This window comes from Glycocaulis albus (genome assembly GCF_014639075.1).
Taxonomy (GTDB): Bacteria; Pseudomonadota; Alphaproteobacteria; order Caulobacterales; family Maricaulaceae; genus Glycocaulis; species Glycocaulis albus.
The window spans coordinates 57672-110906 of record NZ_BMFS01000010.1 but is presented as its reverse complement, the minus strand read 5'-3'; the positions used below and the strand labels follow the sequence as shown (position 1 = coordinate 110906).

Annotated in this window: 52 protein-coding genes (1 of these 52 cut by a window edge); 26 read left to right on the top strand and 26 right to left on the bottom strand. The window is 58.7% G+C overall.

Features of this window, described 5'->3' with window-relative positions:
* Both IEV75_RS11220 and IEV75_RS11215 read right to left on the bottom strand, forming a co-directional pair.
* Positions 1-1379: RHS repeat protein (locus tag IEV75_RS11220; protein WP_188452662.1), on the bottom strand; the 1379-nt coding region annotated here is incomplete at its 3' end.
* A gap of 98 nt (positions 1380-1477) precedes the next feature.
* Positions 1478-1696 carry a hypothetical protein gene (locus tag IEV75_RS11215; protein WP_188452668.1) on the bottom strand — a complete coding sequence of 73 codons (219 nt, stop codon included), beginning with the start codon at positions 1694-1696 and terminating at the stop codon, positions 1478-1480.
* 519 nt (positions 1697-2215) lie between these two features.
* Here IEV75_RS11215 and IEV75_RS11210 point away from each other — a divergent pair.
* Positions 2216-3019 carry a DUF7146 domain-containing protein gene (locus IEV75_RS11210; RefSeq protein ID WP_188452661.1) on the top strand — a complete coding sequence of 268 codons (804 nt, stop codon included), beginning with the start codon at positions 2216-2218 and terminating at the stop codon, positions 3017-3019.
* 59 nt (positions 3020-3078) lie between these two features.
* Positions 3079-3297, top strand: coding sequence for a hypothetical protein (locus tag IEV75_RS11205; RefSeq protein WP_188452660.1), 219 nt, complete (start codon positions 3079-3081; stop codon positions 3295-3297).
* An 82-nt stretch (positions 3298-3379) separates the two neighbouring features.
* Here IEV75_RS11205 and IEV75_RS11200 read toward each other — a convergent pair whose 3' ends face one another.
* Positions 3380-3553: a hypothetical protein gene (locus tag IEV75_RS11200; protein ID WP_188452659.1), complete on the bottom strand. Its 174-nt coding sequence runs from the start codon at positions 3551-3553 to the stop codon at positions 3380-3382.
* A gap of 220 nt (positions 3554-3773) precedes the next feature.
* Here IEV75_RS11200 and repC point away from each other — a divergent pair, with 220 nt between their 5' ends.
* Positions 3774-5132, top strand: coding sequence for a plasmid replication protein RepC (gene repC, locus IEV75_RS11195; protein ID WP_188452658.1), 1359 nt, complete (start codon positions 3774-3776; stop codon positions 5130-5132).
* A 194-nt stretch (positions 5133-5326) separates the two neighbouring features.
* The gene (locus IEV75_RS11190) at positions 5327-5716 is read left to right on the top strand and encodes a hypothetical protein (protein WP_188452657.1); all 390 of its coding nucleotides are present in this window, start codon (positions 5327-5329) and stop codon (positions 5714-5716) included.
* 29 nt (positions 5717-5745) lie between these two features.
* Here IEV75_RS11190 and IEV75_RS11185 read toward each other — a convergent pair whose 3' ends face one another.
* Both IEV75_RS11185 and IEV75_RS11180 read right to left on the bottom strand, forming a co-directional pair.
* On the bottom strand, positions 5746-6345 hold the full coding sequence (locus IEV75_RS11185; RefSeq protein ID WP_188452656.1) for a hypothetical protein: 600 nt from the start codon (positions 6343-6345) through the stop codon (positions 5746-5748).
* Positions 6346-6407: 62 nt separating this feature from the next.
* On the bottom strand, positions 6408-7676 hold the full coding sequence (locus IEV75_RS11180) for a TolC family protein (protein WP_233351844.1): 1269 nt from the start codon (positions 7674-7676) through the stop codon (positions 6408-6410).
* 128 nt (positions 7677-7804) lie between these two features.
* Here IEV75_RS11180 and IEV75_RS11175 point away from each other — a divergent pair, with 128 nt between their 5' ends.
* The 5 genes from IEV75_RS11175 to IEV75_RS11155 are packed head-to-tail and all read left to right on the top strand — an operon-like array spanning position 7805 to position 21014.
* Positions 7805-9931: a type I secretion system permease/ATPase gene (locus IEV75_RS11175; protein WP_233351843.1), complete on the top strand. Its 2127-nt coding sequence runs from the start codon at positions 7805-7807 to the stop codon at positions 9929-9931.
* Positions 9928-11316 carry an HlyD family type I secretion periplasmic adaptor subunit gene (locus tag IEV75_RS11170; RefSeq protein WP_188452653.1) on the top strand — a complete coding sequence of 463 codons (1389 nt, stop codon included), beginning with the start codon at positions 9928-9930 and terminating at the stop codon, positions 11314-11316. The genes IEV75_RS11175 and IEV75_RS11170 overlap by 4 nt, the downstream gene beginning before the upstream one ends.
* Positions 11313-12245, top strand: coding sequence for a hypothetical protein (locus tag IEV75_RS11165; RefSeq protein WP_188452652.1), 933 nt, complete (start codon positions 11313-11315; stop codon positions 12243-12245). Before IEV75_RS11170 ends, IEV75_RS11165 begins: the two co-directional genes overlap by 4 nt.
* Entirely contained in the window at positions 12245-20515 is an 8271-nt protein-coding gene (locus IEV75_RS14010; protein ID WP_188452651.1) for an SPM autocatalytic domain-containing protein, read from the top strand. Before IEV75_RS11165 ends, IEV75_RS14010 begins: the two co-directional genes overlap by 1 nt.
* A gap of 31 nt (positions 20516-20546) precedes the next feature.
* A complete protein-coding gene (locus IEV75_RS11155) occupies positions 20547-21014 on the top strand; it encodes a toxin-activating lysine-acyltransferase (protein ID WP_188452650.1) in 468 nt (155 codons plus the stop codon).
* A 100-nt stretch (positions 21015-21114) separates the two neighbouring features.
* Here the strand turns inward: IEV75_RS11155 and IEV75_RS11150 are convergent, their stop codons facing one another.
* The gene (locus IEV75_RS11150) at positions 21115-21258 is read right to left on the bottom strand and encodes a hypothetical protein (protein ID WP_188452649.1); all 144 of its coding nucleotides are present in this window, start codon (positions 21256-21258) and stop codon (positions 21115-21117) included.
* Positions 21259-21381: 123 nt separating this feature from the next.
* Here IEV75_RS11150 and IEV75_RS11145 point away from each other — a divergent pair, with 123 nt between their 5' ends.
* From IEV75_RS11145 to IEV75_RS11130, 4 genes are all read left to right on the top strand, one after another.
* Complete coding sequence (locus IEV75_RS11145) at positions 21382-21624, top strand: hypothetical protein (RefSeq protein ID WP_188452648.1); 243 nt, start codon at positions 21382-21384, stop codon at positions 21622-21624.
* Between the two features lie 1107 nt (positions 21625-22731).
* Positions 22732-23352, top strand: coding sequence for a hypothetical protein (locus IEV75_RS11140; protein WP_188452647.1), 621 nt, complete (start codon positions 22732-22734; stop codon positions 23350-23352).
* Between the two features lie 182 nt (positions 23353-23534).
* Positions 23535-23891 (top strand): hypothetical protein, encoded by a 357-nt coding sequence (locus IEV75_RS11135; protein ID WP_188452646.1) that lies wholly within the window; start codon positions 23535-23537, stop codon positions 23889-23891.
* A gap of 3 nt (positions 23892-23894) precedes the next feature.
* Complete coding sequence (locus tag IEV75_RS11130) at positions 23895-24782, top strand: hypothetical protein (RefSeq protein WP_188452645.1); 888 nt, start codon at positions 23895-23897, stop codon at positions 24780-24782.
* A gap of 117 nt (positions 24783-24899) precedes the next feature.
* Here the strand turns inward: IEV75_RS11130 and IEV75_RS11125 are convergent, their stop codons facing one another.
* Positions 24900-25100: a hypothetical protein gene (locus tag IEV75_RS11125; protein WP_188452669.1), complete on the bottom strand. Its 201-nt coding sequence runs from the start codon at positions 25098-25100 to the stop codon at positions 24900-24902.
* A gap of 295 nt (positions 25101-25395) precedes the next feature.
* Positions 25396-26373 (bottom strand): hypothetical protein, encoded by a 978-nt coding sequence (locus IEV75_RS11120; RefSeq protein ID WP_188452644.1) that lies wholly within the window; start codon positions 26371-26373, stop codon positions 25396-25398.
* A gap of 224 nt (positions 26374-26597) precedes the next feature.
* Here IEV75_RS11120 and IEV75_RS11115 point away from each other — a divergent pair, with 224 nt between their 5' ends.
* From IEV75_RS11115 to IEV75_RS11080, 8 genes are all read left to right on the top strand, one after another.
* Positions 26598-27350: a hypothetical protein gene (locus IEV75_RS11115; RefSeq protein WP_188452643.1), complete on the top strand. Its 753-nt coding sequence runs from the start codon at positions 26598-26600 to the stop codon at positions 27348-27350.
* Between the two features lie 645 nt (positions 27351-27995).
* A complete protein-coding gene (locus tag IEV75_RS11110; RefSeq protein WP_188452667.1) occupies positions 27996-28343 on the top strand; it encodes a helix-turn-helix domain-containing protein in 348 nt (115 codons plus the stop codon).
* Positions 28340-29647 carry a type II toxin-antitoxin system HipA family toxin gene (locus tag IEV75_RS11105; protein ID WP_188452642.1) on the top strand — a complete coding sequence of 436 codons (1308 nt, stop codon included), beginning with the start codon at positions 28340-28342 and terminating at the stop codon, positions 29645-29647. Before IEV75_RS11110 ends, IEV75_RS11105 begins: the two co-directional genes overlap by 4 nt.
* Before the next feature lie 229 nt (positions 29648-29876).
* Positions 29877-30875 carry an endonuclease/exonuclease/phosphatase family protein gene (locus IEV75_RS11100; RefSeq protein ID WP_188452641.1) on the top strand — a complete coding sequence of 333 codons (999 nt, stop codon included), beginning with the start codon at positions 29877-29879 and terminating at the stop codon, positions 30873-30875.
* Positions 30876-31287: 412 nt separating this feature from the next.
* A complete protein-coding gene (locus IEV75_RS11095) occupies positions 31288-31620 on the top strand; it encodes a helix-turn-helix transcriptional regulator (protein ID WP_188452640.1) in 333 nt (110 codons plus the stop codon).
* A 43-nt stretch (positions 31621-31663) separates the two neighbouring features.
* On the top strand, positions 31664-32971 hold the full coding sequence (locus IEV75_RS11090; protein ID WP_188452639.1) for a type II toxin-antitoxin system HipA family toxin: 1308 nt from the start codon (positions 31664-31666) through the stop codon (positions 32969-32971).
* 167 nt (positions 32972-33138) lie between these two features.
* The gene (locus tag IEV75_RS11085) at positions 33139-33489 is read left to right on the top strand and encodes a helix-turn-helix domain-containing protein (protein WP_188452638.1); all 351 of its coding nucleotides are present in this window, start codon (positions 33139-33141) and stop codon (positions 33487-33489) included.
* Positions 33479-34720: a type II toxin-antitoxin system HipA family toxin gene (locus IEV75_RS11080; RefSeq protein ID WP_233351841.1), complete on the top strand. Its 1242-nt coding sequence runs from the start codon at positions 33479-33481 to the stop codon at positions 34718-34720. The genes IEV75_RS11085 and IEV75_RS11080 overlap by 11 nt, the downstream gene beginning before the upstream one ends.
* Positions 34721-34879: 159 nt before the next feature.
* On the opposite strand, the gene IEV75_RS11075 is transcribed toward IEV75_RS11080, so the two are convergent.
* The gene (locus IEV75_RS11075; RefSeq protein ID WP_188452637.1) at positions 34880-35764 is read right to left on the bottom strand and encodes an ImmA/IrrE family metallo-endopeptidase; all 885 of its coding nucleotides are present in this window, start codon (positions 35762-35764) and stop codon (positions 34880-34882) included.
* Positions 35765-36097 (bottom strand): helix-turn-helix domain-containing protein, encoded by a 333-nt coding sequence (locus IEV75_RS11070; RefSeq protein ID WP_188452636.1) that lies wholly within the window; start codon positions 36095-36097, stop codon positions 35765-35767.
* A gap of 106 nt (positions 36098-36203) precedes the next feature.
* On the opposite strand from IEV75_RS11070, the gene IEV75_RS11065 reads away from it, so the two are divergent.
* Both IEV75_RS11065 and IEV75_RS11060 read left to right on the top strand, forming a co-directional pair.
* Positions 36204-37220 carry a CBASS cGAMP-activated phospholipase gene (locus tag IEV75_RS11065; protein ID WP_233351840.1) on the top strand — a complete coding sequence of 339 codons (1017 nt, stop codon included), beginning with the start codon at positions 36204-36206 and terminating at the stop codon, positions 37218-37220.
* The gene (locus tag IEV75_RS11060; protein ID WP_188452635.1) at positions 37213-38463 is read left to right on the top strand and encodes a nucleotidyltransferase domain-containing protein; all 1251 of its coding nucleotides are present in this window, start codon (positions 37213-37215) and stop codon (positions 38461-38463) included. Before IEV75_RS11065 ends, IEV75_RS11060 begins: the two co-directional genes overlap by 8 nt.
* An 875-nt stretch (positions 38464-39338) precedes the next feature.
* Here the strand turns inward: IEV75_RS11060 and trbC are convergent.
* The 16 genes from trbC to IEV75_RS10980 all read right to left on the bottom strand — a co-directional run bounded on the left by trbC (position 39339) and on the right by IEV75_RS10980 (position 50960).
* Positions 39339-40025, bottom strand: coding sequence for a type-F conjugative transfer system pilin assembly protein TrbC (trbC, locus tag IEV75_RS11055; protein ID WP_188452634.1), 687 nt, complete (start codon positions 40023-40025; stop codon positions 39339-39341).
* On the bottom strand, positions 39995-41008 hold the full coding sequence (traU, locus tag IEV75_RS11050; RefSeq protein ID WP_188452664.1) for a conjugal transfer pilus assembly protein TraU: 1014 nt from the start codon (positions 41006-41008) through the stop codon (positions 39995-39997). Before traU ends, trbC begins: the two co-directional genes overlap by 31 nt.
* The gene (gene traW, locus IEV75_RS11045) at positions 41008-41640 is read right to left on the bottom strand and encodes a type-F conjugative transfer system protein TraW (protein ID WP_233351838.1); all 633 of its coding nucleotides are present in this window, start codon (positions 41638-41640) and stop codon (positions 41008-41010) included. The genes traU and traW overlap by 1 nt, the downstream gene beginning before the upstream one ends.
* A 20-nt stretch (positions 41641-41660) precedes the next feature.
* Positions 41661-42185, bottom strand: coding sequence for a DUF2726 domain-containing protein (locus tag IEV75_RS11040; RefSeq protein WP_188452632.1), 525 nt, complete (start codon positions 42183-42185; stop codon positions 41661-41663).
* Between the two features lie 13 nt (positions 42186-42198).
* Positions 42199-42678: a S26 family signal peptidase gene (locus IEV75_RS11035; protein WP_188452631.1), complete on the bottom strand. Its 480-nt coding sequence runs from the start codon at positions 42676-42678 to the stop codon at positions 42199-42201.
* Positions 42678-43115, bottom strand: coding sequence for a hypothetical protein (locus tag IEV75_RS11030; protein WP_188452630.1), 438 nt, complete (start codon positions 43113-43115; stop codon positions 42678-42680). Before IEV75_RS11030 ends, IEV75_RS11035 begins: the two co-directional genes overlap by 1 nt.
* On the bottom strand, positions 43097-43384 hold the full coding sequence (locus IEV75_RS11025; protein WP_188452629.1) for a hypothetical protein: 288 nt from the start codon (positions 43382-43384) through the stop codon (positions 43097-43099). The genes IEV75_RS11030 and IEV75_RS11025 overlap by 19 nt, the downstream gene beginning before the upstream one ends.
* A gap of 3 nt (positions 43385-43387) precedes the next feature.
* Complete coding sequence (locus tag IEV75_RS11020; RefSeq protein WP_188452628.1) at positions 43388-45964, bottom strand: TraC family protein; 2577 nt, start codon at positions 45962-45964, stop codon at positions 43388-43390.
* Positions 45965-46342: a TraV family lipoprotein gene (locus IEV75_RS11015; RefSeq protein ID WP_188452627.1), complete on the bottom strand. Its 378-nt coding sequence runs from the start codon at positions 46340-46342 to the stop codon at positions 45965-45967. It lies immediately after the preceding gene.
* A gap of 11 nt (positions 46343-46353) precedes the next feature.
* Complete coding sequence (locus tag IEV75_RS11010) at positions 46354-47253, bottom strand: DsbC family protein (RefSeq protein ID WP_188452626.1); 900 nt, start codon at positions 47251-47253, stop codon at positions 46354-46356.
* 14 nt (positions 47254-47267) lie between these two features.
* Positions 47268-48530: a TraB/TrbI/VirB10 family type IV secretion system protein gene (locus tag IEV75_RS11005; RefSeq protein ID WP_188452625.1), complete on the bottom strand. Its 1263-nt coding sequence runs from the start codon at positions 48528-48530 to the stop codon at positions 47268-47270.
* On the bottom strand, positions 48530-49291 hold the full coding sequence (locus tag IEV75_RS11000; RefSeq protein ID WP_188452624.1) for a TraK domain-containing protein: 762 nt from the start codon (positions 49289-49291) through the stop codon (positions 48530-48532). The genes IEV75_RS11005 and IEV75_RS11000 overlap by 1 nt, the downstream gene beginning before the upstream one ends.
* Positions 49278-49640 (bottom strand): hypothetical protein, encoded by a 363-nt coding sequence (locus IEV75_RS10995; RefSeq protein ID WP_188452623.1) that lies wholly within the window; start codon positions 49638-49640, stop codon positions 49278-49280. The genes IEV75_RS11000 and IEV75_RS10995 overlap by 14 nt, the downstream gene beginning before the upstream one ends.
* Positions 49640-50245, bottom strand: coding sequence for a TraE/TraK family type IV conjugative transfer system protein (locus IEV75_RS10990; protein ID WP_267905776.1), 606 nt, complete (start codon positions 50243-50245; stop codon positions 49640-49642). The genes IEV75_RS10995 and IEV75_RS10990 overlap by 1 nt, the downstream gene beginning before the upstream one ends.
* Positions 50245-50529, bottom strand: a complete 285-nt coding sequence (traL, locus tag IEV75_RS10985) for a type IV conjugative transfer system protein TraL (RefSeq protein WP_188452621.1) — start codon at positions 50527-50529, stop codon at positions 50245-50247. The genes IEV75_RS10990 and traL overlap by 1 nt, the downstream gene beginning before the upstream one ends.
* Positions 50530-50621: 92 nt before the next feature.
* Entirely contained in the window at positions 50622-50960 is a 339-nt protein-coding gene (locus IEV75_RS10980) for a hypothetical protein (protein ID WP_188452620.1), read from the bottom strand.
* 602 nt (positions 50961-51562) lie between these two features.
* Between IEV75_RS10980 and IEV75_RS10975 the strand changes: the two genes are divergently transcribed.
* The 3 genes from IEV75_RS10975 to IEV75_RS10965 form a co-directional block, all read left to right on the top strand.
* Entirely contained in the window at positions 51563-52036 is a 474-nt protein-coding gene (locus tag IEV75_RS10975; RefSeq protein WP_188452619.1) for a hypothetical protein, read from the top strand.
* Positions 52036-52254, top strand: a complete 219-nt coding sequence (locus IEV75_RS10970; protein WP_188452618.1) for a hypothetical protein — start codon at positions 52036-52038, stop codon at positions 52252-52254. The genes IEV75_RS10975 and IEV75_RS10970 overlap by 1 nt, the downstream gene beginning before the upstream one ends.
* A 179-nt stretch (positions 52255-52433) precedes the next feature.
* Positions 52434-53235, top strand: partial view of a ParB/RepB/Spo0J family partition protein gene (locus tag IEV75_RS10965; protein ID WP_188452617.1) — the 5' end (the start) only. It continues 1070 nt past the right edge of the window; only the first 802 of its 1872 coding nucleotides appear in the window; its start codon is at positions 52434-52436; its stop codon lies beyond the right edge, outside the window.

Genomic DNA, 53235 nt, shown 5'->3' with positions numbered 1-53235 from the left:
TTCGAACACGAGGACGGGTAGCCGGCACTGGTCACCAGGTCGGGAAGGCCTGTGCCCGGCTTGGCCACGCGGCGCACCTCGGTGACATTGCCGCGCGCATCATAGGTGTAGCGCACCTCATTGCCTTCCGGGTAAATGACCTTGGTCACCCGGCCATGACTGTCATGCTCAAGGCTCGTCGTCTGGCCCACACCGTTCGTGCTCGAGACCGGCAGGCCCGTCGACAGGTTCGAGACCAGCACGTCAGTATGGCCCAGAGGGCTCGTCACCGTCGTCGTGCGCTGGCCGCCAGAGTCGCTATAGGCATAGGTCCAGGTCTGAGAGCCGCCATAGGTGATGGAGGAGATCACCCCCGAGGCAGACGTCTGGAATACCGCATCGGGGGTGGCGCTGCCAGGAAGGCGCAGGCCCGTCAGCTGACCGGAGGCAGACGAATAGATGAACCGGGTCTCGCGGCCCAGATTGTCGGTAAACGTGCGCTGGAAATTGGACTCGCTGATCTCCAGGAACGGCCAGTCCTGTGTAAGCCCCGTGCAGACATTCACCGTCGGAAAGCAGGCATCCACCGCATTGTTGATCGCGGTGACCTGCCGGGCCTGCTGCCAGGAATCGCGCAGCCCATGGACATCCTCGACCGGCTGGGTGGCATCAAGAACGATCTGATCCTGGTTGAACGCGTAGCGCCAGTGCAGCTGGTAGCCGAAATTATTGGTCACCGACTGAAGGCGCGCATGCACCGAAAGGGTGATATAGGACGGCTCGAAAATCCCCACATCCCGGACGATCTCCAGATACCGGTAATGATAGGTCAAAACCTCGCCCGAGGGCCGCTCCAGGCGGGTCAGCAGGCGCTCAGGATTGCCAAGGGCATAAAGGGACTCATACCCCCCCATCTCGAACGTGGCCACGCTGCCATCGGCCGTCACATAGGTGTAGACCGCTGACGGACCGCTACCCGTGCGCGTCAGCGAGGCACCGCTCTGCTGGTCGGACACGAACACCGAGCCTGACAGGGTGAAGGTCTCCGCACGCGCCCCCACCATGACCGTGTAGGTGCTCCCGTCCACCGTCAGCGCACCCAGCGGGCTGTGAGCCCAGCCTGTCCAGTACGAGCTTGTGATCACGCCAGAATAGGACAGCCCGCCCGAAGAGGGATCGCCAATGGAGATCGAGGGCGAACCGAGCAGGGCCTGGCCGGTCAGAAGATCGACCCCGCGTTCATCAACCGCGCTGAAAACCGGCGCTATCCCGCTCTGCGCCCAGGCCGCAGGCGATGACAGGACCAGGACAAGTGCGCCAAGGAGGCCCGCCAGCCGCCTGACTGAAACCCCGTTCAGGCAGAGCTCCGCCCTGGCCAGCACACCGCCCCTATGCCCCATTTTCACAATCCCCGATGTAAAACCAGACAGTAAAACCAATCTGAAATTGAACAGGCGGACGCACGCCCGCTTGCCAGACACAAAAAAACCGGCAGCCCCTAAGCCCCGGTCACCTTCTTGCGGATGCGGTTGTGAGCCGCGTCATACTCATACTCGGTGCGGATACCGTGGCTGACACCGCCAGACCGCTGGACATCCACCAGACGGCCGCGGGTGTCGTAAGTGTAACTCTCTGTCGTCGAGCTCCCCGACTGGGCCGAAACAGCCACAGAAACCGCCAGAACAAGCGGCGAAACACACGACAGAACAATCATCATCCCGCCCCCGTAACCGAACACCCCAAAGCGTCATGCAACCGCAGAGACCCGTCAAACAAAAAACACCACCGCCGGGAATATTTTTTATAACCACCCGAAAACAATAAAAGTCCCGCTATAAAAGCAACCCCGGAAACGCCACTCATCCGGCATTGGCCAGAAACGAGCCGGAGCAGGGGAGGAGGGGGCGATACGCCCTTGGCACAATAGAGGCCGGCCAGACAGCCTGCAGCATCTAACGTGAGCTCTGTCGGATCATGCCCCAATGAGGGGCGCTGAGATGACTTCGTGAATTTAATTTTCCGTTAAGCCTCCAATGATGCTTTAAGAGACAGATATAAAACATACACGATCTCCACAGCGAGTGAATGCGCGGGGGCGAGCTGGCGAGCAGCTCGAAGGAGGCAGATTATGTCACTGATATTGCGACACATTGTAGCCCGTATTGGTGGTGAATTGCACGACGGCGGAACGCGCGCCGTGTGCCCTGGACCAGGCCATAGCCAAAACGATCGCTCCATGTCCCTGATGATCGGGCGCGACGGCCGTGTACTCATCAACTCGTTTTCCTCGCGCACCGACTGGCGAGAATGCCAGCGTTGGCTGGAAGATTTGAAGCTGGTCGAACCCTTCGACCCGACGAGAGCCCCCTCCAAAGCGTCTCCGGAACCGCGCATACAAAATATAGCTGATCGGGTGCGGCAGAAACTTGATCGCGCCAAGAGCCTCTGGGCTCAGTCCAAGCCTCTCGCCGGCACCCTTGGGGGGCGCTATGCCGCCCTACGTGGCCTGCGTATTTGCGAGCTGCCCTCTACGGAGGTCCGCTTCCATCCCAATGTGCGCAGATCGCGCGGCCCGTCTCCCGCCATCCTCCAGAAAATCACATCCTCCACCGGCCGAATGATGGGCGTCCAATGCACCTATCTCGATCCAGCTACGGCGAACCGTCTGCCTGATCGTGAGGGCCGGCGTATTATCGGCCGTTTCAAATCCGGCGGTGTTCGCCTGGCACCGGGCGGGCAGGTTCTTGGAGTAGGTGAGGGGGTGGAATCCACCGTCTCTGCCGCCCGGCGCTTTGCCGTTCCCGCCTGGGCGCTGCTTGGATCTGAAAACCTGAAAGCCTTCACACCGCCTGCCGGTGTCGAACTCCTGCTCATCTTCGCAGATCACGGGGAGGGCGGGCTCATTGCAGCTGAAACACTCAAAGCGCGCGCGCACGATGCAGGAATCGATGCACGCATACTCCCGCCGCCCAAATCGGCCGGGGACTGGAATGACCTCGATAGACCAGCCCTGCCAACAACCGATTTCGAGAAGGTTTGACTCGATAAACGCGAATCCCGCCATGGTGGCCAGAATCTGTGACTGATCGGATGAGAGATATGGCAGATACGGACGATAGAACCTTAATCCAGCAACGCTGGCGCAAGAAGCGGATCGCGGAAGGCCACGCTGATGTGCGCGTCCTGCTGACACCCGACGAGCTGGATGTGGTCGACCATATCTCCCAATACACCGACCGCAAATCGCGCGCGGCCGCCTTGCGCGTGCTGATCGCGAACGCGGACAAGATCATTCCGTTGAAGGAGAGGGGCGCATGATGTGAAGAAGCCGCCCCTTTTGCCGAAGGGGCGGCTCCTGAAGCTCAAGCTGTACGGCTAGAGAGCAATGCCAAGGACTCTTCTAGCCCGACATCGCGAAGAATGCAAGCGCAGACTGGTCTGCGAGCGATACCGGCTTGCCTGACGGCTCACATCGCCGAAATACGATGGCCCACACCTCGATCTCCACACAGAGCACCCGCCAGGCGCGAGAAATCGCGCCGGCGCCCGTGCGTGCGTGTTCATCAATCAGCAAAGGAGGGGCGATCAGCCAAAAATAAACCCGGCCAGAGGCCGGGCTTTCAAGGCGGTATTCTGGAGACCGAACGAGACCAATAAAGGCCAACGAGCCGGTCCGCAAAGCTAACTCCTGAATACCACCTCCATCGCAGCCGTCAAGCAGAATGTGCGATTCGCACAGCCTGAAGGCATGCGCTGATTTTGAGCTGATCGATCCTTGATGGAGGATCGAAACGATGGCTTACGGCCAACAAGCAACGGCGCTCTCCCTGTCTGAGAAGACAGGCTTCCGCCGCAAATTCCCCGAGGATCTCGTCAATGAGGAACTCGTCGCCCGCTATGACAGCAAGCCGGCCCGGATCTCCCGGCTGGAAATGCGCAATGAGGTGAAATGGTTCAGAAGCGCCTTGAATCGCAAGCTCAACCTGGCGCCACTCGCCTGGGAATTGCTCCTTGAGCTTATCGATCTCTCCCATGATTGCGACTGGCAGGGCGGCCCGATCACCGTGTGGCCCTCAAACGAGTATCTCATGGAGCGCCTCGACTGCTCTGAGCGGGCCTTGCAATACCAGTTGCGAGCGCTCTCTCGCGCAAACCTGATCACCCATATCGATCATTCGTCGCGTAAGCGCTTCGGACATCGCGGCCTCGATGGGCGCATCGTAATGGCTTTCGGTATTGATCTTCGCCCGCTGGCCGCACGTGCCGACGAGCTGGTCGAAATGGCCCGCAACGCACGCGATGAACGTAAAGAGCGCGGCCGGCTTCGTCGGACGCTCAAGGTGACGATCGCCAATCTCGTCGAGTATCTTCGCACAGCTGCCAGCAACCGAAGCTCTGCTGCGGACTGGGAGACGCTTTACGACGAGCTGCAGGAGGTCACACGCACGATCTCTGTGAAACGTATCCCTTTGGACGTACTCAGAAGCGCCAAAATCGTTCTTGATGAGCTGGACGCCAGGATTCGCAAGCTTCTCGTGAAAGCCCTCCGCCCAGCTAGCCCTTCATCGAATAAGGATGCAGATAATCCTGCGCCCAAGGGTGCAGCCGATTGCACCCTAGAAACAACAACAACCTCTCACTCTTCTGAAGAAGAGACTGTGAGGCCACCAGAAAGTGGCGTTGCCGGAGCTGACGAGCCCAAACAGGCTCCCACAGAGCGAACGGAAAGGACGAGGGAAGGGGATTCTGCTCATCCGCAAGGGATAACACCCTATGGCGCGCATCAGCACCTCGAAAAGTACAAGATTACGGCCCAACTCGTCGCCACGGCATGTCCCAGTTTCTGTTCGGGTCTGCAGACCGATCCTGAATGGGACGACCTGATTGATCATTGCCAGCAATATCGCGCCATTTACGGCCTCAGCCCGTCCGCCTGGTCCATGATGATCAACACGCTTGGCGAACGCCCGGCAGCCGTCGCGCTGGCCGTAATCGGCGAGAAATTCCTCCGTGGCGCCCGTGGTGGCGGCAATGTCGTGGAATCTCCGGCTGGATATTGCGTCTGGCTGACGCGTACGGCCAAAAACCGCGGCGTTCTCGATCTTGGGCCGAAAATCCACGCCCTCCTGACCAAAGACCAGCGCCCCGGTTAGTCAATAGTCATTTGTTTACAGACACATACAAACCGTAGATGCAATTGGAGCAGAGACAATGATCGAGAAATGCATAGTGTCGCAAGCGTCCGCCGGCGGCAGTGCCGAACTCTCGGCCGAACTGGCCGAAAGCCTCGGGATCCGGCCCGGCGGTCCGGCACCGAGTTTCGCAACGCCATAAGGGCTCTGGGAACATGAGCACGCTGCCTCTCTCTCGAACGGCCATGACCTCCAGCATGCTCCAGATCGCAGGTCAGACCGGGCAAACCTGTGGTTGGTCCGATATGCAGGCTCTCAAGGCTATTGCCGACAGGCACGCTCACCATCCTGGGCAGCCGCACAAGGCCGCGCCCTTGCTGCTGCTTGACGTATTGGCCTCTCCGCTGGCTCCCCAGCTGGCGGCGCCACTCGCTCTAGTGCTCGCCGCAAGCTTCTTGCGCGTGAACCGGCTGGTGTGGGACAACAGTGAAACCGAGGCCGTACTTCAGGTCGAGAATGCTCGTAATGGCGCGTTGGGCGTCGATCAGATCGCACGATTTATCGACACGCGACTGCACAATGACCGTCTGGCGCACGCCAGCTGACCAAAACTCTTCGCGCATCACTACCAGATTTAAGTGGGATCGGGGCGAGGGGGCACGATCCATGGGCCCTGGCGTAGCTCTTCCGGCCGCACCGATTTCAGATCGTCGTCAGGCGCCAGAAAACGGACCTCTTCCCAACTCTCGCGCAGCTTCGAGTACGTCATATTGTGGATGTAATTGCGGGCGCTGACTTCCGGATAACCCCTGTGATTATATAGATATACGAACTGAGCGATGATCAGATTGCCGGTATTTTCCACGACCCTTCCATCCGGAGTGTCGATAATCGCACAGGCGCGTGCCTCCACATAATCAAGCCAGCTCTTCACCCGAGTGTAAAAAGCATACGCATCTTCCGGATGGGAGATCGCACGCTCGAAGACTTCATTGTAAGCCCAGACCCGGATTTCCCACCCCTTTTCGGCTTCTGGATCCACACGCCACTGGTATTCGTAGTCACCGAAATATCCGGCCCTGAGCATGTCATGCGTCTCTTCGCTGATAAACTGGACGGGGAAATGCTCGAAGCCTTTGCCCTGCCAGATCAGGCCTTCTGCGTGCTTGAGATAATACTCGCAATCAAACCCTTCATCAGCGAAGGGGAGCATGCTCGCGATATTCCAGTCCAACTTTCCAAGGCTTAGCACGCCTTAAAACCCTCCTGTCGGACAATTCGGGGACACGGCAACTATCAGTACTCCAATACCCCGGTTATCAAACCCAGACGTACCCGGCTGAGCACGAGATCCCGGCGCGCTTCAATGACCGCGAGGCGCGCCCGCAGAAGCTGATCAGTAGCATTGAGAACGTCGATCATAGTCCAGAGGCCGGCGGATCGGCCACGTTCGATCCCCTGTAATGCCAGCTCGGCCGCTGTCCTTCTCTGCTCCTGTGCATCCAGAACATGGGCAGCGGCAGTAACTTGCGCCCAGATTTGCGTTGCTCGCAGTTCGACCTCTGCCTCCACGTTCCGCATCGCGAGGCGAGATGCAGAATTGGCTGCGATGGCTTGCCGATGACGAGCGCCGGTCTCACCACCAGTAAGAAGAGGCAGGGAAAGTGTTAAGTTCACCTGCGACTCGTTGTCGGAAACGACAGCGGGAGAGACATTCTCGCTGTGGGTATGGCGCAGCCCGAGCGTGACGGTCGGACTATTGCGCCGTCCGGCCGCCATCATATCGACTCGAGCTATCTCGGCATCGAGGCGCGCTCCAGTGAGATGTGGGTCGTTATCCCGGGCAGCATCGATTACATCCAGCACGTCGGTCCATGGCAGATCGATCGAGGGCCAGTCCAGCGTTTCGGCTGGAAAACCGACGACCCGCTCGAAACGCGCGCGTCCAACCGTCAGGTTCACCCGGGCATTTTCAAACCGGGCACGTGCTTCGGCAAACCGGGCCTCGGCTTGCGCTAGTTCAGTCCGCGTCGCGGTACCGCGGGCCAGCTGTGCGCGCGCCGCATCGACAAGCGCGTCGAATGCCCGCATGGCTGCCGCTTCGATCAATACGGTCTCGTCAATCAATAGAAGATCGACATAGGCAGATGCCACTTCCTCAATGATGTCGCGCTCGATCGTGGCGAACTGTGCCTGCGCCCGGTGCATTTCCAACACGCCACGTCGCAGGGCGATATTGCGCCGCCCGCCGGACCAGAGGACCTGCCGGGCGTCGAGAGAATAGGTCCTCGGCGAGGTTTCATCGTCGATCACATCGTTGTTGGACAAGACCGCCTCGCGGTCAGAGCGCGCGGTCGAGGCTTGCAAAGTCAGCTGTGGCCGGTAAGGGGCCAGCGCCAGTGGAATGGCCTCGCGCGCACTGCGCAGCTGGGCGCGCTCCTGCTGCAATCGGGGGTGGGTATCAAGAGCGGCGACGATGGCATCTGACAATCTGTCAGATGTCGCCAGCGCTGGCGCTGCATACACAGCCGCTGCCGCGAACGCGGCCAACAACAAACGCCTCATCTTCAAACCTTCCCGCCCAGCGGGGCGAGAATGCCGGGTTCAAAAACATTTTCAACCCCAGCCTGTGTTGCCAGCTTGCCATCGCGCAGTGTGCGCGGCGATATAGACGCGCTGGGAAGGGGCGGCAGGTGACAAGCGAGAGTTTCGGAACGGATTCGGGGCTTGAATGCCTGTCTCTTCTGCTAGGCGTGCTGGAGCAGCCGGTGGATGTGGCTCAGCTACGCCATCAGCTTGGTTCCGAACGGGCCGCCACCATTGAGAACCTGGTGCGCCTGGCACGGTGGGCCCAGGTGCGCGCCAAGCTGGCAGCAGTGCGCGCCGACAGGCTGGAAGATATGCCGCTGCCGGCGATCGGCGAAGGGCGGGATGGACGCTTCTTCATCATCGGTGCGATCCGCGACGGCGAAGCGTTGATCCAGCGGCCCGGCCAGCCGGCCGAAGCGCTCACCTTGGAGGATTTTACGCAGATCTGGACTGGCCAGGCGGTATTGATGACGACGCGCGCCGGTGGCGGGCGGCCTATGCGCAAGTTCGATGTAACCTGGTTCATCCCGGCCCTTGTCCGTTATCGCGGACTGCTTGGCGACGTGCTGGCAGCGTCCTTCATTCTGCAATTGTTTGCGCTCGCAACCCCGCTCTTTTTCCAAGTGGTGATTGACAAGGTACTGGTGCACCAGTCCTTGACCACACTCAACGTCCTGATCATCGGCCTGTTGGCGGTGATCGTATTCGAGACCTTCCTGGGCGGGCTGCGCGCTTTCATCTTCTCGCACACCACGTCGCGGGTGGATGTGGAGCTCGGGGCAGGGCTGTACCGTCATCTGCTCAATCTGCCGCTGGCCTATTTCGAGGCGCGCCGGGTGGGCGATACCGTGGCGCGGGTGCGTGAGCTGGAGACCATCCGCGAGTTCCTCACCTCCTCAGCGGCGACGCTGATCATCGATTTGTTCTTCACCATCATCTTCCTGGTGGTGATGTGGTTCTATTCGCCCTGGCTGATGCTGATCGTGATCGGCGCGATCGTACTGTACGTGATCATCTCTGCGGTTATTACCCCGCCGCTGCGTGCACGCATCGAAGAGCGTTTCTACCGAGCTGCCGAAAGCCAGGCCTTCATGGTCGAAAGCGTCACGGCGGTGCAGACGCTAAAAGCTGCAGCTGTTGAGCCTCAGATGCAGCGCCGCTGGGAGACTCTGCTGGCGGGCTATGTGAAATCCGCTTTCAACGCCAATGTGCTGGGCATCTGGGGTGGCCAGGCAATCCAAATGGTCAACAAGCTGTCCACCGCCCTGATCCTGTTCGTCGGGGCTACGCTGGTGATCCGCGGTCAGCTGTCTGTCGGTGAGCTGGTCGCGTTCAACATGCTGGCCGGACGCGTGGCCGAGCCGGTGCTTCGTCTGTCCCAGCTCTGGCAGCAATTCCAGGAAGCGCGCGTCGGTGTCGACCGGCTTGGCGACATACTCAATACACCGCAGGAAGCCAATGCCTCCGGCTCGCGCACCGCGCTACCTGCGCTCAAGGGGCATGTGAAGTTCGATGACGTCACCTTCCGCTACCGTCCGGGCGCGCGCGAGGCGCTGCGCCGGGTCTCGCTGGAGGTGCAACCGGGCGAAGTGCTTGGCGTAGTGGGCCCGTCCGGCTCCGGCAAGTCGACCCTCGCCAAGCTGGTACAGCGCCTTTACGTGCCGGAGAGCGGCCGCATCCTGATCGACGGGGTGGACCTGGCGCTCATCGACCCGTCCTGGCTGCGCCGCCAGATTGGTGTGGTGCTGCAGGAAAACATCCTGTTCAACCGCTCGGTGCGTGACAATATCGCTATTGCTGATCCCACCTTGTCCATGGAGCGCATTGTCGAGGCGGCCCAGATGGCTGGGGCGCATGATTTCATCCTGGAACTGTCGGAAGGTTACGACACGCGGCTTGAGGAGCGCGGCGGCAATCTGTCGGGTGGCCAGCGCCAGCGCATCGCTATCGCGCGGGCCCTTGCGACCGATCCGCAGATGCTGATTTTCGACGAGGCGACCTCGGCGCTCGATGCGGAGAGCGAGGCGGTCATCCAGCGAAACATGGCCAAGATCGCCCACGGCCGGACCGTGATCATCATCGCTCACCGGTTGAGCGCGCTGAAACCCTGCGGCCGTATCATCACGCTCGAGGCCGGCGCGGTCACCGAGGATGGCACACACGCCGAACTTCTCGCCCGTGGCGGGCGCTATGCCAGCCTGTGGCAAGAACAGACCGGGGGCTATCGATGAGCCGCCACCTCGCCGTTCTCATCGAGGCCTGGAAGCGTGAGAGCGAGCGCCGCCGGCAGAACCGCCGCAAGCGGATCGAGACGCAATTCCTGCCCGCAGCGCTGGAAATCATGGACACGCCGCCGCGCCCGCTCGGCCGCATCGTTCTATGGACGATTATCGCCACCGCGATTGCCGCCCTGCTCTGGGCGAGCCTGTCGCGCGTTGACGTGGTCGCCGTGGCCGAGGGGCGGCTGACACCGGTCGGCCGGCTGCAGTCGGTAGAAACGCTGGAGGCTGGTACGGTGCGGGCCATTCATGTCCGTGAAGGCCAACAGGTGCGCGCCGGCGAGGCGCTGGTCGAGCTCGACACCACCTTCACTGAGGCCGATGTGTCAGCGGCCCGCTCCGAGCTGGAGACAGCCCGGCTGCAGCGCCGCCGTGCCTTGGCACTGCTGGCCTGGGCCGATGAGGGCGAGATCGACTGGAGTGAGGAGGCAAGCCTGTCCCCGGCAATCCAGACCGCTGAGGCGCGTCTGGTACGCGCCCGCATACGTGAACACCAGACGCGCTTGGCCAGCATGGTCCAGCGCCGGGAGGGGGCACTGGCCGCGCGTGATGAAAGCCGCGCGTCGCTTAGCGGCATAGAGATCACTCTCCCGCTGATCCGGCGCCAGTACGAGAACCATGCTGCTCTTGCGGAGGAAGGCTTCGCGCCGCACCAGCGGGTTGACGAGCTGGAGGAGCGCCTGAACAGCCTGCGTGCCTCCGCTGCTGGCGCGCGCGAGGCGATCCGGCGCGCCACGGCGGAGGCCGCGATGATAGAACAGGACATGGAGACGGCGCTGGAAAGTTTCACCGCCCAGGCCGCCGCAGAACTCTCAGAAGCGGAAAGCATTATCGCCTCGCGCACCGAAATCCTCGCCAAGGCCGAGGCGCGCTCGGCGCTCCAGACCCTTGCTGCGCCTGTTGACGGCACGGTCAATGCCATCGCCGTCACCACGATCGGCGAGGTGGCCCAGCCTGGCGAGCCGGTGATTACCCTGGTGCCGGCTGGCGGCGAACTTTATGTCGAGGCCTTCCTGCTCAACCGCGATGTCGGTTTCGTCGCCGTCGGCCAGGAGGTCCGCATCAAGCTGGAAGCCTTCCCCTTCATGAGATACGGCTATCTAGATGGAATCGTAGAGCAAATCTCGCCCGACGCGATCGTTGACCAGCATCGGGGGCTGGTTTACCCTGCGCGAGTAAGAATTTCTGCGAACAACCTCAGGGTAAATGGTGAAATGCCGGTGCTGGCCGCCGGCATGGCTGCGACGGCGGAAATCAGGACTGGCCGCCGGCGGGTAATCGCGTTTCTGCTTAGCCCGGTCATGCGGACAATGAGCGAGGCGGGGAGGGAGAGATGAGGGGGGAGGCCTGCTGTGATTTCCACACGGGCAGTTTATGCACGGGTGGTGGGGTGGTGAGGCTCTGCAACGGGGCGCTTGCTTTGCTTGCCGCCATTCTGCTGGGGTGTGCCGATACGACGGCTCAGTCCGGCTCGGAGGCAGGTGCATGTGTCGACATCGAACGCATTTACACACCCGGCGTGCGCCCCGGTCAAACGGGCCAGGTGCGGGTGATCCGCCGGCGTGTGCCCTGTACCGCCATGGCTGACGACATCAACGCCGCACCGTTCAGCAACGAGACTGCTGCCTTGCGTCATCTCGCCCGCCAGAGCTTCCCCGTCGAACTCACGCTTCACGCCGACCCGGCATGGGATCCTGAGGAGACCGTTGTCGGCCGGTTCGTCGTCCCTTCGGAATATTTCGATCCGGCCAATCCCCCGCTTATGGACGCCATTGCCGATGGCGAACTCACGACATTTAATGCTCAGTTTTTTGTGGCTTTCATGGACGGTCGGTATATCAGCCAGGTTGCGGCCCACAATCAGACTGTCCAATCCGTGCACCAGGTCTCGCTAGGCGGCAGGAGCGACGGAGATAGCGTGGTTGGTGAACGAGAGTATCTTTCTGAATCTCCTCATTATGAATTCACCGGAGAAACTGCCCACGGTTTGGACCTGTACGTTTTCCAAAGCCCATATGAAGTTAAAGATCAGATTTGGGTAGGGACTGCTCCAGACGGTGCTGCTGTACGGATAGTATGTGGGTCTCAGCGCATGGATCGTCATGGCCCCCCGGACGGACCCAGAGAGTACGGCCTATGCACGCTCAACTTCATGGCCGATACCAATATCCGTGTGGACCTCTCCCTTCCCCATTTTCAAATCGAGCAATGGCCAGTTCATCGTAGTGAAGCTCTCAGATTGGTCGAGAGCTGGAGAACAGAGTAATGTCTTTGACGCAGGCTCAGATCCGGTCCCGCTGGAACGCTATTCGTGGGAATTTCAACGCTACCGGTGCTGACAATCGAGCGGGAATATACCTGCAGATATACGAGCTGTACCGTGATATAGGAACTCCGGAAGCACTCCGCGCCGGTCGCCAGATCTTAATGCAAGCGCAGATCACATCTTACAGCGGCGCCTACGGTGCCGCCGCGTTGATGGGAAATCGATGGGCGCAAGAAAATAACCCGGGTCTCTATACGATGACTCTGGATCAGTTTTCTTATGACATATTGCAGCGACTAGTTGAGGCTATAGAGTACTCTATTGTTGATAGAAATCGCAATGGCGTTTTTTCGGTCGCAGAAATTAATGCGCTCGACTATTCCGTGTGGCGCGAGTACGGGATGGGGGCGTGGTTTCCCGGAAATTATCTGCGTGGATGGCATGCCGCCAATGGCGCGACAATCAGCCAGAATTCATTGATATTTGAGCAGGCGATCTATAACCGCCACAGTTTGAATGGAGATTTCTCATTCCAGTATGGAATGCATGACGACGATTATTGGACAGCCGCTGACCTTCGCCCGAGTGGCCAGCATTACCGCCTCGCTCTCGTAGTTGCGATGTTCAGCGACGACATTGGCAAACAAGCTCACCACTACGGGTTGTCCATGCAGGCGATTCGACGGCACGGTACGCAAACGGTCGGAGAGTATACTGGACAGATCGTACACCTCCCAGTGGATGGCGAGGAAACGATCGCAGCATTGTCGATCACCGATGGGGATGGCAATAGGGTCGTATTCCGTCAGCTTGACGATACACGAGCGATCTTCGGAGAGGTCGGCTGGGGGGACGCCTTTCTCGCCCGCGCTGTGGATGCGTGGATCGATGCCGATTTTCGCTATGGCCATCTTGGCGGCATCGGCAGTAACGAGCGGCATAGCCAATGGATGCGCTACTTAGGTGAGTACGAGGACGAACTCAAGAACCGTTTGGGCGCCGACATAGGTCTTCATGCTGTGCGCAACTACAGTTCGCCGCTCTACGCACCCAATCCCTCGTTCGATCCGGAGTGTTTTGTGCCCGGCACGATGGTGCAGCTTGCGGATGGGCAGCACGTACCGATTGAGGCGATATCGGTCGGCGACGAAGTGATGGGTTTCGATGCTCTTGGGCGGTTGCTGCCCGCGCGCGTTGTTGATGTCCACCGCAACACATCCGACGAAGTCATTGAAATAAACAACGAGGTGTTCGCAACGGCTGGTCACCGGTTCCTATGTTCAGACAATGAATTTCGGACACTGGAGACAGTCCTCGCAGAGGGGCACTCCTTGGTCGGAGCAGGTGGGCACGCGCGCGAGGTTCGAAACGTTCGGCGCATCAAGGCCGTTGATGTCGCACTCATTCACGCGGGTGCCGGCGCAAACATCGATACTCCTGACAGCTTGCAGCAAGCACTCGACTGCGGCCCGGACGGGGCGCCTACGTTCCTGACTTGCAACCTAACGGTCGAGCCTTGTCACACTTACATCGCCGGTGGTTACCGCGTGCATAACGATTCCCTCCGGTCACACATTCCAGAAGGCGGCATTGAAGTCCTCAATCAGCTGCTCCCGAACGGTGAGCGGCGTTTGATGGGCCTGTTCAGCGATGGCCGCGTGTTTTTTCTAACGGGCAAAGATTTCGACGGCGACCACAATACAGACCTAATCCTGCGTAGTTACTTTCTGCCAGACGGCTCACAAGTTCGACAAGGTCGCGATGTGGGCGTCTCGGGATATAATGGAGTGATTATTCCCGCCGCAGAGCTGTCGGGGATGTTCGGTACAATCGGGTCTTCGATTGGCAGCCTTCTGTTCAATGGTAGTTTTGCCGCGAACATGGCGTCGTCGGCTGTTCTGGAGGCGGTTGGCGTAAACATCGGGCAGGCGATCGGATCCCGCCTGAACAATATCGTCGACCATGTAGACGGCATCACCAGAGACGTTTTCAGCGACTTCGGGGCAGACCTCTCCAACGCCTTCCAAGGCGCCGCAATCGGAAGCGTCAGCTCGTTCCTCACTCTGGAATTGGGCGAAGCCCTCAGCTTGAAGGGATTCGGCGCGGAACTGTTCCAGACGGTCGGCAGTACGGCGATTTCTACGGTACTCAGCAATGCAGTGAGCGGTCAGTCCCTGTTTTCCGGTTTCGTGGGGAGCAACCCAACATTTGAGGTGCTTGACGGTATCGTCACCGCGGATTTGAGAACGTTCAAATTCGGAGCCTTCGAAAAATCGATAGGAGCCTTCCTTGGGGCCAAGCTCGGCTCCTTGGTAATCCAGCCGCAGACCACGGCAGGGGCTGTTCTGTCATCCATCGGGAGTTCAGTGGGTTCCCTGATATTCACCGGCGGCATTGGCACTTGGACGTCCACGTTTAGCTATGGACTGACCAGCGCCATGTCGAAGGCCATTGGATCGCTCGCGAACATCGTGGTGCCCGGCCTCGGCGCTTTCGTCGGTTTCGTTCTGGGCGCATTTATCGGGAATCTTTTCGGCTCCAAGAAGCCGAAAGTTCCCGCAGCCGACGCCGAGACGGTTTTGAACTTCGACACCGGATATTTCGATCTTGGCAACGTGTCGAGCCAGAATGGCGGCAATGAAGATCTCGTACGCGATATGGCCATCGCGGCGCGTGACGCGTTGAACAGCCTCGTTTCGATGGTTACCTACGGAAGCGAAATCGCAGGAAATGCCAATGCTACCTCTCCCACGCAAGTGTACGGTCACACGGGCAATCAACTGTGGGTAAAGCTCGGCGGAACTACTGCAGGCAAAATAAATCACGACAGTGCGGACAAGGCCGTTGACCAAGGTGTGATTTGGGCGCTTGGCCGAACCAGGATTGTTGGCGGCGATCTATTCCTGAAGCGTGCGATCACGCGATCACCTGCTAATTCCGTGATCGGACTGACGGGCGATCTTCAGATCGCTGAGGACTATGGCCTCTATCTGGCGAACCGAGAAGTGATCAATGCGATAGTGGCGGCTCCGTATGACAGCCTGTCTGTTTCGGACAAAAGCTTCTACGACAATAACAAAGCGCGTTTCACGCGAGTTATGGCTCAGGATTCAGTGTCCCTGAATGCCTCCGATCAGACTTGGTACAATAACAACAAGACTCGCGTCGATCGTATGATCGACGACCTAAGTGTCTCCCAATTCGCCGCCGGCTGGATCATCACCCTCCAGCGGGCGGCCGAGCTCGGACTCAACCGCACTTCGAAGTCCGACTTCTACGGCGGGTTTGGCGGGTTTGTGGACAGTCTGAAAATCCTGTCGGGGCAGGGTTTCGACAATGAGGATGTGAGCTTTTCCTTCGACGGCAATACGATGCACGTCGATTACGGCCGCTGGAACGGCCGCGCCGAAGACAATCTGATGCGCGGCGGCGACCTGTCCCTGGGCACAAACCTGCTGCAGAATCGGCACGATTATGTAGGCCAAGGCAGTGAGATGATCGAGCGTCTGGCCGATGGGAGTACGGCACTGGTGTTCCGAGATACCGGGTTCCAAGAATCCGCCAGTGGATCTCTATACGGTGCCCGGTTTGAACTCCATGGCGGCGACATGGATGGTGGCCGGCATTTCAAGGTCGATGCTGGTGATTATGTCACTTTCGGCTTCGAAGCCCGCAGGCTCGGCAACGCTGCCAATCAGGTCCGGATGTATGTCGGATTCTACGATGAATCCGGTACACGCTTGAGCTGGCATAATGTGAATCCGACATCGGGGAATGCGTGGAACCGCAGCACTCGAACCGTCCAGGTAGACAGTGGCGCAGTGTATGCGCGCGCTTACGTCTATACTTTCGCCCGAGCGGGATCCGGCGCGTCCGTCTCCACACTTGATCTTGCGGCCCGCAACTTCCAGTTCAACCGCTCGGCCACCCCATTCGCATCGACGCCGGACTATACTGCGCCGGTTTATGAGCGCTTCGAACTAGCGAATTTCTACGCCGATGGTGGCTTCAACAAGATGACAAATGCAGTGCGGACCTCGCCGTCCGCCAATGCGCGCAGCTCGCTGCTCGCTGCAGCGCAAGCCTGGATGGCATCGTGGCATGGTGCCACCGGTGCGATCATGTCGACGACCTACTCGCTGGTTTCTTCCAGTGGACGCGACGCCACCAGCGGAAACGACATCTATATTCATACCGGTTCCACTGGCGTGACAATTGAGGCCAGCAGCACCGAAACCGCCTCCATTACTTTCAGTTATTGGGACTATTCCCGCCCCTACGAGCCCGACATCCGCACCCACACCATCACCCAGACGTTCTCTCACGAGGGGGGTGACAATATCTTTGTGGGGGGATCAGGCGACGACACGATCTATGGAGGTTCGGGCCATGACTGGATCCAGGGCGGTTATGGCGACGATTATCTCTATGGTGGCAATGGAAATGACGTAATCATCGGCGGTCTCGGCTATGACCGCATCTACGGACAGAATGGCGACGACTATCTCGTTGCCGGGGTTGGTAGCACCAATACCTATATGCGCGGTGGGGCGGGCAACGACACGCTGGTGCTAGACGGCATCGTTGGCACCCACCTTGGCGAGGCTGGCGACGATACCTTTATCGTCACCGGGACGAAGGGTTATCGCGGCTGGGCGCGCGGCGGCTACGACACAGACGACAACGGTTCTGACACGGTCAGCTACGAGCGCGTAGACCGCGGGCTGAAGCTCGACATGGCCTACCGGCCTAGCAGCTGGGACGGTCACAGCAATGCCATCTATGCTCACGCGGCAACCCGGCGCTTTAGAGCCTACGACATGGAGGGCGGCTCCAGCGAATTCATAGATCTGCGTGTGAGTCAGATCGACAACGTGACGGGTACCCAGTTCGGCGACGAGCTATGGGGCGATGACGGGGCCAACGTCCTGCGCGGCCTGGCAGGCGACGATTTCCTCTATGGCCGGGCCGGGAACGACATCCTGGAAGGCGGCGCGGGGGCGGACTATCTACATGGCGGCGGTGGCAGCGACACGGCGTCATATAAGCATTCGCGCTCGGCTGTCTGGCTCGATCTGGAGAGTCAGGAATATTTCGGAGGCGATGCAGAGGGCGACACGCTGGTCTCGATAGAATGGCTGCGTGGCTCCGATTTCGACGATACGATGTTCGGCAAGAACGGCCAAGCCAACCGGCTCTATGGCGGCCGCGGCGACGACTGGTTCGTCGCTTCGAGCGGCAATGACCAGTATCACGGCGAGGCTGGCTTCGACACGGTCGATTATTCCGACATGAGTTCAGCGATAACCGTGAACCTAGCCGCCAATACCGGTTCTGGCGCCGCTGCTGGGCACAAATTCTACTCCATCGAGCACATTGTCGGCACCGACTTCAACGACGTCATCACCATGGACGGCGGTGACAACTACATCCAGGGCGGCAAGGGCGATGACATCCTCTACGGTGGGGCGGGCCTGGACACCTACATCTACTATCTCGGCGACGGCAACGACACGATCTACGAAACCGAGAATGGCGGCGGCTACGACACGCTGGTGATGCTTGGTATGAACTGGGCGGATCTGACCATTACATTCCCCGCCCACAGCAATGGACGCAATGCAGCCATGCTGGTGTCCGTGTCCGGTGGCGGCAGTGTGCGCTCGGTCAACAATCAGTACTACTGGGAAGATCCGCAGGCTGGAATCGACGCGCTCGATGTCGGCGGCGTTGGCGCTGTGGATATCAGCCGTATCAACTGGGGCACTGGCGGCAACAATCAGAACAACACGCTCTATGGCCGCTCTGACAAGAGCGACATAATCATGGGCTATGCTGGTAACGACATCGCCTATACGGCAGGCTCAGCAGGTGGGCATGAAACCAACGGTAATCTGATCTGGATGGGCCGGGGCAATGACACGGTGTACGCTTCGGTGGGTGACGACGAGTACATCTTTGATCGGGGAGACGGCATAGACACGATCTATGACAGCGGCGGGGATGACCGCATCCAGTTTGGCCCGGGCGTGATGGCAGATGACGTGATCTACGAAGTCGTAGGCAATGACTTCGTCATCGGTCTGCGCGAAGCAGGGAATCCAGAACTTTTGGCCTCTCAGGTGTCTGACCGGATCATTGTAAAAGGCGCTGGCGCCGCATCCGGTGCGGCCAAGCGGATTGAGTACATTACCGCCGGCGGTGTCGATATCGATATCAACAAGCTGAACATCCAGTGGTCGGGCACGACTGGCGGCGGCGGTACCGGTGGTGGTGGCGGCAACTGGAATTTGCCTCCTGTGGTCTTCGATCTGGACGGGGATGGACTCGATCTGGTCGGCATCAATGAAAGCCGCATCGTCTACGATACCGGCACCGGCCATCTACTCCGCATGGGTTGGGTCGGTGCAAGCGATGGTATTCTGGCGCTGGATCGTGACGGTGACGGCATCATCAACAACCGCAGCGAGATTTCCTTTGTTGGTGACTTCGAAGGTGCAACCACCGACCTTGAAGGCCTGCAGGGCTTCGATAGCAATGGCGACGGTGTGCTGGATTCCGCTGATGAACGCTGGAGCGAGTTCCGTATCTGGCGTGATTTAAACCAGAACGGTGTGGGGACCGAAAACGAACTCATGACCCTGGAGCAGGCAGGGATCGTGTCCCTGAACCTCACGCTGAATCCGACCGGTCGGACGACCGGCAACGTGGCGGACAGCGTCTCGGTGAACACAGCGCTGGCCTCCTTAGCCAATGGCTCGACTATGATGGCCCATGATGTGGCGTTAAGGATGATGTTGGCACGGGCTGAAGGCTCGGCCTTGCCGGGCGAAGGGTTCTGGGATGGATTTAGCCTATCCTCTGACGGCCGGTTCGGGATCGCCTACACAGGAACAGCCTTCTCGGAAGACGCCATTGCTAACCTGATAACCTCGTGGGACATCGATATGGATGCTCCGGAGGGTGCGGCATGGGTTCAGCTAAGCCATCACATAGATCTGTTCGAACATCTCTCCGCTCCGGTGGTTGAGGCTGATCCGGACGATCCCCAGACACCCACCTTCGGTGTCAAACCGATCGTCATCGACATGACGGGCGAGGGCATCCATTTGATCGATCCGGCCCAGTCGCCAGTTTGGCTTGACGCAAATGGGGACGGGGCGCTGGATCGTCTCGGCTGGGTTGGCGCCGGCAATGGGATACTGGCGCTCGACCGTAACCGGGATGGCGTAATCGAGGCGGTCTCAGAAATATCCTTCGTTGGCGATCTGGCCGGTGCGAAGACCGATCTGGAGGGCCTGAGAGCCTATGACAGCAATGGCGACGGATGGCTTGACGCTGACGATGCGCGTTTTGGCGACTTCCGGATCTGGATTGATGCTGATTTCAGTGGGACCAGCACATCGGACGAACTTCTGACGCTTCACGAAGCCGGTCTGGAGCGCCTGTCCCTGACAACTGTGGCAGGAACGGGCTCGGCGCCGGGTTCACTGCATAACACGGTATTTGGTGAAGCGGAGATTGTCTGGCGCGACGGCGTAACAGGGGGGCGCGCCGCCGATGTAGAACTGCGCGCGTTTACCGGCAATCTCCAGGAACAGTTTTACGATCTGCTTATGCGCAATCTAGCCGAACAGCGCGATGCCGGAAATTGGGGCTTCGGGCGGGCTGCTAGGCGTCAGCAGATGGTGGAGCTTCGCAACGAAAGCCCCTCCGGCACCCATGTTGAACCGCATCGTATCCTGCCTGTGGGTCGACCGGCGGGTGCAGTCAGCGAACCCTTCTCCACGGAAGACCGCGTTTCCGCTGCGTTGGCGACGGATTCCGCCCGCAACATGAGCGGTTATGTCGATCCGCAGCAGCTGGGCGGACTGGACTATGCGATCGGCGGGCCAGACTTTACACGCACAGTGCATGGGGATGAGGAGTTGCCCCGGAGGGGCGAGACCAGCCGTTGGTGGCTGGCGGCCCAAACCCATGATCCGGTCCGCAGGCCAGGCACGCTGGCCGATCGTCTGGCGGAGCTAAATCGCAGCCGGGACCAGGTTTCGATCGGCAACTCGGACTTTTCCACCTTGCCGCAAGAAGATGCGGACACCCTGTCCGAGCGGCAACGCTTCCTTCAGGCCATGGCTGCATTTCGTGGTTCCTCAGGAGTATCAACCCTGCGCAAGGGCGATCAGGTAACCATTGGCCAGCACGAACTCTTCGCCAGCCGCCGTGAGCTGTCCGCTTTGGCTGACGCCGGCCGGCACAGCCTTTATGGATGACCCCGGCAGGGCAATGGATGGAGTATTTGGCATGACAGGTGCGCCCACAGGCAAACCGGGGCAGGTTGCGCCGCAACCGAACAAAACGGTGTCACAGGTGCTGGGTGAGATCACTTGGTTGCTGACCCAGTCTCCAATCCACAAGCAGTTGTTCATCGGCGACCTGGAATGGTTCGTCATGCCCGCAGTTCTTCTTGAACAGTTCCGCATCTTCAACGGACCGCAACATCCGGCCGCCTTTGCGTTGTGGGCCCGCATCTCCGAGGATACAGAACAGCGCCTCAAAGACGGTGGCTACAAGCTGCGGCCGGACGAATGGCGTGGTGGGGACCGGCCCTGGATCATTGAGGTCGTGGCACCTTTTGGCGGGCACGAGGAGATACTCCAGGATGTGGCCCAGCACATTTTTCCTGGCGAAACGTTCAAATATCACCGGGTGAACGAGACGGGCCAGCGCGAAGTTGCCGAGCATGTCCCGGGCAGCCCGACCGCCAACTGAGGACGCCATGCATTCTGTCTCGGGTATCGTTGTGGCCGTTTTCGCGGCGCTGGTCCTGTCGGCCTGTTCGACAGCGTCAACTGCGCGGGAGGCTGTGACGTCAAATCTCCAAGGCGCAGTTGGCTACGCGCAGGATTTCGTTGGCCGGGTCTTTCGCGACCCGCGGACTCAGGAAGAGCAGACCTGGGAAGAAATCACTGCTTTCACTCTGGTCTCCCGTGTCGGGGATCGTCTTCACATTCATGCGCGTGGAGCTCCTCTCACGGGAAGTGGAACGGTTGACCTCCGGCTTCTGGTGCGCGCCAGTGCCGAAACCCTCACCCAAGGGTATTCCCACTTTGCCATTGTGCACGTACGAGATCGCAACATGCCGGTAGCCGGACGCCTGTTCGGCACGCCGGTCTATGGATCGCAAACCGTATGGATCGGATCCTATGAAGACTATGTGGCCAACCGCTACGAGCGGGATTATGCTGCTGCCCCCCGGACTTGGCTGCGCCCGGGTGTCGCGGCCGTTGTGGTGATGCTTGACGAGGATGATCGGCGCAGCAGGCGCGCTTTTGATGCTCGCGCGGTCTACACTAGCCTGGTCGTGGAAGGCGGGTATTAGAGTGGCTTGCTCCTTCCTGGCCGGAAGTTGGTGCAGAGCGCTCCACGGTGCGTGAAATTCCGTGTGCCAGGATAACAGCGCATTCTCGGTGCAGTATCTTGGCACCTTGAACCGACTGGACGCGCCGTCACGCGTGAGATCATATCGCATTTCTCATAAGATAAATTATGCGACAAATCACCGTCAGCTTAAATTAGGCCTTCGTATAAATTAATGAAGCGGCTACAAATATTCCTGAATGTGACCTTTGTTGGCATGTTCGATCGTATGATATTCTGCAGCGAACTCATTTGGCGTGGCTTTCGTGGTAAACAGTATTTCAAGAGCGCGGCTTTAGATTAAATTTTCTTTCAAGGGATTGACCGCCCGCAAACTCACCGGTTTAAATTAGAGGTAGCAGTTTTCGGGGGATTGGGGATGAAGCGGCTTTCGGTGCCCGCCAGCTTCATAATGTCCGTTGCGTTAGCAGTTGGCATTGCAACAGAAGCCTTACCAGCTAGCGGTGCCAATCCTGCAGCTCAGCGGTGCATCGAGGCGTATGAAACTCTGAGCAGCGCAGAGCGCGCGCAATGTAGCCGGATTTTGGAAACGACACGCTTGGAGCTCGAACGGGTGGCTGGGCGTGACGCTGCTGTTCGCGCGAACCGGGCAATCAATGCGCTATTGAACATTAGAGTTCGTGCGACACAGCGGGCGGGCCTACTCAGAGCCCATGCAACCGCGTTGTGCCTGCATTCCATTGACCCGGACGAGTATCAACCCGAGCTTGACCAAGCGGAAGCTGCCCTCGCCTCCAATCGCACGCAGCTGAGAAGCCTGGTGCGAGAGTACACTGCGCGGATGGACGACGTTTTCGAACTCACCGGCACCCGGCTTGTCAGTTGTGACGATGTCAGCCAATCGACCTTCAATAGCCTGACGTCTGGATCCGAGCGACAGATCGCATCCGACGTCGTGCGGCAATTTCAACGACACTGTGTAGCACGTCGGGTAAACCCGTCCGATTTCGGTGAGGTCACGGCGCCAACGCCTCGCCCGCAAGGCGATCCCTGTGACTGAGATTTTGGATGCCAGCACACAGATAAAGGTTCAAAGGGGAGAAAAGGCATGAACTTTCGTATGTTAGTGATGTCGTCCGGGGCGATGGCCTTGAGTGCTTGTGCCACGATGGAAGGCTATCAGGGTGCTGCCGGAGGCTGCGCTGCAGGTGCAATTCTCGTTGGCATCATGGGTGGTCAGGCCGAAGACATGGCGGCTGGTTGTGCAGTGGGCGCGGTGGCTGGCGGCGTTGCCGGAGACTATCTGGGCGAACGGCGCCAAGCCTATGCATCGACTGAGGCATTTTACTCAAGCGAGATTGCCTTGATCGAACAGGCCAACGCTGCGCTCGTATCGGATATAGAGGAGCAAGAAAGACAGATAGCTCAGCTGGCGGCTACCAACGCCGCGCTGCGTTCTGAGGGTATTGAGCAGGCTGAACTTGGCACCGCGCTTGCTGCGCAACGGAGTGCAGTTAGCGGGCAGATTTCAGATCTGGAAACGCAGATTGCCGCTGTTGAATTGCAGATCGCCAACTCGCGGACAGTCGTTGCGGCAATGCGTGAAGACAAAGCCTTGGAAGAAGCCGAACGCCTCGAAAATGCGCTCGGCATTATGACGGCAAACCTCGACCAGCTACGCGGCAACTACCGTGAGCTGAACGATATTCAGTCGGTGATGGCATTATGAGCCGGGCCGCGTCGCTTAAGCTGGGTATTACCGGCGTTGTTTGCGTTCTGATAGTAGGGTGTGCCACCACTCCAGAGGATTGCGATCCCACACAACCCGGTATCGGCAGGGCGCTCGGCTGTACTCAGTCAGGCGCCTATGATGCGCGTGTCGATGCGCTCCGCTCACAGCGGGCCGGAGCCATGGCGGAAAATTACGAACTGAGCAATCAGCGCGCTGGCAGGGCTGGTGAAATCCGCGCTCTGGCGGCAGAGCGCAGCCGGTTAGTTCAGGAGAATGCCAGCTTGCGCAGCGCCAATGCGGCTATGCGTGCCCAGGTCACCCAACTGCAGTCGCGCGCCGGCGTATCGGCTTCGACCTTAAACCAGGTGGATGAGCAGCTTCGAACGCTCGAAGCTGAACGCTCAGAGCTGGAAACTCTGCTTCTTGGCGACGATCCCACTATCAATCAACGACTGGCCGAACTGAACCGGCAGCTCGATAATCTGAGACAACGTAACAGAGCGCTCGTACGGCTGATTAGCGAGGCAGGAGGCTAACTCATGCGTCTGGCTGGGTGGTACTGGGCTATACCGCTCGGCTTCTGGGCCGTGGTGATTGCGATTGTCGTTTTCACTAATGCCAGGGCGTTCGGCCTCACTCAGCTGGAGGCATTCCTGGTCACCGCTCTATTATGGGTGATCGTTAATTGCGCGATCCTGCTTTGCAGCGCTGTGTTCATCGAGGAACCGCGTTTTCTGCCGGCTGCGGTTTACCGGGCGAAATCGCTCATCACAGTTGGCTTTATTGTTACCACTTGCCTGTTGCCAATAATTGGTACCGTGTTTGTCCACACACTCGATGCAAATTCTTTGGAGGTGCCAGCCGGGCACTATCTGCTTCTGTTCGGAATTTTACCGTTCATCATTGCGTCGATCACGACGTTCTATGCCGCCGTCGAAAAAGTTGTAGAAGATTCTGGCGCAAAATCAGAGCGCCATAGTCAATCTAGTGGCCTGCCTGATGAAATAATTATCAACTCTGTGCGTAGCTTCTTCCTATTTATGACAACAATAATTGCTGTAGCGACCATAGGCCGAACAGGCCAAACAGATAGGATGGTCGAATCGAGTGCATCGGGAGTATACACTGCTCTGGGGATGACTTTTTCGTTTTTCGGCTTTATATCGATTTACTATTGGGCATCGCCTGTGGCGGTTGTTTCGTCGGTCTATATAGACCACTCGGTGTTTGATTTGATAATTTTCACGATCGATAATTTTTTCAAAGCCTTGTTTGGTGACTTCCCCGAGTTGGCGGACTTCAACCTCAACAAGGTCCGGCATAATAATGAAAATCTGCTGGTTACACTTACCATCGGTATCTATCGTTTGCTGACCCCCTTGGCGCTCCTGCTCATTCTTGTTGGCAGTCCGCGCGGTAGTCGTTGATACACGCGCCTGCCGCGCCAACTCGGATGTAAAGACAGGCTGAGGTGCCTGCTGATCCAACGGTAGGGTCTGAAACACCGTCACGGCTTGGATTGTGCTTAGGCGCCTCAACAACATTTATTTTTGATCGGGCACGCCGCCGAACACGTCGCCATAGACCTTCTCAATTCGATCTGCCTCCTCCTCTGTAAGGGCGGCGAACTCGTTCTCGCTGGCGCGAAACGAGGGTTGTCCGTCATTTTGCTGAAGGAAGCGGAAGAGCAGATCGTGAAAAACGGTCACCGGCCCTGAAAACTGAGTCTGCGACCCGGCAGCCATGAAAAATGTATCCTCGTTGTCAGACGTGCGATCCTGGAGCGTCGTCTTGCCCTGAAATTTGTTTCTAGCATGTGAAAAGTGTTACTCATGCGATGTTTTTTATGAAAAAAGACAGGGTAGAGAGGCGAAATTCCAGCAATCCCAATGAGGACCCAGCCGGACGATGCCGCGAAAGGCTTTCAAATCGCCAGGCTAAAGGGCTCATTGCCGGTGCAATGCGCCACATCCAGGCAGTCTTATAGCACGCTTGGAATTGCGCTGATTGGGCAGGATGGGGATTGTGGCCAATCGGTGATCATGAGTCATTGGCGGTGAAACGCGCCAGGACTTCCCCAGCATCAGCAAGCGCCTGAAATTGGCGGGCGCTAAGAAAGTCTGTTACCGCCCTCTCCTCTTCTGAGAGGCTGTCGCGTTGATTTAGACCCACTCGTTCGAAGGCGGTAATGCCCAGGCGCCCGTCAGTCTTCAGGTATCCGAGCGCCTCTCGTCCGCTGCTGTCGGTCACCTCGCCGTCCTTTCCGGCATTCAGCCTGATTGACGTAAGGGCCCAATCTGATCTGCTTTGGCTTGGTTTGCGCAGCGCTTTCAGGACGGCGGACGCAGCTTCATCATCGAAATGCTTATTGACGAGAGGCTCGCTGTCGATCCACCCAGAAGCGGATAAAAGGGCCAAAGGTCTCGTTTCCGGAAGGAAGACGCCGACACGGGATCGCAGCATGTCTGCCTGGTCGCCTACCTTGCGATAGAGATGCAATGCCCACATCACCCCGTTCGAGCTCAGGGCATCGACGCACAAGAGTGAGCGGTTGACCTGGTTCTGGCCTGCATTCTGTAGCAGGGTGTAGCTTCCCTGACGTTCCAGCTCTGCCTGGTAGTCTGGCGATCTGCCATAGACGAACCGGCTGATCAGGGATCCCATCAGCACGTTGCGCCCTGCATCGGTGTGGTCCACAGGAATACCTGTCTCTGCGAGGCCAGATGTCGAGAAGAACCATTTCGCCCGAACGGCGACGCGGTCATGGCGTATCAGGCCTGCAAGCGATTTCGATAGCGCGTCCCGGTCCTGCCGGGTGTAAACCAGCTTGGCGATGCGGCGCCCCAGGCCCGGCTTGAAGGCGCGGCCCTGCCCCTGCCATTGATGTGTTGAAAGCGCCTCTTCCAGTGCGCGAGCGATCCATTGTTCGCTGACAATGCCCGCCTTGCGGATATTTAAAATCGCGTCTGCCAGCGGCCGACAGGCCTCCGCGCTCGTCTTGTTCGGTCCCGTTCCCATTTGATCCCCCCTATTCCCGCATACGCCCCCACGTATATGCACCATAGACTAGCCGGGCGCCCGATGCTGATCAACGTTGTCCGGGGCGAGGTCTACAACCGGTTGCTGCGCACAAAGCGCGCCTATACTCTTGGCGAGGATCGATGAGGTGGTGTGGGCGGCAAGGAAATGTCGTGGAGCGGCCGAAGGGGTCTAGTTTCGATACAGGCAGGAGGCCGGGCGTGATGAGCCGTACCAGCGTGTTCGTGAATGCAATCGGGGCTGCCGGCGCGATCGCGGGCGTTCTCCTGGCGGCTGATTGCGGTATCTGGAACCATGTCTGCCCGGTACGGAGCGAAACGACAGCCGCGCTCCCTTTTTCTGTTGATGAACCGAACGAGGCCGCTGGAGCCTCTTCAGCCACCTTGACGGGCGTTGATACGTTGAGACAGTGCCTCTCAGAGAGGCTCCTTGCCCACGAAGTAGCTGGCCACGCTCCAAGCTACGCAATCTGCGCCGACTGGCAGATGGAGACCAATCCCTTCCTTTCAGACGTGGCGGTATCATTTGGCACACCGGCCGCTAGCGGCATCGTAGCAGAATTCCGGTGCATGAATCCTGACCAGATTTCGATCGCGCATTACCCGGAAATGCCGGCTGCGGCTCTGGTCTGCAATTATCCGCAGGACCTGCGCGGCAGTCCTGACATGGCGGCACAGCCCTCCCACATCATGGCTGCAGTCTATTCTGCCGGAAGCCGTGAAGCACGGGTGACCATCCTTGCAGATGGGTCCTATTTCTATGCCGAACCAGCTGGATTCTCAGCCGAGCCCAATGAGATGATTCTGTCCTTCAGAACCAATGGCGCGAGGATCTGGCCAGCTATTGACCCTGAACAGGCCATAGATCTGCCCGGCGGCGGTGAGCGTGAAACGAGCGGTCATTTGATCGCGGCGTTTTCCGATAGCGGGAGCCTTGCAGGCATACGGCTCCGGTAAGGTGTCCGAAGCCATTCCCGTCTTCGATATCTTGGCAGAGGCGGGGTGCGCCCCCTGCCCTTCTGCCCGGACCGGCACCGACTTTCTGCCGCCTTGTCGGCCTGGGAGAAGTGCCACGATCATCTCATCGCGCGTCCCTTGTCCAATCGACGTGTTAACAATGTGCAACATTGTTAACACTGGATGCTGGATCGGCCGGGTTCCGCGCCCGCTGTTCCGGCCTTCATGGTCCGGGTAGCGCTGCTGGCGCCGGCCTTCGGCGAATTCGAGACGCGGTCCGCACCCAGATGCAGGATCTCGCCGGGTCATTCGGATTTGACCATCGCGCCGACATCGCCGACATGATCCTCGATCGCTGGGGGCATGCCTACATCACTATTTTGGGGTGATCGCCGAATCTGGTGCGCCAACCGAACGGCTAAGCGATAATGCGGTTGTTGGTCAGCGGTAGACCGCTCAGCGCCAAGATACCTGCTCCTTTGAGCTCGGTTCGTTTGCACATGATAATATATCGCCATAAATGGCGAAATAAGAGCTATATCGATAATTAATCGACAAAAACGACGAATATAAATCTTCCTATAACTCGCCGCTTTTAACGAATATGGCTTGCATTTCGATATAAATCGTCTATTATGGCGAATCATGGAAACGGCTCAGCACAAAGCAGATGATACGGTTCTGGCAGAGATGGGCCAGCGAATGGTCGCCATTCGGCTGTCCAGCAAGCTCACACAAGCCGAGCTTGCTGAAATGGCAGGCGTTTCAAAACGGACTGTGGAGAGGCTTGAAAATGGCCAGTCGGTCCAGATGACGAGCTTGATACGGTGCATGCGGGCGCTGGGCATTCTCGAGCGCATCGAGAAAATGCTGCCTGACACGCCAGTGAATCCGCTTCTCCTCCTAGAGCGTCACGGCAAGCGGCCAAAGCGGGTGCGTAAATCCGGCAAGTCACCCTCCTCTACCCAATGGACCTGGTCTGACGAGACATGACTAGTGTAGCAGAAGTCCGGCTGTGGGGGCGCCGTATCGGAGCGGTCTCACTGGAAGAGGGTCAACAGGCCGCCGCGTTTGCCTATGATCGCGACTTTGCGGGCAGTGGCATCGAAGTCGCACCGCTCATGATGCCGTTGAGCGACCGGATATATACCTTCCCGGACCTGAACCCGCGCAGCTTTCACGGTCTGCCTGGAATGCTCGCTGATGCCCTCCCCGACAAATATGGCAATGCCCTGATAAATGCCTGGCTGGCCACGCAAGGCCGCACGCCGGAAAGCTTCAATGCGGTAGAGCGTCTTTGCTATACTGGGCAGAGGGGTATGGGGGCGCTTGAGTTTGCGCCTGCCACGGGGCCGAAGGCTCCCAAGGCGCGCCGGATCCAGATTGATGCGCTTGTGGCTTTGGCCTCGAAGGTCCTTACTCACCGCAACGATCTGCAGGCGTCCTTTGATGATGATAGCAAGGCAGCTTCCTTGCGTGACATCTTGCGCGTCGGCACCTCCGCTGGCGGCGCACGTGCCAAGGCCGTAATCGCCTGGAACCGCAACACGAACGAAGTCCGCTCCGGTCAGATCGATGCTGGTAGCGGTTTTGAATACTGGCTCTTGAAGTTCGATGGCGTGTCGAACAACAAGGACAAGGAGCTAGCAGACCCTCAAGGTTATGGTGCGGTAGAGTATGCATACGCCAACATGGCGCGCGCTGCTGGCATCGACATGCCCGAGTGCCGTCTGATGGAAGAAGGTGGACGGCGCCATTTCATGGTCAGGCGCTTTGACCGGGAGGCGAACGGCGCGAAACTTCACATGCAGTCTCTCGCGGCGATCGCGCACTTCGATTTCAACGATCAGACCGCCTATTCATACGAGCAGGCCCTGTTTGTGATGCGCCGGCTGAACCTGCCAGCAAAGACTCTGGAAGAACAGTTCCGCCGCATGGCGTTCAACATCATCGCCCGTAATCAGGATGACCATGTGAAGAATATCGCCTTCCTCATGGACAAGGCGGGACAATGGCGGCTATCGCCTGCCTTCGACATCACCTGGAGCTATAATCCGGAAGGACTGTGGACGTCACGGCACCAGATGTCGATGAATGGCGAGCGCGCCAGATTTACGTTTGACGACTTCGTTGCCTGTGGCCGGTCGGTTTCAATCAGCAAGCCCAGAGTCCGCGTGATTCTGGAAGAAGTCGATGCTGCGGTGCGGCGTTGGCCGGAATTCGCGGACAGTGCACAGGTCAGCCCAGACTGGCGCAAAGCCATTGATCGGAGTCTACGGCTGGATATCGCCCCGTGATGATTGCTCAGTGCCTGCGATCGGATGAGCGGCCGGCCGAAAGGCCGATGGAGCGTACCCTCCTCGAAAGAACTTGAGGCTCCAAAGGCGCGCAATTCACGCCGCTAGCAAGCAGCGGAAGTCCTCCTGGGGTGGCAGTCCTGGTGCCGATTGGCTGGTCTGGAATTTGTCTGGCGCGTCTAAACAACTTTAGATATGTTATACGCATTGGCGGATAAGGTGGGAGGTAATGATGTCCATCAGGGCGCTTTTGCTCGGGCTCCTTCTTGCAGCTTGCCAACCACCACCTGGTAATTCGGTCCAGCCCTCTGCTCCTCCAGCCATCGACGAGCCTCGAGAACTCTCGGCCGTCTCCTTCAATATCCAGTTCCTTGGCCTGTACGCTCGCCGAGATCATGAAGCCCTGGCGGAATTTCTCGCCCCGCACGACCTTGTCTTTGTCCAGGAACTGGTCGCGCCGCCCTATGAGGGTGTCTATCCGGATGGCGCGCCCTTCCGGCCATCTGAGAGGGCTCAGGCCTTTTTTGACGCCATGGCCGGCCACGGCTTTTCCTACGTGCTGTCACCGGAGGATACCGGGCGCGGCACGCGCCTGCAGCTCAACAGCTCGGCGACGGAGTGGTTTGTTGCATTCTACCGCGCTGATCGTATCGAGCCCGCTCAAGATCTGTTCACCGGATATATAAGCGCGCCGCGTGCGGCTCATCGTCAGTTTGATCGCGTGCCGTTTGCTTTCGGCTTCCGGGCCGATTCTGAAGACCTGGTCTTCATCTCGGTTCATTTGCGTCCCGGGACAGGGCCGGTCAACCGATCCCGCCGGGCCGGTGAGTTCACAGCGATATTCGAATGGATCGATGCCCAGGACGGGCCGGAGCGGGACTATGTGATCCTTGGCGATATGAATATCGAGTCCTGCGCGGAGCTCGCGGCTGTGCTGCGCCTGGCAGAGGGCTATATCTCGCTTAATGATGATTGCCGGGCGACCAATACCAATGTCAACGGGCCTCGCCCCTATGATCATGTGATGTTCCGCGAAGCCTATACCCGCGAGGAAATACCCGGCGAGCTTGATGTCATTGATCTGGTGACCGTCATGCGGCCCTTCTGGAACCAGGCCGACGGGGCTTATCCGGGTGACCCCTACATCCATAACCGGTTCCGGCAGTACTATTCGGACCATCATCCCATCCGGTTCGGTATACTTGTCGACGGGGTTGACGACGACTGAGGCGGCTATCCTGGCTGTTAGCGCCCGACCATATGCCTCAGTCCAGACCTGCCTTCAGCCTGGTCTGGCTGGTTTTGCCTGATGCGCATCCGCTTCCATATCGGGGTAGATGGCGACCGCGGGTCACCGACTCCGAGGGCGAACTTCGCCCTGCCAGCCTGGCGAGGTCCGAGGAGGGCGAGAGCTGGAATTGAATAAGCTCCCGTAATTCAAATCTCTGCTCCTGGCGCAGATTTTCCACCAGGGTTTCTCCTCATCACCCACCCAGATGTTCATTTTATTGGACATATGATGCCGTTATGACCAATAAAATGAACAAAACTGGACTTCCCTCCCCGCTCCCGGCATAATGTACAAAATTCCGGACGCAAGAGAGTGTTGCGTCCATCCATTTGTACACAGCAAGGCCGCCATGCCCCGCCAGAGAAGCTATTCCCGGATCACACGCCAGGCGCTGAGCCTGCTCGGCAAGCTGATCCGTGTCGCCCGCACCGAGCGCGGCCTGACCGCGCAGGAACTGGCCGACCGCGCCGGTATCAGCCGTACGACGCTCTCGAGCATCGAGAAGGGCGCACCTGGCCCTGAGATCGGGATCGTCTTTGAAGTCGCCGCACTCGTCGGCGTGCGCCTCTTTGACTATGACGAGCGCGCGCTCCAGCTGCACAATACCCATCTGGATGAAAAACTGACGCTTCTGCCCAGGAGCGTCCGCCATGGTGTGAAAGAGGTCGATGATGACTTCTAAGACGGGCGCAACGAGAGGAGCCACGGCGAGAAAGCACGCCACCATGACCGGCAGCGCGGGGGCCTATGTCTGGACCTGGCTGCCGGGCGCCACACAACCGGTCGTCGCTGGCCGCCTCGTGCAAGATGGCGGCCGCCTGCCTTTTACCTATGGCGCCAGCTACCGCCGCCGCGAAAACGCCATTCCTCTCTATGAGCCTGAACTGCCGCTTCAGGAAGGCACGATCGCCCCGCTCAACGGTCTTGGCATGGCCAGCTGCATCCGTGATGGCTCACCCGATGCCTGGGGCCGCCGCGTGATCATCAACCGGCTCACCGGCAAGAAGCCTGATGCTGCGGATGTTCCCGAGATCAGCGAGCTCACCTTTTTGCTGCAATCGGGTTCCGACCGGATCGGCGCGCTCGATTTTCAGGAATCCGCCACCGAATACGTGCCGCGTCTTGCCGCACAGGCTTCCCTCGCTGAGCTTCAGGAAGCCGCCGGTCTCATTGAAAAGGGCCTGCCACTGACACCGGCCCTCGACCAGGCCCTCAATCATGGCACCTCGATCGGCGGAGCGCGCCCCAAGGCGTTGATCGATGATGCCAACAGCAAATTCATCGCGAAATTTTCCGCCAGCAACGACACCTATAGCGTCGTAAAGGCCGAATTCATTGCCATGAAGCTGGCCGCAGCGTGCGGCCTGAATACCGCCCACGTCGCTTTGACCCGCGCCGCCAGCAAGGACGTGCTGCTGATCGAGCGCTTCGACCGCACCTTGACCAAAAACGGCTGGACACGCCGCGCCATGGTCTCGGCCCTGACTATGCTCGGTCTCGATGAGATGATGGCCCGCTATGCGTCCTATGAAGACCTGGCGGAGCTGATCCGCCACCGCTTCACCGGCCCGAAGGACACGCTCAGGGAACTTTATGGCCGTATCTGCTTCAACGTGCTCTGCGGCAATACCGACGACCATGCGCGCAATCACGCCGCCTTCTGGGACGGCAGAATGCTGACTCTCACGCCGGCCTATGACATTTGCCCGCAAAACCGCACCGGCAACGAAGCCACGCAGGCCATGCTGATCAAGGGCCAGGACCGCGCCAGCAGGCTTGCGACCTGCCTCGACGCCGCACCCGACTATCATTTGAGCGAGTCAGAAGCCGCCGCCCTGATCGAACATCAGATCACAACCATCGCCAACCATTGGCAGGATGTCTGCGACGAGGCTGAGCTCAGCCCCGTCGACTGCCAATTCTTCGCCGGCCGCCAGTTTCTAAATGCTTATCCGGTTGAAGGGCTCGCAGGGCACAAATCGCTTCAAGACACTTATCGAAGCGCACAGGAAAAACTGGTCAACGGCCATTAGGTTTGGGGTGCCCATATAAATCAGTCTCCTAAAGCGTAGCGGGGGCCAACGAAATTGATGATGTGCTTTAGCGCATCGGCAAGGGTGATCGATATATAAAAGCATATAGTTCTTGATCGCGGGCGGCTTGTGTGATGTGCTTTAACGTATCATATCGACTAACTGATATGAAAAAGCAGATCAAAATGTCGTATCTATTGGAAAAAATCGCTGGCCGCTTGAAGCAAGCGCGTGAGAGCAAGGGGCTCAGTCAGAGGGCGTTGGCTCAATTGACGGGTGTTCCTCAAAGCCACCTTTCGAAGATCGAGAGCGGCGTGGTGGATATCCGCCTGTCGAGCCTTGTTGCGATTTCACGTACGTTGGAGCTGGAGCTAGAGCTTGTGCCCAAACAGGCCTTGCCAGCGGTGCAGGCGCTCATTCGCTCGGTAGAAAAGCCTGACAAGAACGGTGACCAGCCACGCTATGTGATGTGGAGCGCCAAGTCCGCCTATCAGCTAGAGGGGGACGATGATGACTAAGGCTCGCACACTCCCCTCAATCCTCACCGTAAGCCTGCATGGCAAGCAGATCGGCACATTGACCCATCTGGGCGATGACCGGATCCTCTTTGCCTTCGATGAGGCTTATATCGAGGACGCTGAGCGAGCGACATTGAGTCTTGGCTTCAAGGATGAGTATGGCGCATTGGCCACCGAGTTTCCTGTGACCCAGACGCGGGCGCTTCCCTTTTTCTCCAATCTCCTGCCCGAAGGGCATTTGCGCACCTATCTGGCCGAACGCGCCAACGTCAATCCGGTACGCGAATTTGCGCTCCTTGAAGCTCTTGGCGCTGATCTGCCTGGCGCAATCAGTATCGCCCTAGCCGGTGGTGATCCTGTTCGCGTTGAGGATCAGCCCGCCGATGTGACGGCGGACATTGCCGAACAACCCTTCGGTTTTTCGCTGGCCGGCGTTCAACTCAAATTCTCTGCCCTTTTGGAGGCGCGCGGCGGGCTGACCATACCGGCGCGTGGGCTTGGCGGCGACTGGATCGTCAAACTGCCTTCGCGCGAGTTTGAGGGCGTGCCCGAAAACGAGTTTTCCATGATGACGCTGGCAGGGTTGGTCGGCATCGACGTGCCCCCGATTGAGCTGGTGAATCTTGCTGATATCGGGAATTTGCCAGACGGTATCGGCCTTGGTGATGGCCGCCTGAAAGGCAAGGCCTTCGCCATTGCCCGCTTTGATCGGGGCGCTGACGGCGCGCGTGTTCATATCGAGGATTTCGCGCAGATATTCGGCGTTTACCCCGAAGAGAAATACAAGCGCGCCTCGATCCGGCAGATCGCGCGCGTGATCGGGATTGAGGCGGGCAACGCGGATGTGGCCGAATTTATTCGCCGCCTGACCTTCAATGTGCTGATCGGTAATGCCGACATGCACATTAAAAACTGGTCGCTGATCTACCCCGATCAGAAGAGGGCGGCTCTCGCCCCAGCCTATGATTTCGTGTCAACGATCCCCTATATCCGCGATGAGAGTTTCGCGCTCAAATTCAGCCGCACCAAACGCTTTGACGAATTTGGCATGGACGAGCTGGCTCATTTGGCCGCAAAGGCCGAACTGCCAGAGAAGCTCATCCTCGACACGGCAACAGAAACCGCCGCGCGCTTTCATGAGGTCTGGGCACAGGAAAAAGCCCATCTGCCGATGAGCGCCCAGGTGCGAACAGCCATTGAGGCACATCTTCAATCCCTGCGCGGGTTTTGATTGAAAGCAGGAGAAAGTTCTATATGGCGATCAGCATTTCAGGGAAAGAAGTAAACAGCGTCTTTCGCCTTATCGGCAACGACGAAAAGAGCATCTCCCATACTATGGGATGTCATTACTCGTATAGGCTACAATCAAGATCAGCCAGCAAAAAGTGCGTTACCAGCGTCGGTAGGCTAATCGCTCTTTGGAGGTCATATCAGCTTCAGGGTCGTATTCATCCGGATCGCCCATAAGTGCCTTAAGCTGTATCATCGAGAATCCGTTAGCCTGCCCCAACACCTGCTCGTAGAGCCCCCGTACGCGAGAAAGTTCGTCGATATCGAACCATTCATGCATGTCTGCAGGGTCAGAGTCCGACAGAGCGCCAGGTGAAAACCTTGAGAGCGCAAGCGAATTATTGGGAATTGGATCGCCTGCCGCGATTGCCAGCCTCGGGAAGTCACGGGTCTTGTAGATCGCTTGAATTTTGCCATGTCTCGCCACGAGCAGCGCGAGACATTCGGAGTTGTATTCGATGTAAGCTCTGGCTGCGGCGTACTTGCTAACATCAAAAGTTTGGTGGATTTCAAGCACGGTCTCAAGCGAAGGAAATCGCTTTCCATCGATTAAAGGACGAAGCCGGGGCGGCGGCATCAGCAGAAGGGATGCGAACTGGTTAGCCTCCGCCTCCATCCTGTAAAATTGATTGCGGGACTTTGTATCGAGTTGCCCTAACGCCTTTTTATCACAAAGAAACTGACCCTCTTCCTGGGGCGTATGATATGGAATGAGGAAGTGGCCTAGTTCATGCGCAATCGTAAAGCGCCTCCGCGTTCTCTGAAGGTTTGCAGAAACTAAGATCGACCCGAAGCTTCGTTGTGGGTTGGTTAGAAGACCGCCAAGAAAGCCTTCAGTCGCAAGTTCATTGATTTCAGCAATATCAAGCTGATGAGCAAGTTCCTCTATCGGAACGGGGATTCTGAGATTCGGTTCGGCGGATAGAATTTTTGTCACCAATCCATGTGGTGAGTAAGTTCCATCTAGGTCGAGCCGAGAAACCATTTACCTGTTGTCCTCAGATGATCGTGCTTTCAAGCGCTCCATCATAATTCTGATCGTTTCCCTGTCGTTTTCGCTCAGGGTCTTCAGTTCCCGAAACATCACCAGCGAATCGTCGGCTTGATTCGCAGGATCGACGTCCTCCCCGACCAAGTTTGCGATCGGAACACCGAGGTGTGTCGATAGCTTGGTTAGAACCTCCAATGACGGGTTCTTCGCACGTTCGGTTTCGAGATCCCAAACGTGGCCTTTCGAGACGCCCACCAAGTCCGCAAGTCCTTGCAGAGAATACCCTTTTTTCAATCGGTACTTTTTTAGATTAGCGGCAAACGACATTAGAACTCCTCCCCCTTTGGATAGCGTTAGGGGTTCTCGCGCCCCACCCATCCATACGATTTTGTATCACACGAGCTTGACGCGAAGCAAGCAGATTGTGTACCGTATGAAACGTACGAAATCGTATGAGGCATTTATGCGTAGAATTTTATCCATTGACGGTGGCGGTATCCGGGGCGTGTTCCCGGCTTCATTTCTTGCGGCGCTGGAGAGCGATCTGGATGCGCCGTTGGGGCAGTACTTCGACCTGATCTCGGGCACCTCCACTGGCGGGATCATCGCCATCGGCTTGGCCATGGGAATGTCGGCCAAGGACATCCTCGAGCTCTACGAGACCGAAGGCGCGGGGATTTTTTACCAGGACAGCAATGGGGTGACCGCCTGGGCTGGGAAGAAGTTTCGCGCGGCGCGGTGGCTCGCTTGGGGCGCGAAGTATCCGACAGAGCGCCTTCGAACGGCGCTGGAGGGCATTCTCGGCGAGAAACGGATCGGCGATGCCCGGACGCGCCTCATGATTCCTTCGTGGCACAGGCAGACGAAGACCGTTTATGTCTACAAGACGGCGCATCATGAGCGCCTACAAACCGATTACAGGGATCTGGCGGTTGATGCCGCGCTCGCTACCGCAGCAGCGCCAACGTTTTTCAAAGAACACATCACGGCCAACGATGTTGGACTGGTTGATGGAGGCCTATGGGCGAACAATCCCGTTGGCTACGCAGTCGCCGAGGCTGTCGGCGTCCTGAAATGGCCTGCTGACGAATTGAAAGTGCTTAGCGTTAGCTGCTTGCAGGATATCGGGAAGACCAAATCCTCCTACAGCGCGCGCACGATGGTCACCAAGACGGCCGATTTTTTCATGGCCGGCCAGTCACACGGTTCGCTCGGTCTTGCGCACATTCTGACAGGTGATCCGCACGAGCGGAAAGCGATTTGGCGGATATGCCAGCCAGCACCTGATGGCGATTTTACACTCGATGACACATCGCGCATCCGCGACCTGAAGGATCGCGGATTTGTCGAGGCGAGACAGCAGAAGCCCATCCTTGCCCCCCACTTTTTCACAGAGCCGGCGGAGGCATTCGTCCCCGTCCACAAGCTAGAAGGAGACGACCGTGCCTAACGAGAATGGCCTGACACATGAAGAAGTGCTGCAACAACTCCATGCCGGCATTGATATGCCGCTGGAGATCTACGAAGAGATCATCGAGAAGTACGAGTCGATTAGCAACTGGCTGGATCGCCCTGACTCGTCGATCAGCCAATTTGATCCGATGGTCGCTCCGCAAGGGTCGGTTCGCCTTGGCACCGCTAATCGCCCGATCGCCGAAAACGATGAGTACGACGTTGATCTCATCTGCCGTCTGAATGCCTCGAAGTACGATTTCACCCAGAAATCGCTCAAGGAGGCCGTCGGTAGAGAGATCATCGCGTATGCATCTCGGAATGGGATGAAGAAGCAGCCTGAGAATAAGCGGCGTTGCTGGACGCTCGAGTACACAAATGCCCGGAATTTTCATGTCGATGTGCTCCCGTGCATCCCGGACGTGGAGAGCTATCGGGCGCGGCTGAAAGAGGCCGGTCATGCGCAGATCGCGGACAATGCCCGAGTCGCCCAGCAGGCGGTCGCTATTACTGACGACACGCACGAGCGCTATGCCGTGATTTCCGACGATTGGCCGTCGAGCAACCCGCTGGGGTATGCAGAGTGGTTCAAAGAGCAGATGGCGGAGTGCGTCGCGGCGGAGAAGCGGGCGCTCTTTGAGGCGACGCGTTTATATGACCACGTCGAAGACATCCCTGACTACAAGGTCAAGACGACTCTTCAGAAAGCTGTGCAGCTTCTGAAGCGCCACCGTGACTCGGTTTTCGGGGATGACCCGGAGCACAAGCCGATTTCGATTATCGTAACGACCTTGGCGGCGCGCGCGTACAACAACGAAACGACACTTGTCGAAGCGATTTCCAATATCCTGGAGCGCTTCGATGAAGCGCTGGAGGAAATCAACGGCGTTGTTTGGGTCGTCAATCCGGTCAATCCGGAAGAGAACTTCGCCGATAAGTGGGAAGAGATTCCGGAGAAGGCCGCCGCCTTCCGCAAATGGCTCAAAGCGGCTCGTCACGACTTCGGTCGGTATCTCAACATGCTTCCGCCACACGAGGTGCCTGAAAGTCTGCGCGCGCGGCTTGGGACGACCTTGGTCGAAAAGGTTATGGACTCGCTGCGAGACAGGGCTCCGAAGGTCGCCGCGCCTGCTTTCATCACTTCACAGAATACGGAGCGCGCTCAAGTCATGGTCGAGCGGGTTCGGGAACGCGGCACGGGCAGTGCTCCTTGGCTGAATCTTCTGAACCTGCGAGAGTAGGAATGCTTGACTTTGCGGAGTTCGAACGGGCGCTAGCGTTTCGGCAGCCGAAGTTGCGGCTCCGGCAGACCGGTGAGATCCTAGTAGCAAAGGGAGAATTCGTCCTTTCAGACGGTGCCTCGTTGGAAGGACGGCTCGACGCGTTCGATATTGAGATGCTGGTCGCTACGAGTTATCCTGAGGTCGAACCTCTAGTGCGCGAGGTGGGTGGTAGGATTCCCTACCATCCTGATTGGCATATGTATGCTAATGGTCGTTGCTGTACCTGCATCTGGGAAGAATGGTGCGCCACGAGCGCCGATACGTCCTTCAAGGCGTTCTGCGAAGGGCCGCTACGGAACTTCTTCCTTAGCCAGCACGTGTTCGAGAAAACCGGCGAGTGGCCTTTTGGAGAGCGCGCGCATGGTGCGGCCGGCTACCTGCAGGCTGCTGCGAATTTTCTCGGTCTAGACGAGGATGACACTCACGCTGACCGATACTTGCAAGCGGTCGCCGCTCAGTCGCTAAAGGGTCATTGGGACTGCCCATGTGGATCTGGCAGGCGCTTACGTGATTGTCACTACGCGCACTTCGTTTCGCTACGCGAACGAGTTGACCGAAATCAAGCCATCCACCTTCTAACGAGGCTGTTGGAGCTTCGCCGACAAGAACGAGTAAATTTCCGCAAACCTCCACGTTGATCCTCAAAGTTCACCGGAAGCCAAGCTGCCGATAATTTCTTTTAAGATTTACGTCTAGCCCTGCTAGTCAAGCTGCCTAGCTATCAAAGTTTCTTGGATTTTGTCCAACCTTCTGTTGTGTCTAACAGAAAGTGGCGCGCAGAAGAGATTCGAACTTCCAATCTTCGGTCTGCCAGCAAAAAACGCGATATAATTTCATTGGTTGAGCGAATACCCCATGATCTCCAGTGCTGCACGGATCGAAATATTCCCGCGAACCATGTCATGGGGCGGCGTCTCGGGAAGGCAACCCAGATCGCCACACGGGCTTACCCCGTGCTCTGCGCGAATGATCGCAGGAACAGCCTGGACGCCGAATGCCTGAAACGGCCGCGGATCGATCATCAGCCCGCCCGTCTCGTCCTCTTCAAAGAGATCCATGATCCGGGCCTGGGTCTGCTGCCAGTCGCCCCCATAAAAGCCCCGAATGACAATCGTGCCATTAAGTTCGTCGGCTTCCCGCACCAGGCCGCGAAGCGCCTCATCGGGCATCCCAAGGCTCACGAGCACGTAAAGGACCGGACCTTCCAGCACGTCCGGCTCGAACATGCGCTCGATGTTCAGATCTCCGTCAAACATCTCACCGGCCGCTCCGGAGCCCTGTCGGGCTAGATCGACGCTATCGGGGAATGTCCCGTCTTGCGCCTCGCGAATCCGGTCAGCTGATGACATCAGCCGATCAGTAAATTCCCGAGCGCTCTCTCCCTGAGCATCCCGGGCCGCCTCAAGGCCAGAGCGCATACGCTCCACGGCGTCCAGATCAAAAGGGCTCGCCGGTTCGTCTCCAGCCAGCGCCAGCGCCAATCCCATGGTCAGAATGCACAGCAATTTCTTTTCCTCCAAAGCAGGAAGCCAACATCCTCACCCGTGGCCGGCCAAGTCCGGCCGGACTCATAGATGACGGTCGATACCCCCACACGCGGGCACGTCCCCGGCCCGCTTACATGAGGGTTGGGATTGACGAGCTGGAACCGGTATTGCTCGCGCGGCCAGATCGGAGCGAGCTGTTGCTGACACAGGGCAGCAGACCCTGACGTCCGATAAGCCAGCAGCTGGCGGTGCATTTTGTAGACCATGCGTTCCGCCGCCAGGGCTGCACCCTGCACGCGTGTCGCATCCCTCTGGATATTGCCGTTCATCGGGTAGATCGACCCATGACACCCGGTGCACCAATACATGCCGGGCACATTGCGTCCCGTCGTCGTCACCGCCGCACAATCGGCCACGCACGCCGCCTGCGCCAGAAGATTGCCGAACAGGATGCTTTCGGGGTGGATGAGATAGCTCAGCTCGTCATCCTGCCAGAGCGGATCCAGCTCCGAGATATAGGCGATATCAAACTGGCCACGTTCAAGGCAGGCCGCGTCTGCCAGCAATTCCAGCCAGTAGAAGAGCGGGTAGACATAATAGTGGACGTGATACTGCCCGCCAGACCAGCGCCCATCGACGAAAGTGCGGCCCTTGTCGCCAATATCGAAGCCCGGATCCAGCCGGATCCCGCCCAGATTGACAAAGCACCAAGGCCGTTTGGATACATCGAGAAGACGGATCGGCTCCCAGAAACCCACCGCTATCCCCATGCGCACGAATGGCGGCGTCGGCATCGAGCACAGGCAGATCGGCAAGGCCGGATTATCGGTATCGGGCGCATTTCCGCTCAACGACACCTGCAGCCCGCCGACACTGAGAGGGAACATGCAATCCCAGCAGATATCCCCGATCGGGTTGACGAAGCCGCCCTCACACCGGCTTTGTGCATGACTGGCCCCTGCCCCCGCCAATCCGATCACGAGGCTTGTCATCCATACAGCCAGCCAACGCGTCATCATGGCCGGCCTCCGTCGATCACCCGCCACTCACCACGCCCATACTGGCGCACCCTCACGAGGCGGCCTTCCTGTTCGATTGAGGCGGGCACAGCCGTAATGCCGAACCGGTTAGTCAGCACCCCCTCCTGATCGAAGAAGAAGCGCGTCTGATGGCGCTCCATGAGATCAAGAGGCTCTCCATTCACCAGGATCAGCGACACCAGCCCGTCGCGATTGCGGTAGCGTTCGAGCCCAAAGCGCACCTGGTCTTCATCATCGCCATCTATGAACACATAGCTGCGCGTCAGCGTGATCGTATCGAGCGGATTGACCTCCTGGCCGGCATGGGCAAACGCAACGCCTTCATGGTTCACGATGTCTTCCTCCACCAGAATCGTCGGGTCGTAGAGCCAGCTTTCGCTCTCTTCCGCGTGAAGGATTCCTCTCACGGCCGGAGGACGGCGAACCCGCGCTTCCGCACGTTCGGCCGCCTGCTCGTTAAATGCGTCAATGCGGCCGTCGGCCTCCATCCGGGCCAGCCGCTCCGCGATCCACTCCAACAGATCCGGCTCGACGATCTCCCAGGTCTCCCCGTACACGCCATGGTCCTCGTTCACCGCGACACCGGCCAAGGCCCACGCAATGACCATTCCCAATAGACCGGCTCCCATCACGCCACCTTCTTCTGCTGGCCAAGGTTCTCGATAGCGCGTTCGAGCAAGCGGCTATCTTGCAGCCGGTTCGGCTTCACCCGCACAAGCGGGATGCGAGCCTGCCCGAAGACGTCATTGATCAGCTCGTCGCGCACGCGCCGTTCGGGCCGGTCATGGCTGCTATCGTCGACTTCAACGGCAAAAGCGGCCTCTCCCTGCTGATCAAGAACCACAAAATCGACGTGCTTCTGCGCCAGCTGGCTGAAAACGCGCCACCAGGCTTTCTGACTGCCTGCTCTCATCCTGATCGCGATCAGATCGGCGACACGCACTTTGGGGGCGACGAACCCATTGCGGCCGACGCGGCGTGTCAGCCAGAAAAAAGCCCGCCGCTCAGCGGGGCTCAGGAACATATCGACCCGCTCATAGGCGTAAGTGGACACGGGTAGCCGAAGCCAGCCGGCCCGAGCGGCAACCACAATCAACACCACGCAGATCCCGAGCGCGATCCACAAGGGTTGCTCCGCCAGTCCTGGCAGCATGTCCATTTCCACCTCACAGAACAGGTATCGCGCTGCCTACAATCGTCTCCACACCGATCAATCCGATCTCGGCATACCGGCTGTCATAGGAGTCCACCGCGTCCGTGACCGCGAACACATAACCTTCAGGAATGATGCCAGGCGCTATCGGCTCAAGCCCCCTGCCCTCGCGGCTTTCGCTCAGTGCGGCACCTGACCAATCTCCAGCAACGCTGACGCGCCGCCCCTCGACCTCGATGCGATCGCCCGCAACGCCCACGATCCGCTTCACAAAAAGACCGTGATAAGCTGCCGTTTCGGGCGCGGGGAATACGGCCAGCTCACCGCGCCCCGGTAGCTCGCCCCGGTCAACGATGAACGCCCAATGCGGCAAGCTCTCCGACAGATTCAGACCGGCATACCAGCGTGGCTGAACGTTCAGCATCACGACAAACACGCAGCCAATCGCAACGACCCCGCCGAACCTGCCGATCATCTGCCAGGACAGGTTCATCACTCCGCCCTTTGCCTCACAGCGCCGATCTCGCGCATTGTCTCGCGATGCACCCAGCCGGTGATGTCGGTCATACGATTCCCCCGGCCGACGACCGCTTCCGAAGCGATGACGACAGTGCCTGTCCGGGACGAAAACTCCTGGGTGAGCCTATGGGCCGTCACCAGATAGTGATCGGTCATCCCTTCCAGTTCACTCGACGCCACCAGCCCCACGATCTCACTGGCGAAGAGGGACGCCAGCTGCTCATAGGACACCATCACCATTTCGTCCTGCTTCTGGCGGCTCTCATGGAGTGCCAGCAGGCTTAGTCCGGTTGAAATGATGATCGCTCCGCACAGAGCCAGATCACCCATGTTTATCCCGCCGAACGCCCGGCGAAGACCTGCCCGAAGTCCCCTGCCCTCCTGGCGTATCTTTATGCTTGATTCAGCCATTGCGGCCTTCCTTTCCAACGCAGTGCGACAACGATCCCCAGCCACACGCACCAGACCGGCATGGCCACGGCGAGAAATGCCAGGCGAGCGCCTTCTTCGGCGCTCGCGAAATGGGTGAGGAAGCTTCCGAGCAGCCCGGACGCGAGTACCAAATTGCCGCCCGTAACCAGCAGCAGCAGCACAATCTGTCCGCCATAAGTCAGCGCGATACATTCCACGGCCCAGACCAGCTGGACCACGACCCGACGCAAAAGGGAGATCGCGCCCATCGCCTATCCCTTCATCGCCAGCTCAGCCACGATCTCGGCCAGATCGCGGCCAGCCTCAACGCCGGCGCGGATCCGCGCATAGTCGGCAGGGCTGGACGAGAAAGCTTTCGCCGTGAACGGATCGAGGGTGAGCCGGGCCACAAGCTTCGTGCCTGGTCCGGTGATGAGCATTTCGGAGAACTCGCCGCGGCTCATCTTGAGTGTCTTGATCGTACCCAGCGTGGCATCATCCATCGAAAGACGCTTGGAGGAGCGAAGCCCTTCAGCCTCTTCCTCACTGATGCGCAGCAGGATCCGCCAGGCGCTATTTTCGAACGCCGCACGGGATCCATCATTCGCGTAGTAGTCATTGACCGACTGCGTGCCGGTCACGAGCGAACCACCTTCCTTGCGCGCGCGGCGCGCAAAGCCCTCGATAAACCGGGCCGCAGGCCCGCCGCCCAGCATCTGCCAGGCCTCATCGATGAACACCATCTTGCGCTGGCCGCGCCCGCCAATCTTCATACGCTGATCGACCTGGAAGAGCAGGCACAGGATGATAACCCCGCGCAGCTCCTTCATGCTCTCCAGATCCGAAAGCTCGTACACCGTGAACGGGTTGTGTGTGGTCAGCGATGCTTGTCCGTTGAAGAACTCCTTGTACCGGCCGACACCGTAGGGACTCATGCCCTGCGCAATCAGGTCGGCTGTTGGTGTTTTCATCTTCAGCAAATACTGGCGTACATCTTCGACTGAACCCTTGCGGCCCTTCTTTTCCCAGACTGTGCCAACCGCCTCGTCAATCACACCCAGCTCGTCTCTCGAAGCCCCGGTCTCGCCAAACGCCATCAACTCGATCACCTGGACAATCGAATCCAGAGCCTGAAGCCGGTCATCATGGCTGGTCAGCGCTTTTTCGCTAACGAGTGAGAACGGATTGACGCAAATCGCCTTGTCAGCCCGGAAGACAACATGCTCACCACCGAGCAGATGGCACATCGTCTCAAAAGACCGGCCATCATCGACCACAATCGCATGGTAGCCAGCCGCCAGCCCGTCCGCGCAGAGCGACTGCATGAAAACCGATTTGCCCGAGCCGGACTCGCCCGTTACGGCCACATTGTGGTTGCCCTCGCCCTCATTCTGGAACTGAGACCAGAACAGAGGCTGACCAAGCCGGGTCATAAGCATCATATGCGGATGGCCAAAACTCTTCGGCTGCCCCTGCAGCGGCGCAAGCGCCGGCATGTGACGGGTGAGGCCCGTCCTCAGCAGGCGCATATTCTCAAGATCGGCCGAGAAATTGTCACCATATCCCATCGGAAGCTGCGTCAGCATCGAGATCAGGTGGGCGCTATCATTACGCTCCAGATCCCACCCACGCGTCCGGTAGAGATTGCGCAGATTGCGCTCCGCTTCCTCGCCTGCCCCGAGCGGACATTGCACCATGATCTGGTAACAGAACCGCACCAGCCGGGCACCGTCCTGCACCTCGGTATTGGCCGCCTGCCACTCGCGCGCCTTTTCAAGCACGGCCGGAAAGAACTTCGCCACCGGCGAGCTGAACTGCCTGCCTGCCTTCGCAGCACTCAAGCCCGCCTTCGACTGGCTTTTCTCCCGGCTCAGATACGTGATCTGCAAGGTCTTCCAGACCGACCCGGACAGCCGCATCGTATCTTGCGACCAGTCACCGAGCAGGGATGCGATCACGGACTGGCTCGATTCATGTGGAAGCCGCGACACCGAGAAGGTCCGCACCTCGTTGCGCGATTGCATAAGCTGGCGCGCGCGTAGCGTTCCCTTCAGATACGAATGCACGCCGTAGCCCGTATTCTCCAGCTCCAGGCGGGGCTTGAACACTTCAATCGAACTATCGCTGCGCACCATCTGGTCGCACACCCAGCTCTGCGGGTCGTATTCAACCTCCGGATTGCACGTGTCCCGGCCCATATTCAGCCAGCCTGAAACAAGCGAAATCACGCCGCTCGCGTTCAGGCTTTCAGCCGGATGACCCAGCGTATCGAAACTTTTCTGGACCCGCTCCCTCAGCTCAATCAGGCTTGCAATCGCCCGTGTTGCATTCGTCTTCGGCATCGAGGCCGAAACAAACACCCGAAAATCTCTGGCGTGATACGGCCCGCTGCGAGAACCGCTCTTCCAGATCATATCCTTGAAATAGTCGGCACGCTGACGGCCAATCGTCTCCATCACGCCCCCACGCTTCACACGGGGGGCCGCCCATTTTTCGAGGATCGTCCCGACATAGGGCGACGAGTAAGCCGAAATCTGAACATGCACTTCATCGGGCATCGCTTCTTCGAGCACGCCCTGGATAATGGATTCTGTTTGGGTATCCCCGCCCGTCAGGGGCCAGACTTCCAACACCCAGCCAAACGAATGAAGGTTCTCGAACATGCGGTTCTCTTCGTCATATGTGCGGTACGGCAGATAGCCCGCTATCGAGCTGGCACGCGCGTGATAGCGGGCCCGATCAGAGGGAATACGCTCGCCCAGCAGGTACTCGCTGGCAGCATCGAGCGCCGGGCCTGCGCCAATACGGTCCAGCACTGCGTCGAGTCTGTCGAACGCCGCGCCCAGCATCTAACGCTCCCGGCCAGGAGCGCGCGCACTGGAAGGTGCCGCCCACTGCTCGTCGCCGTAAGGGGCGAAAATCGTCGTGCCGGCATGATAACGCCCGTCGCCATCAACCCACGGGGCGAGGGTTACCCGCAAAATCTGGCGGCCGTAGAAAGTCGGCCGGTCTGGCGCATTCGATACCAGCGGCCCATGTGGCCCGACATGGATCCTGCCCGCACTGACCTCGTGTACATCGATGTCATTGCTCGCAATATCCGCACACGTGCTGTTGCCGAGCGCCCGGCAGCTCCACTCTCCCGAAACGGACGAGCCGCGAAACGTGCTGCAGCCAGTGACCAGACCCGCTGCAACTACCACACTCAATACGAGACCCAGCTTCATCGCCCCCTCCCCTAGCTTTCGCTATTGATGAAAGCGGTGATCTGTTCGAGCGGCATATATCCGCCCGGCAGACGCCGTCCGTCCTCAAACACCATTGTCGGCGTCCCGCGCATGCCAAAGCCTGAGGCGAAGGACGTATTGGCCGCGATCACGGGGCCATATTCGGCAGCGCATTCAGCCTGCTCGCGCGAAACAGACACCGTACCGCTGGCGTACATGTCGTCGGCAGCCTGAGACCGGTCCTCGGCGCAAAGTACCAGCGCGGCGCGTGCGCCCCCTCCCCGGCCAAGCCAGTCGACATAGTATTCGCGCACCTCGAAATCCGTCGCGCGGGCCAGCTCATTGTGCAGTCGCTGGCAATAGGGACATGTCAGATCGGAGAAGACGTGCAGGACGGGCAGGCCCTGTCCGCCATTATGAACCACGGCATTCTCCAGCGGCAGCGTCACCTCGACACTGGCCACGGCCTCTCCGCCGCGTACCGGCGGCACCGCAGGCGGTTGAGCCCCCTGCCCGCCCGCTACGCGTTCAGGACCGCCATTGCGCACCTGGGCGTCACCGGCCAGAAGATTGGCAAAACCGACGACCGCCTCCCGGCGCCGGGCCGTAACATCCTCTCGCGCTTCGAGATCGTAGATCGAGCCCGTATAGGCATAGCCCCGGCGCGGATCGACATAGAATATCCTTTCGCCCGCGATCACCTCGCAAAGCCCCGCCACGGCCTCGCAATTGACACTGGTGACAGCAATCCCTGGAAGGAGCCCTTCCACCTGGGAAATCGTCATTTCAGCCGCCATGCCGTCCGGCCGGGACAGATGGGCCACCGTCAGCGCCGCGGCCGCTATTGACCCCGGAACTGCGATCAGGACCGCCGCACTGGCGTACAGAACTTTCTTGTTGGGTGACTTCATGCCTCTAGCTCCCTTTAGCGAACCACCACGCCAGAAAGGAACACGATCTCGACATCGATCCCCGTCGGCATTTCAATAACCGGCTGATATTGTTCAGCTCTCTGTATGTAATACTGGGCGAGCTGGCTGGCTGCGCCCGACACGCCAGACCCCGCCGAGCTGATGGCAATATCTGAGGCGCTTGGCAGTTCCGCGGCGCCCGTAAGCCCGCCCAGCGTGCCCGGCTGGCCAACACGGCTGAACGCATTGCCCAGCCCCTGCAGCGTGCCCGCGATAAGCGCACGCTCAGTCAGATCGCCCTCACGGCTGATCACGCGCCCGCGCACACCGGCCTTGCCGGCATAGACGACATAGCCTTCCACGCTGGACTCCGAGACGCGCCCCGACCCGTCATTGACCGGGCAGGTCATGCGCTGCAGGCGCACATACACGCGCTCAGATGACAACTCACCGTAAGCCGCCCCGTTAACGAGACAGCCTTCAATATCGGTCTGGTAAACCTCGCCGCCCTCAATGGCCGAGCGTGCCCGCCCGCTGATACGCAAAAGCACCGGCTTGGGATCTGACGAGAAACTGGTCCCTGTCGCCGCATCGACACCCACCAGTACACGCGCCGACGCATAGGAGTTAGGCGGGACGTAACTGTCGGGATCGCGGATCACGGCGCGTTGAAGGGAGGCGGACTCTCCTTGTGTTGCCGTTGAAAACACAACGGAATGCAAAGCCCGTCCGCCAGGCGTCTCACTTCCTGGTGTCAAACTTCCGCCTGCCCGTGAAGAATCCGCCTCCACAACACCCCTTTGACGGAAGGGGTCCGGTTCGGAGCCCTGCCCTGCAGGGCTCCAGCTCTGGCTTGAAGACGCACTCGCTGTTGACCGTGCATTGGCTTCATCCAGCGCCGCGCCAAGCTGCTCGATCATCGCATTGGCTTCTATCTGGATTTCCTCATTCGCCTGACGCTGGGATTCCAGATCACGCCGGAGCGCTTCATTCTCCCGCGCCACACCATCACGCTCTACGCGTATCGATCCGAGCTGCTCTTCCACTGAGCGCAGCCGGCCTTCATACATCTCGAAATGCGTGCGCTCGCCCACTGGCTGGCGGGCCAGATCTGTCATCCTGGCGCTCGCGGGCGGCATTGTACTTTCCATCCGGGAAACCGGATCGGAGTTATTGCCCGAGAGGACAAACCAGATCCCGGCTGCGGCCAGAACAATGACTATCAGGCCGACCAGCAGCTTGCGCCGATGCTGGCTTCGCGTGTTCTCGTCAGCCATCAGCGGGCCTCCATCACGGTGAACACACGTGCGCGGCCGCCAGCCGGTATCTCGTCCAGGCTGGAGACCACTGCGAGAACGGCCACATCAGCAAACGCCTCATGGCGAATATCGGCATTGGCGGCCGTGATGTTCGAGAACTCGAAAAAGCGCGCCACCAGACCGTCGCGCTCCACAACACCGATGCGTGAGAGGCTCACGCCTTCAGCAATAATTTCAGGGCGGCTACGGCGCCCCTGCGGTGACTGGCCTGCTGCCCATACGGCAAACTCGACAATGCGCTGTGCGTGAACCTGAGCGCGGCCAGCGCGCGCAGGAGCTTGCCCGCTCTCAGAACCGGTACCCGAAATGAAAATCTGCGCGGCTGGCTGATCTGCCAGTGTAAAGAGCGCCTGATATGTCGCACCGCGTTCGGTCGTGATAAAGGCACTGATGACCTGTCCAGGGCGGCCTCCAGACACGACACCATAAAGATCACCGGTCGCGTCATCACGCTCCCAGTTGATGACGGGGCCACCGGCCTCGCCATTCTGGGCCGATCGTACCCCGGCAACACGATCGCCATCAAAACTGATCCGCGTCACCTCGCTGATCGACAGAGTGGCGGGAAACCGCTCTCCATCTGTCAGCCGGAAATGGCTTTGACCCCACTCCCGGCCCTGCTCTGCAACCTGATCGTCCGCCAGGCTCGAAAATGTGAAGATGACAGCGGCAATACATGCTCCAACAAGGGCCCATGCCAGGTTCTCAACCCGCAACATGCGCGCGCTCCTTTATCTCACAATCCAGCTCGATGATCCTGGCGCGTGGCGTCAGTGCCCAACGCGCTGCGTAGGTCACGTCGAAGTCGCCGTTACGGCCGTGCACCGATCCGCTGATGCTGATCAGAAGCCGTGTCTGCGATCCGGCGTAGCGATCCATGCCCCGCAGGTGAAAATGGTCCCCGCGGCCCTTCATGGCACGAAGAACCGATAAATTCCGCTTTGCCTTATTGCTCATCGCCGGCAGGGCGAAGTCAGGCGAGGACTGACCAAACAGTTCATGGCCGAGCTGACGCATTGCCTGCTCGATCTGCTTGGGTCCGGGATCGAAGGTTTGAAGCGCGCTCATCAGTCATCTTCCTCTACAATCCGGCGACGGCTGCGCGACTCGCTGAGCCGCGAATTGCGCGCGTCGATCCGGGCAAACTCGATCAGGCGCAAGGACAGACCATCCAGCCGCCATTGTGCTGCGAACACAGCGTTCTCACGTGAGATCCGCTCGTCCCCGACATAGGTTTCGAGCACCCCGTGGATTTCCGAATAGGATTGGGAGCTTTCCGTATATAGCTCTACCGGATGGAAGACCGTGGACGTATTTGTCTCGATCCGATTCACCCGCTCATCATTGAGCCGGCGCTCCATATCGCCATAAGCCGAGGAATGAACCAGCCTCAGCACGGCCCGCTCGAAATATGCGCGATTTCGCGGATGGCGATTAAGAAACAGGCCCGCAACATCACGTGTCACCTGCTCCAGATACTCACGGCTCACGGTCCCGCTGGATATGTGCATGTCAGAGGTGAGCGTCGGCACCAGGATCACATCCTGACGCGCATTCATCAGCGCCAGCGCCATCATCCCGTTGCCTACCCCAAGGGCGCCCACCAATACGCTGGACACTACCAGCTGGCGGGTCATCGACCGGAGTTTCCTGGCGGCCGCTTCCTGTTTCATCACCCTACCCATTCCCTGATCACTGAATCGGGTGAGCGGCGAAGGCGCACCATGTGCGCCGGCAATACCCAGTACAGCGATGCAATAAGGTTGCGGATGGACAGGCCGCGCTTGGCGCGCTTCCAGACATTCCAGCTGACCACAAACGTCACGATGCCTGTGATCGGCATTCCAAAACCGAACCCGATAACCAGACACCCCGCCAGAAGCAGGAATTCATCTATCGTGAAGATCAGGAACCGATCTGGCTCGTCGAGCATCTGGTATAGTCTGGTGCCAGCCATGGCGCGCCCTTTCCCGAGCGCGCAGCGCTACCAATCCAATCCGGTTATGGGCTTTCACTCCCGGTCAGATTCCAGCGCTGCGCGCTGTCCTATCAGATGACCGCCGAAAACATTCCCGACACGAGGCCGGGGCCGAAGCTTGCCAGTCCGGCCAGAGCAAGACTTCCAAGGATGATCATCACGTTGAAGCGCACCACGCACATCACGACGGCGACCATCAGCGCGATAAGCGCCACCAGATTGCCAAGCGAGCCTTCCAGCCAGCCCGTAATCATCAAGATGAAGTCCTGGAACGTGCTGTCTGTCCCGCCCGCAAGCGCCGGCGCCGTTGCCAGTACAAAGCTACCTACTACCAGCAACCCGGCCAAGACGGCCATTTTCCCAAGGTTGCAAGACAATTTCTTCTCGTTCTCCAAGAGACCGACTGCCATGATTGATCACCCCGTCAAGAATTCTGAAAAAGCCAAGCACATCTTGAGCTTATTCATTCCCACTCCTGTCAGGGCAGATCAATCACTAATGAGTCTCTATTTGGGCGATGTAAAACGGCTATATTTTATGTCTGTCGCCTGCCAGGCGACCTTTCGCTAATCCGCGCTTAATACCCCTTAACCGGATTGAGTGAAATTGCGGTTCCTCCGTTAATTTCTTGACGTTCTGCACCCCATACCGGGCGATTATCGCTCCGCCGCGTTGTTTTTGGTCGCCTTCGCAAGCATTGTTGCTTTACATCTTGTGGCTGCACATGCGCTCATTTCGATTGACCATCGAGAAGAAACATGTATAGAGCTTGCTCAATTTTACATCCGGCAGCGCTGCCGATTAATTACAATCTTTTATTAAAGCGTGTACAAAATATAAAAACTTACATCAGGCATAACCTTATTGTAACAATCGGCTGACATACAATGTAGTAAACTATCAAGCCGGCAAATCAGTCCTTCTATCAGCTGACCGAATGCACAGCCAAGCGCTTGCCCGCATCACTCCCTGTGGCTAGCGTTTTTGAGAGGGATTCGCAAAAGGGGACATCATGCAAAATCTCATCGTGGCCGACACGTCTGAAGTTTCAGGGGAATCTCTGTCGGCCATAAGACTCGACCGCCAGATGCGGCAAATCACGATCGTCCATCAGTTTCTGAAATGGAGGAACGTTCCTAGCAAAAACTATGACGAGGTGCTGGGCTTCGACAAAAAGACCCTGAGCAAGCTGAAAACCGGCGACACGAAACTTGCCGCACACCATCAGTTTTCGATATCCAATGGCCTTCAGATGCCCTGGTGGTATATCGAACTCCTCACGGACATCCCCATGTCTGATGAGCAGTTATATCAATTATATTCAGATGCAGATTGGTTTAAATCCATGCTGCCCAAATTCTTCCTGATACCAAAACATCTGCGCGATCAGCATTTTCAAACACTGCATGCTGCCTGGCACCATCATATAAACGCGCTTAAACTTCAATCATTAGCGCTCGATGCCACGATTTCTACAAATACATAGTGTTTGGCCTTCTAATCGCCCAGTGTGAGCGTCAGGAGGATCCGTCTTGCGATGATGGAACGCTCACAGCGCCTGCCATACAGACCGCCCTGCAACTACGCGCACTCACTGGCGCCATTACGGCTGCTCATGGTCTTGTTGACGGGCTCAATACGATCCTCACCGAGGCGACGCGCGCCGCGGTTTACGCGTTTGCCAGCCACCCTACTCATACGTGAGCTTGTTCCGGCGCTCTCGCGCAACCGATTGTCCGGTATCCAAACACGGATGGCAGAAAACCCGGCGGTCTTCGGCCCGCTGGCCCCTGGTTGCGATCCCCTCCCCCCGATCGTGGGATAGAGAGAAAAATGAGGGACGAGGGATGCTTTTTCAGCATCTGATGACCGGAGAACATCCCATGTCCGTTACCCTTGTTCCGCTCAAGCAACTTGTCGTGTGCCAGTCCAATATCCGCTCTCGGCCCTACACACCGGAGAGTGTCGCGGCACTTGCTGCCTCGATCGAGAAAAGGGGGCTCTTGCAAGCCCCGCTTGGCTACCGCAAGAGCAAGAAACAGGTTGCCCTCGTCGGTGGCGGCCGCCGCCGCGCGGCCCTGATTCTGCTCGACAAAGAAGGCCGCATGCCTGACTCCCTGAAATCGGGCATTCCGGTCAATCTGCGTGAGGGCTCGCAAGCCGAACACCTTGCCGCTTCCTATGACGAAAACATGGAGCGGGTGGATCTCTCCCCCGTGGAGCAGTTTCGCGCGTTCCAGAGGCTCCGCGATCAGGGTCTGGGCGTTGAGGCTATCGCCATCGAGATGAACGTAACCCCCCGCATGGTGCGCCAACGGCTTTCTTTGTCCGCGCTGCACCACAATATCCTCGACGCTTTTGAAGAAGGCCGGTTCGGAATCGATATCCTGCAGGCCTTCACGGCGACCAGTAACACCGAGCGCCAGCTCGAAGTGCTCGATGAGATGCTCAACGCATATTACAAATGGTCCCCTCATCAGCTTCGCCGCGAGCTGGTACGCGACGTAATCACACCGTCGCACCGGCTCGTGAAATTCGTCGGACGTGAAGTCTATGAATCAGCGGGAGGTTCATTCACCGAAGATCTTTTCGATGAAAGCCAGTCCTATTGTGACAATCCGGACCTGCTGACCGGGCTGGTACAAGCCAAGCTCGACGAGCATGCCGCCGAAATTGCTGAAGAGG

What these genes read in the sequence shown, in the direction of transcription:
- IEV75_RS11210 (WP_188452661.1), top strand. Translation starts at nt 2,216, where the DNA reads ATGTCCCTGATGATCGGGCGCGACGGCCGTGTACTCATCAACTCGTTT.
- IEV75_RS10990 (WP_267905776.1), bottom strand. Translation starts at nt 50,245, where the DNA reads ATGAAACAGGAAGCGGCCGCCAGGAAACTCCGGTCGATGACCCGCCAG.
- IEV75_RS11025 (WP_188452629.1), bottom strand. Translation starts at nt 43,384, where the DNA reads ATGGGCGCGATCTCCCTTTTGCGTCGGGTCGTGGTCCAGCTGGTCTGG.
- IEV75_RS10995 (WP_188452623.1), bottom strand. Translation starts at nt 49,640, where the DNA reads ATGAGCGCGCTTCAAACCTTCGATCCCGGACCCAAGCAGATCGAGCAG.
- IEV75_RS11100 (WP_188452641.1), top strand. Translation starts at nt 29,877, where the DNA reads ATGATGTCCATCAGGGCGCTTTTGCTCGGGCTCCTTCTTGCAGCTTGC.
- IEV75_RS11120 (WP_188452644.1), bottom strand. Translation starts at nt 26,373, where the DNA reads ATGGGAACGGGACCGAACAAGACGAGCGCGGAGGCCTGTCGGCCGCTG.
- IEV75_RS11085 (WP_188452638.1), top strand. Translation starts at nt 33,139, where the DNA reads ATGAAAAAGCAGATCAAAATGTCGTATCTATTGGAAAAAATCGCTGGC.
- IEV75_RS10980 (WP_188452620.1), bottom strand. Translation starts at nt 50,960, where the DNA reads ATGGCAGTCGGTCTCTTGGAGAACGAGAAGAAATTGTCTTGCAACCTT.
- traU (WP_188452664.1), bottom strand. Translation starts at nt 41,008, where the DNA reads ATGACGCGTTGGCTGGCTGTATGGATGACAAGCCTCGTGATCGGATTG.
- IEV75_RS11035 (WP_188452631.1), bottom strand. Translation starts at nt 42,678, where the DNA reads ATGAACCTGTCCTGGCAGATGATCGGCAGGTTCGGCGGGGTCGTTGCG.
- IEV75_RS10975 (WP_188452619.1), top strand. Translation starts at nt 51,563, where the DNA reads ATGCAAAATCTCATCGTGGCCGACACGTCTGAAGTTTCAGGGGAATCT.
- IEV75_RS11165 (WP_188452652.1), top strand. Translation starts at nt 11,313, where the DNA reads ATGAGGGGGGAGGCCTGCTGTGATTTCCACACGGGCAGTTTATGCACG.
- IEV75_RS11040 (WP_188452632.1), bottom strand. Translation starts at nt 42,185, where the DNA reads ATGCTGCCAGGACTGGCGGAGCAACCCTTGTGGATCGCGCTCGGGATC.
- traL (WP_188452621.1), bottom strand. Translation starts at nt 50,529, where the DNA reads ATGGCTGGCACCAGACTATACCAGATGCTCGACGAGCCAGATCGGTTC.
- IEV75_RS14010 (WP_188452651.1), top strand. Translation starts at nt 12,245, where the DNA reads ATGTCTTTGACGCAGGCTCAGATCCGGTCCCGCTGGAACGCTATTCGT.
- IEV75_RS11190 (WP_188452657.1), top strand. Translation starts at nt 5,327, where the DNA reads ATGAGCACGCTGCCTCTCTCTCGAACGGCCATGACCTCCAGCATGCTC.
- IEV75_RS11205 (WP_188452660.1), top strand. Translation starts at nt 3,079, where the DNA reads ATGGCAGATACGGACGATAGAACCTTAATCCAGCAACGCTGGCGCAAG.
- IEV75_RS11070 (WP_188452636.1), bottom strand. Translation starts at nt 36,097, where the DNA reads ATGTCGTTTGCCGCTAATCTAAAAAAGTACCGATTGAAAAAAGGGTAT.
- IEV75_RS11065 (WP_233351840.1), top strand. Translation starts at nt 36,204, where the DNA reads ATGAAACGTACGAAATCGTATGAGGCATTTATGCGTAGAATTTTATCC.
- IEV75_RS11155 (WP_188452650.1), top strand. Translation starts at nt 20,547, where the DNA reads ATGACAGGTGCGCCCACAGGCAAACCGGGGCAGGTTGCGCCGCAACCG.
- IEV75_RS11075 (WP_188452637.1), bottom strand. Translation starts at nt 35,764, where the DNA reads ATGGTTTCTCGGCTCGACCTAGATGGAACTTACTCACCACATGGATTG.
- IEV75_RS11110 (WP_188452667.1), top strand. Translation starts at nt 27,996, where the DNA reads ATGGAAACGGCTCAGCACAAAGCAGATGATACGGTTCTGGCAGAGATG.
- repC (WP_188452658.1), top strand. Translation starts at nt 3,774, where the DNA reads ATGGCTTACGGCCAACAAGCAACGGCGCTCTCCCTGTCTGAGAAGACA.
- IEV75_RS11115 (WP_188452643.1), top strand. Translation starts at nt 26,598, where the DNA reads ATGAGCCGTACCAGCGTGTTCGTGAATGCAATCGGGGCTGCCGGCGCG.
- IEV75_RS11170 (WP_188452653.1), top strand. Translation starts at nt 9,928, where the DNA reads ATGAGCCGCCACCTCGCCGTTCTCATCGAGGCCTGGAAGCGTGAGAGC.
- IEV75_RS11105 (WP_188452642.1), top strand. Translation starts at nt 28,340, where the DNA reads ATGACTAGTGTAGCAGAAGTCCGGCTGTGGGGGCGCCGTATCGGAGCG.
- IEV75_RS11010 (WP_188452626.1), bottom strand. Translation starts at nt 47,253, where the DNA reads ATGAAGTCACCCAACAAGAAAGTTCTGTACGCCAGTGCGGCGGTCCTG.
- IEV75_RS11135 (WP_188452646.1), top strand. Translation starts at nt 23,535, where the DNA reads ATGGCGGAAAATTACGAACTGAGCAATCAGCGCGCTGGCAGGGCTGGT.
- IEV75_RS11000 (WP_188452624.1), bottom strand. Translation starts at nt 49,291, where the DNA reads ATGTTGCGGGTTGAGAACCTGGCATGGGCCCTTGTTGGAGCATGTATT.
- IEV75_RS11005 (WP_188452625.1), bottom strand. Translation starts at nt 48,530, where the DNA reads ATGGCTGACGAGAACACGCGAAGCCAGCATCGGCGCAAGCTGCTGGTC.
- IEV75_RS11080 (WP_233351841.1), top strand. Translation starts at nt 33,479, where the DNA reads ATGATGACTAAGGCTCGCACACTCCCCTCAATCCTCACCGTAAGCCTG.
- IEV75_RS11140 (WP_188452647.1), top strand. Translation starts at nt 22,732, where the DNA reads ATGAACTTTCGTATGTTAGTGATGTCGTCCGGGGCGATGGCCTTGAGT.
- IEV75_RS11215 (WP_188452668.1), bottom strand. Translation starts at nt 1,696, where the DNA reads ATGATGATTGTTCTGTCGTGTGTTTCGCCGCTTGTTCTGGCGGTTTCT.
- IEV75_RS11180 (WP_233351844.1), bottom strand. Translation starts at nt 7,676, where the DNA reads ATGAGGCGTTTGTTGTTGGCCGCGTTCGCGGCAGCGGCTGTGTATGCA.
- traW (WP_233351838.1), bottom strand. Translation starts at nt 41,640, where the DNA reads ATGGTCATTGCGTGGGCCTTGGCCGGTGTCGCGGTGAACGAGGACCAT.
- IEV75_RS11090 (WP_188452639.1), top strand. Translation starts at nt 31,664, where the DNA reads ATGACCGGCAGCGCGGGGGCCTATGTCTGGACCTGGCTGCCGGGCGCC.
- IEV75_RS11095 (WP_188452640.1), top strand. Translation starts at nt 31,288, where the DNA reads ATGCCCCGCCAGAGAAGCTATTCCCGGATCACACGCCAGGCGCTGAGC.
- IEV75_RS11015 (WP_188452627.1), bottom strand. Translation starts at nt 46,342, where the DNA reads ATGAAGCTGGGTCTCGTATTGAGTGTGGTAGTTGCAGCGGGTCTGGTC.
- IEV75_RS11150 (WP_188452649.1), bottom strand. Translation starts at nt 21,258, where the DNA reads ATGAATGTGAAGACGATCCCCGACACGGGAGACCAGAGTGAAAGCAGT.
- IEV75_RS11145 (WP_188452648.1), top strand. Translation starts at nt 21,382, where the DNA reads ATGCCGGTAGCCGGACGCCTGTTCGGCACGCCGGTCTATGGATCGCAA.
- IEV75_RS11125 (WP_188452669.1), bottom strand. Translation starts at nt 25,100, where the DNA reads ATGGCTGCCGGGTCGCAGACTCAGTTTTCAGGGCCGGTGACCGTTTTT.
- IEV75_RS11030 (WP_188452630.1), bottom strand. Translation starts at nt 43,115, where the DNA reads ATGGCTGAATCAAGCATAAAGATACGCCAGGAGGGCAGGGGACTTCGG.
- IEV75_RS11130 (WP_188452645.1), top strand. Translation starts at nt 23,895, where the DNA reads ATGCGTCTGGCTGGGTGGTACTGGGCTATACCGCTCGGCTTCTGGGCC.
- IEV75_RS11020 (WP_188452628.1), bottom strand. Translation starts at nt 45,964, where the DNA reads ATGCTGGGCGCGGCGTTCGACAGACTCGACGCAGTGCTGGACCGTATT.